Annotated in this window: 53 protein-coding genes, 1 tRNA gene, 1 pseudogene and 1 CRISPR repeat array (1 of these 56 cut by a window edge); of the genes and pseudogenes, 32 read left to right on the top strand and 23 right to left on the bottom strand. The window is 41.8% G+C overall.

What is annotated here, in order from left to right; genetic code table 11:
* The 5 genes from VB836_RS01945 to VB836_RS01965 all read left to right on the top strand — a co-directional run.
* Window positions 1–389: the final stretch of a hypothetical protein gene (locus VB836_RS01945; RefSeq protein WP_323217751.1), read on the top strand. 556 nt of this gene lie to the left of the window's left edge; the window shows 389 of its 945 coding nt (coding positions 557–945); its start codon lies beyond the left edge, outside the window; its stop codon occupies window positions 387–389.
* A gap of 47 nt (window positions 390–436) precedes the next feature.
* The gene (locus VB836_RS01950; RefSeq protein WP_323217752.1) at window positions 437–1,462 is read left to right on the top strand and encodes a caspase family protein; all 1,026 of its coding nucleotides are present in this window, start codon (window positions 437–439) and stop codon (window positions 1,460–1,462) included.
* Between the two features lie 152 nt (window positions 1,463–1,614).
* Window positions 1,615–2,541, top strand: a complete 927-nt coding sequence (locus VB836_RS01955; protein ID WP_323217753.1) for a hypothetical protein — start codon at window positions 1,615–1,617, stop codon at window positions 2,539–2,541.
* Between the two features lie 175 nt (window positions 2,542–2,716).
* On the top strand, window positions 2,717–3,514 hold the full coding sequence (locus VB836_RS01960; protein WP_323217754.1) for a caspase family protein: 798 nt from the start codon (window positions 2,717–2,719) through the stop codon (window positions 3,512–3,514).
* Between the two features lie 252 nt (window positions 3,515–3,766).
* A complete protein-coding gene (locus VB836_RS01965; protein ID WP_323217755.1) occupies window positions 3,767–4,180 on the top strand; it encodes a CHAT domain-containing protein in 414 nt (137 codons plus the stop codon).
* A 320-nt stretch (window positions 4,181–4,500) separates the two neighbouring features.
* On the opposite strand, the gene VB836_RS01970 is transcribed toward VB836_RS01965, so the two are convergent.
* Window positions 4,501–4,725 (bottom strand): hypothetical protein, encoded by a 225-nt coding sequence (locus VB836_RS01970; protein ID WP_323217756.1) that lies wholly within the window; start codon window positions 4,723–4,725, stop codon window positions 4,501–4,503.
* Between the two features lie 138 nt (window positions 4,726–4,863).
* Window positions 4,864–5,136 (bottom strand): annotated as a pseudogene (locus VB836_RS30275) (calcium-binding protein); the annotation flags it as partial.
* A 224-nt stretch (window positions 5,137–5,360) separates the two neighbouring features.
* On the opposite strand from VB836_RS30275, the gene VB836_RS01975 reads away from it, so the two are divergent.
* Window positions 5,361–6,197 carry a formylglycine-generating enzyme family protein gene (locus VB836_RS01975; RefSeq protein ID WP_323217757.1) on the top strand — a complete coding sequence of 279 codons (837 nt, stop codon included), beginning with the start codon at window positions 5,361–5,363 and terminating at the stop codon, window positions 6,195–6,197.
* Window positions 6,198–6,292: 95 nt separating this feature from the next.
* On the opposite strand, the gene VB836_RS01980 is transcribed toward VB836_RS01975, so the two are convergent.
* A complete protein-coding gene (locus VB836_RS01980; protein ID WP_323217758.1) occupies window positions 6,293–6,502 on the bottom strand; it encodes a hypothetical protein in 210 nt (69 codons plus the stop codon).
* A gap of 221 nt (window positions 6,503–6,723) precedes the next feature.
* On the opposite strand from VB836_RS01980, the gene VB836_RS01985 reads away from it, so the two are divergent.
* The 6 genes from VB836_RS01985 (at window position 6,724) to VB836_RS02010 (ending at window position 17,333) form a co-directional block, all read left to right on the top strand.
* Window positions 6,724–8,286 (top strand): VMAP-C domain-containing protein, encoded by a 1,563-nt coding sequence (locus tag VB836_RS01985; RefSeq protein WP_323217759.1) that lies wholly within the window; start codon window positions 6,724–6,726, stop codon window positions 8,284–8,286.
* Window positions 8,287–8,418: 132 nt separating this feature from the next.
* The gene (locus VB836_RS01990) at window positions 8,419–9,450 is read left to right on the top strand and encodes an AAA family ATPase (RefSeq protein ID WP_323217760.1); all 1,032 of its coding nucleotides are present in this window, start codon (window positions 8,419–8,421) and stop codon (window positions 9,448–9,450) included.
* Window positions 9,393–12,059: a formylglycine-generating enzyme family protein gene (locus VB836_RS01995; protein WP_323217761.1), complete on the top strand. Its 2,667-nt coding sequence runs from the start codon at window positions 9,393–9,395 to the stop codon at window positions 12,057–12,059. Before VB836_RS01990 ends, VB836_RS01995 begins: the two co-directional genes overlap by 58 nt.
* A 21-nt stretch (window positions 12,060–12,080) precedes the next feature.
* Window positions 12,081–12,938 (top strand): formylglycine-generating enzyme family protein, encoded by an 858-nt coding sequence (locus VB836_RS02000; RefSeq protein WP_323217762.1) that lies wholly within the window; start codon window positions 12,081–12,083, stop codon window positions 12,936–12,938.
* Window positions 12,939–13,582: 644 nt separating this feature from the next.
* Window positions 13,583–16,969 (top strand): Ig-like domain-containing protein, encoded by a 3,387-nt coding sequence (locus tag VB836_RS02005; protein WP_323217763.1) that lies wholly within the window; start codon window positions 13,583–13,585, stop codon window positions 16,967–16,969.
* A 187-nt stretch (window positions 16,970–17,156) separates the two neighbouring features.
* The gene (locus VB836_RS02010; RefSeq protein WP_323217764.1) at window positions 17,157–17,333 is read left to right on the top strand and encodes an ATP-binding domain-containing protein; all 177 of its coding nucleotides are present in this window, start codon (window positions 17,157–17,159) and stop codon (window positions 17,331–17,333) included.
* A gap of 560 nt (window positions 17,334–17,893) precedes the next feature.
* Here the strand turns inward: VB836_RS02010 and VB836_RS02015 are convergent.
* Window positions 17,894–18,346: a hypothetical protein gene (locus VB836_RS02015; RefSeq protein WP_323217765.1), complete on the bottom strand. Its 453-nt coding sequence runs from the start codon at window positions 18,344–18,346 to the stop codon at window positions 17,894–17,896.
* A gap of 312 nt (window positions 18,347–18,658) precedes the next feature.
* Here VB836_RS02015 and VB836_RS02020 point away from each other — a divergent pair, with 312 nt between their 5' ends.
* Entirely contained in the window at window positions 18,659–20,098 is a 1,440-nt protein-coding gene (locus VB836_RS02020) for an RtcB family protein (RefSeq protein WP_323217766.1), read from the top strand.
* A gap of 395 nt (window positions 20,099–20,493) precedes the next feature.
* Window positions 20,494–20,664, top strand: coding sequence for a hypothetical protein (locus tag VB836_RS02025; protein ID WP_323217767.1), 171 nt, complete (start codon window positions 20,494–20,496; stop codon window positions 20,662–20,664).
* Between the two features lie 187 nt (window positions 20,665–20,851).
* On the opposite strand, the gene VB836_RS02030 is transcribed toward VB836_RS02025, so the two are convergent.
* The 4 genes from VB836_RS02030 to VB836_RS02045 all read right to left on the bottom strand — a co-directional run bounded on the left by VB836_RS02030 (window position 20,852) and on the right by VB836_RS02045 (window position 23,292).
* A complete protein-coding gene (locus tag VB836_RS02030; protein ID WP_323217768.1) occupies window positions 20,852–21,292 on the bottom strand; it encodes a DUF6884 domain-containing protein in 441 nt (146 codons plus the stop codon).
* Complete coding sequence (locus tag VB836_RS02035) at window positions 21,292–21,756, bottom strand: GIY-YIG nuclease family protein (RefSeq protein WP_323217769.1); 465 nt, start codon at window positions 21,754–21,756, stop codon at window positions 21,292–21,294. Before VB836_RS02035 ends, VB836_RS02030 begins: the two co-directional genes overlap by 1 nt.
* Before the next feature lie 456 nt (window positions 21,757–22,212).
* Window positions 22,213–22,599, bottom strand: coding sequence for a hypothetical protein (locus VB836_RS02040; RefSeq protein WP_323217770.1), 387 nt, complete (start codon window positions 22,597–22,599; stop codon window positions 22,213–22,215).
* Window positions 22,600–22,806: 207 nt separating this feature from the next.
* Window positions 22,807–23,292 carry a DUF485 domain-containing protein gene (locus VB836_RS02045; RefSeq protein ID WP_323217771.1) on the bottom strand — a complete coding sequence of 162 codons (486 nt, stop codon included), beginning with the start codon at window positions 23,290–23,292 and terminating at the stop codon, window positions 22,807–22,809.
* A gap of 795 nt (window positions 23,293–24,087) precedes the next feature.
* Between VB836_RS02045 and VB836_RS02050 the strand changes: the two genes are divergently transcribed.
* The 13 genes from VB836_RS02050 to VB836_RS02105 all read left to right on the top strand — a co-directional run bounded on the left by VB836_RS02050 (window position 24,088) and on the right by VB836_RS02105 (window position 36,182).
* Window positions 24,088–24,345: a helix-turn-helix domain-containing protein gene (locus VB836_RS02050; RefSeq protein ID WP_323217772.1), complete on the top strand. Its 258-nt coding sequence runs from the start codon at window positions 24,088–24,090 to the stop codon at window positions 24,343–24,345.
* 76 nt (window positions 24,346–24,421) lie between these two features.
* On the top strand, window positions 24,422–24,637 hold the full coding sequence (locus tag VB836_RS02055) for a hypothetical protein (RefSeq protein WP_323217773.1): 216 nt from the start codon (window positions 24,422–24,424) through the stop codon (window positions 24,635–24,637).
* Window positions 24,638–24,716: 79 nt separating this feature from the next.
* On the top strand, window positions 24,717–25,217 hold the full coding sequence (locus VB836_RS02060; protein WP_323217774.1) for a transposase family protein: 501 nt from the start codon (window positions 24,717–24,719) through the stop codon (window positions 25,215–25,217).
* Between the two features lie 200 nt (window positions 25,218–25,417).
* A complete protein-coding gene (locus VB836_RS02065) occupies window positions 25,418–28,717 on the top strand; it encodes a type III-B CRISPR-associated protein Cas10/Cmr2 (RefSeq protein WP_323217775.1) in 3,300 nt (1,099 codons plus the stop codon).
* Between the two features lies 1 nt (window position 28,718).
* Window positions 28,719–29,876, top strand: a complete 1,158-nt coding sequence (locus VB836_RS02070) for a type III-B CRISPR module-associated Cmr3 family protein (RefSeq protein WP_323217776.1) — start codon at window positions 28,719–28,721, stop codon at window positions 29,874–29,876.
* Complete coding sequence (locus tag VB836_RS02075; RefSeq protein ID WP_323217777.1) at window positions 29,873–30,097, top strand: RAMP superfamily CRISPR-associated protein; 225 nt, start codon at window positions 29,873–29,875, stop codon at window positions 30,095–30,097. The genes VB836_RS02070 and VB836_RS02075 overlap by 4 nt, the downstream gene beginning before the upstream one ends.
* Window positions 30,094–30,207: a hypothetical protein gene (locus tag VB836_RS30280; RefSeq protein WP_407659552.1), complete on the top strand. Its 114-nt coding sequence runs from the start codon at window positions 30,094–30,096 to the stop codon at window positions 30,205–30,207. Before VB836_RS02075 ends, VB836_RS30280 begins: the two co-directional genes overlap by 4 nt.
* On the top strand, window positions 30,207–30,995 hold the full coding sequence (gene cmr4, locus VB836_RS02080; protein WP_323217778.1) for a type III-B CRISPR module RAMP protein Cmr4: 789 nt from the start codon (window positions 30,207–30,209) through the stop codon (window positions 30,993–30,995). Before VB836_RS30280 ends, cmr4 begins: the two co-directional genes overlap by 1 nt.
* Window positions 30,996–31,010: 15 nt before the next feature.
* Complete coding sequence (locus VB836_RS02085) at window positions 31,011–31,406, top strand: hypothetical protein (protein ID WP_323217779.1); 396 nt, start codon at window positions 31,011–31,013, stop codon at window positions 31,404–31,406.
* Between the two features lie 4 nt (window positions 31,407–31,410).
* Window positions 31,411–33,393: an RAMP superfamily CRISPR-associated protein gene (locus tag VB836_RS02090; protein ID WP_323217780.1), complete on the top strand. Its 1,983-nt coding sequence runs from the start codon at window positions 31,411–31,413 to the stop codon at window positions 33,391–33,393.
* Window positions 33,394–33,458: 65 nt separating this feature from the next.
* Window positions 33,459–34,103 carry a restriction endonuclease subunit R gene (locus VB836_RS02095; protein ID WP_323217781.1) on the top strand — a complete coding sequence of 215 codons (645 nt, stop codon included), beginning with the start codon at window positions 33,459–33,461 and terminating at the stop codon, window positions 34,101–34,103.
* A gap of 35 nt (window positions 34,104–34,138) precedes the next feature.
* A complete protein-coding gene (locus tag VB836_RS02100; protein ID WP_323217782.1) occupies window positions 34,139–34,273 on the top strand; it encodes a hypothetical protein in 135 nt (44 codons plus the stop codon).
* Between the two features lie 79 nt (window positions 34,274–34,352).
* A complete protein-coding gene (locus VB836_RS02105; protein ID WP_323217783.1) occupies window positions 34,353–36,182 on the top strand; it encodes a hypothetical protein in 1,830 nt (609 codons plus the stop codon).
* Window positions 36,183–36,230: 48 nt separating this feature from the next.
* On the opposite strand, the gene VB836_RS02110 is transcribed toward VB836_RS02105, so the two are convergent.
* From VB836_RS02110 to VB836_RS02135, 6 genes are all read right to left on the bottom strand, one after another.
* The gene (locus VB836_RS02110) at window positions 36,231–37,439 is read right to left on the bottom strand and encodes an RNA-guided endonuclease InsQ/TnpB family protein (protein ID WP_323217784.1); all 1,209 of its coding nucleotides are present in this window, start codon (window positions 37,437–37,439) and stop codon (window positions 36,231–36,233) included.
* Window positions 37,440–37,810: 371 nt separating this feature from the next.
* A CRISPR array of direct repeats spans window positions 37,811–39,382; the repeat unit is 35 nt; unit sequence CTTTAAACTTCTCTGAAAGTTAAACGTATGGAAAC.
* 319 nt (window positions 39,383–39,701) lie between these two features.
* Window positions 39,702–40,331, bottom strand: coding sequence for a pentapeptide repeat-containing protein (locus VB836_RS02115; RefSeq protein WP_323217785.1), 630 nt, complete (start codon window positions 40,329–40,331; stop codon window positions 39,702–39,704).
* Window positions 40,332–40,391: 60 nt separating this feature from the next.
* The gene (locus tag VB836_RS02120) at window positions 40,392–41,174 is read right to left on the bottom strand and encodes a hypothetical protein (protein WP_323217786.1); all 783 of its coding nucleotides are present in this window, start codon (window positions 41,172–41,174) and stop codon (window positions 40,392–40,394) included.
* 79 nt (window positions 41,175–41,253) lie between these two features.
* The gene (locus VB836_RS02125) at window positions 41,254–42,489 is read right to left on the bottom strand and encodes a hypothetical protein (protein WP_323217787.1); all 1,236 of its coding nucleotides are present in this window, start codon (window positions 42,487–42,489) and stop codon (window positions 41,254–41,256) included.
* 238 nt (window positions 42,490–42,727) lie between these two features.
* Entirely contained in the window at window positions 42,728–43,183 is a 456-nt protein-coding gene (locus tag VB836_RS02130; protein ID WP_323217788.1) for a hypothetical protein, read from the bottom strand.
* Between the two features lie 123 nt (window positions 43,184–43,306).
* Window positions 43,307–45,448: a WYL domain-containing protein gene (locus VB836_RS02135; protein WP_323217789.1), complete on the bottom strand. Its 2,142-nt coding sequence runs from the start codon at window positions 45,446–45,448 to the stop codon at window positions 43,307–43,309.
* A 345-nt stretch (window positions 45,449–45,793) separates the two neighbouring features.
* On the opposite strand from VB836_RS02135, the gene VB836_RS02140 reads away from it, so the two are divergent.
* The 3 genes from VB836_RS02140 to VB836_RS02150 all read left to right on the top strand — a co-directional run bounded on the left by VB836_RS02140 (window position 45,794) and on the right by VB836_RS02150 (window position 49,310).
* Window positions 45,794–46,714 carry an XDD3 family exosortase-dependent surface protein gene (locus VB836_RS02140; RefSeq protein ID WP_323217790.1) on the top strand — a complete coding sequence of 307 codons (921 nt, stop codon included), beginning with the start codon at window positions 45,794–45,796 and terminating at the stop codon, window positions 46,712–46,714.
* 72 nt (window positions 46,715–46,786) lie between these two features.
* Entirely contained in the window at window positions 46,787–47,482 is a 696-nt protein-coding gene (locus tag VB836_RS02145; protein WP_323217791.1) for a choice-of-anchor W domain-containing protein, read from the top strand.
* Between the two features lie 175 nt (window positions 47,483–47,657).
* Window positions 47,658–49,310: a CAP domain-containing protein gene (locus VB836_RS02150; protein ID WP_323217792.1), complete on the top strand. Its 1,653-nt coding sequence runs from the start codon at window positions 47,658–47,660 to the stop codon at window positions 49,308–49,310.
* A gap of 196 nt (window positions 49,311–49,506) precedes the next feature.
* Here VB836_RS02150 and VB836_RS02155 read toward each other — a convergent pair whose 3' ends face one another.
* The 5 genes from VB836_RS02155 to VB836_RS02175 form a co-directional block, all read right to left on the bottom strand.
* Window positions 49,507–49,674: a hypothetical protein gene (locus VB836_RS02155; RefSeq protein ID WP_323217793.1), complete on the bottom strand. Its 168-nt coding sequence runs from the start codon at window positions 49,672–49,674 to the stop codon at window positions 49,507–49,509.
* 38 nt (window positions 49,675–49,712) lie between these two features.
* Complete coding sequence (locus tag VB836_RS02160) at window positions 49,713–50,006, bottom strand: aspartyl protease (protein WP_323217794.1); 294 nt, start codon at window positions 50,004–50,006, stop codon at window positions 49,713–49,715.
* Between the two features lie 87 nt (window positions 50,007–50,093).
* A complete protein-coding gene (locus VB836_RS02165; RefSeq protein WP_323217795.1) occupies window positions 50,094–50,414 on the bottom strand; it encodes a hypothetical protein in 321 nt (106 codons plus the stop codon).
* A 262-nt stretch (window positions 50,415–50,676) separates the two neighbouring features.
* Entirely contained in the window at window positions 50,677–51,363 is a 687-nt protein-coding gene (locus tag VB836_RS02170) for a tyrosine-type recombinase/integrase (protein ID WP_323217796.1), read from the bottom strand.
* Window positions 51,355–51,428, bottom strand: a tRNA-Val gene (locus VB836_RS02175). Before VB836_RS02175 ends, VB836_RS02170 begins: the two co-directional genes overlap by 9 nt.
* A gap of 260 nt (window positions 51,429–51,688) precedes the next feature.
* Here VB836_RS02175 and VB836_RS02180 point away from each other — a divergent pair.
* Entirely contained in the window at window positions 51,689–52,261 is a 573-nt protein-coding gene (locus VB836_RS02180; RefSeq protein WP_323217797.1) for a hypothetical protein, read from the top strand.
* A gap of 14 nt (window positions 52,262–52,275) precedes the next feature.
* Here VB836_RS02180 and VB836_RS02185 read toward each other — a convergent pair whose 3' ends face one another.
* The 3 genes from VB836_RS02185 to VB836_RS02195 all read right to left on the bottom strand — a co-directional run bounded on the left by VB836_RS02185 (window position 52,276) and on the right by VB836_RS02195 (window position 55,125).
* Entirely contained in the window at window positions 52,276–52,980 is a 705-nt protein-coding gene (locus tag VB836_RS02185) for a polysaccharide deacetylase family protein (protein ID WP_323217798.1), read from the bottom strand.
* A 214-nt stretch (window positions 52,981–53,194) separates the two neighbouring features.
* Window positions 53,195–54,670: an alpha-amylase family glycosyl hydrolase gene (locus tag VB836_RS02190; RefSeq protein ID WP_323217799.1), complete on the bottom strand. Its 1,476-nt coding sequence runs from the start codon at window positions 54,668–54,670 to the stop codon at window positions 53,195–53,197.
* Window positions 54,671–54,699: 29 nt separating this feature from the next.
* Window positions 54,700–55,125, bottom strand: coding sequence for a hypothetical protein (locus tag VB836_RS02195; protein ID WP_046276921.1), 426 nt, complete (start codon window positions 55,123–55,125; stop codon window positions 54,700–54,702).
* Between the two features lie 463 nt (window positions 55,126–55,588).
* Between VB836_RS02195 and VB836_RS02200 the strand changes: the two genes are divergently transcribed.
* Window positions 55,589–56,623: a tetratricopeptide repeat protein gene (locus tag VB836_RS02200; protein WP_049560393.1), complete on the top strand. Its 1,035-nt coding sequence runs from the start codon at window positions 55,589–55,591 to the stop codon at window positions 56,621–56,623.
* A 28-nt stretch (window positions 56,624–56,651) separates the two neighbouring features.
* Here VB836_RS02200 and VB836_RS02205 read toward each other — a convergent pair whose 3' ends face one another.
* Complete coding sequence (locus VB836_RS02205) at window positions 56,652–57,344, bottom strand: hypothetical protein (RefSeq protein ID WP_323217800.1); 693 nt, start codon at window positions 57,342–57,344, stop codon at window positions 56,652–56,654.
* Window positions 57,345–57,671: the final 327 nt, after the last annotated feature.

Raw genomic sequence — 57,671 nt, forward strand, 5'->3', positions numbered from 1 at the left:
ATGTCAAAAATGAAGGAGATGAAGGGGTCTTAAAAGCATTAGAATCTCCCGCTTTTAAAATTGGACTGAATCTATTACAAACGGCTCAACCGGCGATCGCACCCTTTACAGACATGACACTGGGAGTGGTCAAAGCCATAGCCGAACGCACTCAAAACGTTCCGGTGCAAAAGTTTTATCTCGGCTTGGATTTTAACGAAACAGCACCCTTGGGGTTGCGACTGCGGGAAGGAAACTATATTGCGGTGCAAGTTCCGGATCAAACCACAATTAAGTGGGATGGTCGCTGGATCTACGATCCCAAATTGGGGACGATTGTTCACAAAGCAGATAGTTCACCCTTGGAATATAACTACTTAGTTTTTCGGGTTAGTCGTTATACCGATTGAATAAATGAGTCTGTAATCACAATTCAACAAATTCACGAAAAAATCAAATGTCTGAACAGTTTTCTCATGGATATGCGTTACTAATTGGTGTTGGAGAATCAGCATATCCGCGCCTATCTCTACCTGTCACCGTCAAAGATACTCAGGCTATTTATGCAGCACTGATTGACCCAGAACTTTGTGGTTATCCTGAAAAGAAAATTCGAGTTTTAAATAATAAAGAAGCAACAAAAAATAATATTTTAGAAGGATTGAACTGGTTACAGGAATCAGCAAAATTAGACAGTGAAGCGACAATATTTATCTACTATTCTGGACATGGTTGGTTGAATACAGCCGATAATTGTTACTATTTGCTGCAACACGATATTAAACCCAGTAAACTAGCAGCCTCGGCATTATCGGCAGAAGTTTTCACCGATGCTTTGCGACAAATTCCAGCAGAACGCCTATTTGTGGTGATTGATAGTTGTTATGCAGCAGGAATGGCAACCTCGAAAGATCCAGAAGAAATCATCCGAGACATGGAACAGCAAGCAACAGATCTTGCAGATGAGTTCGATCAGTTCCAACAAATTGCGCCTTCCAAAGGGTTTATTGAACAACTCAAACAAGGGAAAGGACGAGTTGTATTTACATCTTCCAGTGGTGAGCAAAAGTCCTGGTTTTATGAAAATGAACTTAGCATTTACACCAATCATTTTTTGGAGGCACTTCAGGGTGCTGCAAATCAACCGGGTGATACAGAAGTAAGGGTTTCTAACTTAATGAATTATCTCAGCAAAGCGGTACCTGAAACGGTGCAGAAGTTGTATGGAAAAGCGCAAACTCCTAATTTTGATATGGCGACAGAGGATTTTGTTATTGCAAAACTTTTAGGAGGAAAAGGTTTACCGGATAAAGGGTGGCAAGAGTTGCAATCTCAAGCTCAGGAAGAAATTCAACGAATTGTCAAAAATATTGAGCAGCATGGAAAATATAATATTGTTGCTGACAAGATTGAAGGAGGTCATATTGGAGACAACATGACATTTTATGGTAGCAAGCCTTCGGATTGGGAGAAATCATGGTGAAATGTGTGTTACGGGTAGCAAAGGTGATGTCAGAGGAGGAAATATCAAGGTTTGGCGTCAAGATGGACGACTTTAAGATCCAGAAGATTGACGAGGTTCTGCATAAGTTGAATAGCTTGAACTCTAGTAAAAACTAAGTTCAGGAGAAAAATATGCACATCGAAGATTTTAAAGACAAACCCAACCTCAAGTTTGGTTTAGAAGGTATTGCCAGTGACTATATTCTGACTGAAGAAATTCACGAAGTTCTGATTGCTTTATCCTATCTTGATGGCCCTATAGAGAAAAAATTTGATATTCTCTCATCTCAAGCTTTCTTACGATTTCAGCGAGATTATAAAGCCGACCTGGGAGACGAGCAACAGTTTGAATACTTGAGCGTACAAACTGCCATTAAATTAATTGAACTCCGCTCGGAAACGGTGGCATCATTCAAAGACCCAGTTATTCCTAGAAATGACCCCGCAGGCAAAATTTATCAGTATATGATCAAGAAGAATTATCGATTCTTCACAGGCCCCCAGGAATACAACATTGTCTACTTAGAAGGGATTAACGAAGACTTTAGCGAAAATACCGACGCTCCCAACCATTTCAACGATTTGCGGGTTGTATTAGCAGTAGAAGAAGGCATCCCCGTCGTTGTCGGAAAATGGGAAGGAACAACTGAGCCGGGATTTTACTACACTGACTATCCCATGAATCCAAAAGGTGCCGCTCGTATCGCCTTCAATCAGTATCGGGCTTGGCAAGTTGATATACATGGCAACTCCGAACCCCATGAAGCGTTAGTTCAAACCGCAGGTGAAGTGACTGTTCATCGGGATTTTGATCAAAATATGACACGCACAAATGACAAGCTTGATACAGGTTATTTTGGCATTAACCAACATTACGGTTATGATCATCCCAGAAATGACATTTACACTGCTAGTGCCGGATGTTTAGTTGGTCGAACTCGTCGGGGACACCGAGAGTTTATGAGCATTATTAAACAGGATAACCGCTACCGAAACAACCGTAACTATGTCTTTTACTCCACAGTCATTGCCGGAGATGATTGGAAGAAAACAACCTAGTTTCTGAACAGATCTCAATTAGATTCTTGCATCTTTTCCTGAAATGATCGGGATAAGGATGCAAGAGGTTTTTCTGCTAAACTCCAAGAAGATTAATCTTTTACAATGGTTGTCATTGGAGTTACAGAATAATTATTTGCTTCAGTATAATATTGAGCTTTCAAGGAGTCTTTCAATGTCTAAACACGCTTTTGTTGTTGCTGTTAGTGAATATCAAACTGAGAACAATCTCCTCGGAGTGAAAGAAGATGTTCCCACAATTTTACCTGTATTAACCAATTATGGTTTTAATGATGTCGAAGTCATTCAGGATGAAAAGGCAACTCAGGAAAATATTATTCGGGGATTGAATACTTTAGTCAAAGGTAGAAAACCCGGAGATATTTGTATTTTCTATTTTTCCGGTCACGGTTTTCTTCTCCCTAAAAACTTTTTAGGAAATAACGATCCAGATGGACGGGATGAAGCACTTGTTCCCTATGAAGGAGTCTTGTCTTCTTTAATTCTTGATAACTGGCTAGGGGAGTTCTTTGAAAATTCAATTCCGGATGAGGTGGTATTCTGGGGATTGTATGACAGTTGCTACAGTGGGGATATCTCTAAAAATGTCTTTTTCCCAGATGAATTTGAAAAAACACTCCAAATCGAAGACATTGTTATAGATTCGCCTCCTCAGCTTCCCAAAAACAGCCAATCTAAAAAGACTCAAGAATTAATTCTAGATGGAACTTTTAAAAAGGTATTTCATTTTGGAGCAGCAATGGAATATGAAAAAGCACTCTGCAAGAATATTAATGGAAAATCCCGAAGTGTATTTACTTGGGCGATCGCAGAGGTACTTGCAGGAACACCAGAATTAACCGCTCAAGAATTTGAAGAAAAAGTGACCCATAAAGTTGCTGAAATCACTCGGGCGCATACTCCCAAACTTACAGCACCGCCAAACTTTGCAACTGAGAAAATATTCAGTTAAAACTGGCAAGTTTAGAAAATTAGCTGAACATTTTTGAGTGTTTTTATATCATCCAATGCTCAAGAAATAACAGTTTAGTTAGTGCAATTAAAGCGGAGATCTAGATGAAAAATCGTCCGAGTGATATTAACGATTAAACCCAAAATCAATGGTTATAATGTGCTGCATTTTGCCACCCGTGCATTTGTTCCGGGCGACCCTTCGGAATCTTTTATTGTGTTTGGTGAGGGTTAAAATCCAACGCTGAGAGATGTGGAAAATTGGTCATTATCGAATGTTGATTTAGTGGTTTTAAGTGCTTGTGAAACGGGGTTGGGTGGCTTTGATAACAACGGCGAACAAATTCTCGGACTCGGTTATCAATTCCAAAATCAGGGGGCGAGGGCTGTGCTGGCGTCATTGTGGAAAGTTAGCGATGGTGGGACTCAAGTCTTAATGAATGTTTTCTATAATGCTTTACAACAAGGATACAGTAAAACCGAGGCGTTACAAATCGCCCAACAGAGTTTAATTACTAAAAATACCTCAACCGTTGTCAGTCAGCGATCGCCTGATGGTACAGTGGTTTTTGTCAGTTCTGAAATTGAACTTCCCGCTAATATTCGTAATCATCTCGATCATCCCTATTATTGGGCATCGTTTGTTTTAATTGGAAATGGTTTATAGTGATTTTAGAGTTTAACATCGCTTGTAACTGTTCATTCACCATTCCCCAAGTTATGGATGAGCTATAGCGCTACGCGCTAGGCAAAAGGCAACAGGCAAGAGGCAAAAGTGCCAGCAGAAAATATTTTCAGCATTTACCAATGTCCTAACCGTTATGCGTAGTGCTATACAATAAAACGAACCCAAGGGGATTGAGTTCGTAAGTTTGTATCTATTTTGTCCATCTATACTCTATATCATTCCTCAATCTGAATTTTATGACTTCACCCAATCCGGTGAATTTTTATCCCAACTCGAATTAACCTTCTCGACTCCGGGGTTTACACAAAAACAAAGGCGTTTTCTGTCAGAGTTAAAGAAAATACTCCTTCAATAACAGCAATCAATTCATCTTCCCCTTCAATCATTTGATAAACGATTGTCCCACTGGGTAGATTTTCCAATGAATCCTCACTCAGCCGATAATCTTCACTCATCCCATGTAACTGTATAACGTCTTGTTCGATATCAAAATCTTCAATCAAAGCATAATCACCAAGACCCAAACTGAGATTATCGAGATCATTGTAGTAGCTTTGAAGTTCATCCCCGAGAGCAAAAGTATCAATTCCTTCACCACCAAATAAAGTGTCTATTTCACCAACTCCCCCATTAACAACATTCGGATCTGTACCAATAATTAGATCATTTCCGCCATCACCTTGGAGGATATCGTTATTTGCTTCTCCTTCGAGAGTATCGTTACCCTGACCACCGTAGAGAGTATCATCTTCATTTCCGCCTTTGAGAACATCATTTTCTGAATTTCCATTGAGCCAGTCACTATCGTCTCCCCCATAAAGTTGATCGCTTCCCAGGTCGCCAAATAAATAATCTTCGCCCTCAAAAGCTAATAAAGTGTCATTTCCTTTTACCTCAGTTTTTGCGAAAATGCAAGTGGAGATTTGATGGAAAATTCAATTCGATACGGGGACTGAGGACTGTTCTCAAACGTCAGGTTCAATCAGGAAATGCCAATTAACATTAGAAGTTTAACTTTATTCAATCGGAGTTTGAACAATTGCATTGGTGTGGTTTGTTCTGGGTATCGGCTTCATTTCCCATTCAATCCCGATTTAATTGTGTTAGATTATGCCCGGAGCCATCACCTGAAACGACTCTACAATGATGAAGCATCACTATGGCTGAATTAATTAACCCTCTCAATATCTATCGCTACAAACGGAAGAATAAGTGTTTCAACGAACATCTTGGGGATGGTGTAACGCTGACATTAATGCTCATCCCCGCAGGTGAGTTTCTGATGGGCGCACCCGAGAGCGAACCCGAAAGTCGGGACAACGAACGCCCCCAGCATTGGGTGAGAGTACAGCAGTTTTTGATGGGATGCTACCCTGTTACTCAGGCACAGTGGCGGGCTGTGGCAAGATATCAACAAATAGAACAGGAGTTAAACCCAGAACCGTCTATGTTTAAAGGAGATAACCGCCCTGTTGAGCAAGTCAGTTGGAACGATGCGACTGAGTTTTGCAAGCGACTCTCCGCAAAAACCGGACGAGAATATAAATTACCCAGTGAGGCACAGTGGGAATATGCTTGTCGGGCGGGAACGAAAACCCCATTTCATTTTGGAGAAATCATCACAACTGACCTCGCTAACTACAACGGAAACTACACTTACAATGGTAGTCCTCAAGGAAAGTATTGCCAAAAAACAACAGAAGTAGGAAGTTTTCCCGCCAACGAATGGGGGCTGCACGGTCTGCACGGCAATGTTTGGGAATGGTGCGAGGATCACAAGCACGATAGCTATGAAGGAGCGCCAACAGATGGAAGTGCTTGGATAAATGAAGACCATGCAAATACTTATCGGGTGTTGCGAGGGGGTTCGTGTTACTTTTTTCCCAGGTACTGTCGTTCTGCCTTTCGTAACCTCAACTATCCCCTTGATATGTTCAACGACAATGTTGGTTTTCGGGTATGCTGCACAATACCAAAGAATATTCTTAACACTTAACAAGAGTTTCGACGAATTTGTAGGGTGCATCAGATAATTAAATTAGTGATTTTATAACTCCTGTCCAAATCTAATGCACCTCAATAGATATAACTTTAAATTCTCATCAAATCTGTATCGATATCGAAGTTTTTTCGAGGCTGAGAAAATCGAGAACCCCCATCTTTAACTTCAGGCGGTTCATTGTTCTTCTTGTTTGCGAAACAGATGAAAGTTTGATTAAAGGGTTGAGACATCGGACTAGAATATAAACAAACAGCAGGAATAATAACAGTTAACAAAACCGGAATGGATAAAATTTTCATATTCTTCTCCTCACTTGTTTAATGTTTTCTGTAGTTGAGTCAGCAGAACCTCCTCCTCAACTGAACTGACTATCGCTTTGGGGTTGTACCCGAAAGCAAGCGGACTTTCAGAATTAGCAAAAATCGAGGTATATTGGGCATTGGGGTAGTTTGGGGTCAGTCAGAACATTGGAACCCAACGCCTTAACCCCAAACTTTTTGCCAAAATATCCTTGACCCCTATGCCCAGAGCAACTTATGGCCCCAAAGTCAAAGCCCGAGCCAAATCTTTATTGAAAATCCTGCTATTATTTGTTAAAGGAGAAGTTGAAAATAGCGCTCGCTTTGATCTAAAATACTGTTGGTTAGATGAAGAAAAACCTCCCCAACTGCGGATAGAAACGAACCTCCGAACATTAGAAGCCCTAACAAACAGCCAGGAAAACAGGTTAACAAAAGCTCAAATTCGAGAATCTCTCAAACGGATGGATGACTTTCTGAACATCTTAAAAGACGAACGAATCCAAAAACGGGGATTAGAAGATTGGCGTTTTACGCTTACTTTATGGTCAAAAGATATCGAAGAAAATCTTCAACAATTTTCACAAACATGGGATCGTCTTTGTCCTCAAACTCAGGAAAAGCTAATCAGTGAATCAATTTTTCCACCGATACCTGAGTTAAACTTAATTCCCGAAAAACCTAACGTCGAACACTTAGATAACCTCTTACAAAACCATTGGGAACGCCTGAATAATAACGAACAAAACAACTTAGAAAATGCAATTCAAGCAGCATTTCAACTCTGTGACCCCGCCCAAGATTGGATAGAAGGCGATAGACTCGAAAAGTTTATAAACTTGAGTCAAGTCTCTTATCCCGGTTGGAGTGAAATAGATGGGTTAACGCAATTTGCTGTATTTTTAGCAACATTTTCGGATAATTTAACCCGTGAATTATTCGATAATATTAAAACTTTTGTTGAGTCTAGAAACCCCAAACAAAACTTCAATAACTTACTTATTAAAGCAATACGAGAAAAATCAGAACGCAATATTTCCCCCAAAAACACCCTCGAACATTTAATTATAGAAGTCATTCCCCAAGAACAATCAAAAGGAGTAAGAGTTTCAATGTGGGATGCGAATAATTTCTCATCGCCACTGGTTCAAGATGAAACAATGTCACTTGATGAACTGCCGAACTTTCTAGAAACTTGGTTGGAAGAAAACTCAGAATACACCTCGCCCACCCTTCATATATTTGTACCTCGAAATTGGTTGAATTTAGATTTGAGCGAGCGCCAAACCGAATCAGAATTAACCCTCGGAAGTCAATATAAACTGGTGATGCGAACCCATCATAATTTAACCCCTACCGGAAAACAATATTACAAACTTTGGCAACAAAAATGGCAATTATTAGAAAGTAAAATAGACCAAGCCGCCAAAACAACATTTGTTCGTGCTGACTGCGGAAGTCCTGCTAAACTCTTTCAAACGTTGAAGTCTTCGGAAATGGCAATTCTAGAAAACTTAGAAATGGCAAAACTCGAAAAAATCTTGGAATTTGTAGCCAGAAAAACAGCCCTTCCCGTTGCTTTATGGTCGCGGCGTAGCGAACTTAGCGATCGCATTGATTATATTTTAGACTGCCAAGTGAGCCAATTATCTGAACGTATATTAGAAGAACGTTGTAATTCTCTCACAGAAGATGACAACCACATCGGTCATCATTTAACCTTAGTTTGGGAAGACCCAAATATTGTACCACCAACCCTACAATTTGACTCGGAGGCTTGTTAGAAGGCAAGAGGCAGTTTACAGTTTACAGTGACCAGTGACCAGTGAACAGTGAACAGTAAACCGTGTTAACTTCTTCCCTCCTGAACTCCTGAACTTCTAAACTTCTGACTTCTGACTTCTGACTTCTGACTTATGAACGACCCAATATTTCAACCGATATTTAAAGGCACAGGTAAACCCAACCCAAAAGCCATTTCTAAGCTTCCTCCCCCTCCCCCCTGGCGAAAAGTTGATCGCCGCCAACCGGAAAGAGGCGCTACCTTTCAAGCCCAACCCACCGAAATAGAAATGGTGAATGCAGCCTTATATTTGCGTCGCCCCCTATTGGTAACAGGAAAACCGGGAACGGGTAAAACCTCCCTCGCCTACGCCGTCGCCCATGAACTCAACCTCGGAGAAGTCCTTTACTGGCCGATAACAACCCGAACAACCCTTAAAGATGGGTTATATTTGTATGATGCGATCGCCCGTTTACAAGATATCGGAGAAAAAGATAGAAGCAATTTCGAGAATATTGGTAAATATATCCGTTTGGGGCCACTCGGAACGGCGTTGTTACCTTCTAATAAACCCCGTGTTTTGTTAGTTGATGAAATTGATAAAAGTGATATTGATTTACCCAATGATTTACTTTATGTTTTTGAAGAAGGAGAGTTTGAAATACCGGAATTAGTGAGAATTGAAGAAATTAAAGGGTCAGTCGAAGTCCGAACTGCTTATAAAAATAATAGCCAAGATAAAACAACAATAATTCAAGGAGGTCGTGTTGTTTGCAATCAATTTCCATTGATGATATTAACGAGCAACGGTGAACGGGATTTTCCCCCACCATTTTTAAGACGTTGCGTGCGTTTAACGATGGAAGAACCCGACGAAAAACGTTTGGAAGAAATTGTCAAAGCGCATTTTGAACAAGAAGAAAATGGGGCGGAAAAAATAGCAGAAGCCGAAGAATTGATTAAAGAACTTGTCAAAAAGTTTGTGAAAAAACGTTCAGATCGCAATAAAGGAGATTTGGCAACCGACCAACTTCTTAATGCCGTTTATCTGGTGATGCGAGAACGAACTTCCGATTTAACTAACCGAGAAAATCTTATTAATAGACTGTGGAAACATCTAAACAGCAGCGAAGATCAACTATCGGACAATTCGCCCAACAGTTAAAACGTTCGGGACTGGAATTGGATGCGGCCGACCTTGCCGACCTGCTTTGGCTGGCTCAATTTATTGAGTCGGAAAGTGAGGGTTCTTCTGAAGAAATATCCGAAGAAAGTTTAACATCAAGTTCAACACAAACGAATACTATTGATGATATAATTGATGAGAGAAATATCTCAATATCCGAACCGACTTTTAATTTATATTCTAACGAAGAATCCTCATCAATATCTCAAACAACAGAATCTTTTGAACCTTCACAAACAGACCAAAAAGCATTACCTTTTCCCGTTCCCTCCGCCCCCGCTATTCGGACAAGTTTGGACTTGGCGCGTGCGTTGCGTCCATTGATGCGGAAGGTACCGTCACGCATTTTAGTTGATGTCGATGAAGAAGCTACTGTTAACCAACTCGCCGAGACGCGCATCTGTGTCCCCGTTATCCGACCAACCCCGGAACGTTGGCTTGACCTGGATTTAGTGGTAGAATGTTCTAAAACAACGGTATTATGGAAACGAGCGATCGCCGAGCTTCAACACCTGATGGAATATCAGGGAGCGTTTCGGACAGCGCGGACTTGGCGACTACAAGCCGAAGAACAGACTGTGCAACTGTTTCCCCGTTGGAATGAACGTCTAGAAAACCGTTTAACTCAGCGTCCCCGCAGTATTCGAGAGTTAGTTGACCCATCGGGGCGGCGACTGATATTATATGTGAGTGATTGTACTTCGGCGTTGTGGCGACAAGGGGTTATTTACGAAACGTTGTGGCAATGGTCGCAAACCCAACAATTGGCGTTAATGCAGATGTTACCGGAACGGTTATGGTCGCGCACGGCTTTGAGTGATGGTTATATTGTGCGGTTGGGGGGGAGAGTTGCAGGGTTGCCGAATGCGAGGTTAGATGTAGAAGGTTTACCCGAACTTGATGGGTGGGACGAGTGGGATGAACCGGAGGAAGTGAGCGACAGTAGATTACTCACTTTACCCATTGTAACACTTGACCCTAATTCTTTTCAACGTTGGGCGCGAGTATTGGCGGGTGTGGGAGAGTGTCGGACGCCGGGACGGGTGTTTGAACTGGCTTTTGTGGGGGAAATGGCAGATGAACCCGTTTCAACGCCTGTACGAACTGCTAAACAACGGGTAGAATTGTTTCGGGCGACGGCTTCGCGGACGGCGAGACAGTTGGCGGGGTTGATGGCGGCGATACCTGTCAGTTTACCTGTTATTGATTTGTTGCGGGATGAATTTCTACCGGATGCACAACAGGATCATGTGGCGGAAGTGTTGCTGAGTGGTTTGTTGCGGCGTTGTGATGCGGATGAAAGTGAGGTTTGTCAGTACGAGTTTTTTGAGGGGGTGCGGGATTTGTTAATTGATGGGGTTCCGATTGGCAAGACAACGGCGATTTTAGATCGTCTTTCTGAAATTATAGCACAAAAAGCCGGACGAACGATTAATAGTTTTGAAGCTTTGTTAACGGTTTTAGAAGAGTCTGAAAATGCTTTGGGGGAGTCGGCGTTACCGTTTGCAAGTGTTGGTGTGGATGTGTTGCGGCGTTTGGGGGGAAATTATCAAGAATTAGCCGAACGTTATGGGCGTCGGGAATTGTCTTCCGTTGTGGAAACGGCAACTCAAACGGTTGATTTTCTGTTAGAAGAACGGGAATACGAAGTTGCTAAAGTTGTTAATTTTCCCCCCTTGCAAACCTTCGAGTACGAATTTGAAACGGCAACTATTAGCCGTGAAAATGAAGAATGGGTTGTTCATCGTAGTCGTTCTTCTGCTTGTGGTTACACTGAACTTCTTAACGATGAAATTGGTTTGGAGATGGTTTTAATACCCGGTGGAACGTTTGTAATGGGCGCACCCGAAGATGAACCCGAAAGCCGAGAAAATGAACGACCCCAACACGAAGTTACAATTCAACCGTTTTTTTTAGGGCTATATACTGTTACACAAGCGCAGTGGCGAATTGTCGCGAGTTATCCGCAAATTGAGCGAGAATTAAACCCAAACCCGTCTCAGTTTAAAGGAGATAACCGTCCTGTTGAAAACGTCAGTTGGGAAGATGCTACAGAGTTTTGTAGGCGACTATCGACAAAAACCGGACGAGAATATAAATTACCCAGTGAAGCCCAATGGGAATATGCTTGTCGGGCGGGAACAAAAACCCCATTTCATTTTGGAGAAACAATAACAACAGACTTGGCGAATTATAGGGGAACTGATGATGATCAAGATAGTCAATTGTCAGGTTCTTATGGTAGGGAAAATAAAGGAAAGTACCGAAAACAAACCACCGATGTTGGCAGTTTTCCGCCCAATAACTTTGGGTTGCATGATATGCACGGGAATGTCTGGGAATGGTGCGAAGATGATTATCACATGAACTACGAGGGTGCGCCGACCGATGGAAGTGTCTGGATAGAGGATGATGGAAGTATCTGGACAGATAAATATCGTAGAGATCCTGGTTGGGTATTGCGGGGTGGCTCATGGGACAGTTATCCCTGGAAGTGTCGTTCTGCCCATCGCAGCTTTAGTCATCGACGCAACGACCGTGACGACTTTATTGGTTTTCGTGTGGTGTGCGTGATGCCATCAATGTAGCGTTTGGTGAAAGTTTCTATTATGTCCAATGACACAAATGAAAAACGCATCATTATCACCCGTTACAAACGCACGGGTCAGTATTTCATTGAAAATTTGGGAGATGGGGTTGGTTTGGATATGGTACTCATTCCCGGTGGTACGTTTTTAATGGGGTCGCCAGAAGACGAACCCGAAAGTCGAGATAACGAACGACCCCAACACGAAGTTACAATTCAACCGTTTTTTTTTGGGCGATATACTGTTACTCAGGCGCAGTGGCGGGTTGTCGCAAATTATCCACAAATTGAGCGAGAATTAAACCCAGATCCTTCTCAGTTTAAAGGAGATAAACGTCCGGTTGAAAACGTCAATTGGGAGAATGCAATTGAGTTTTGTAAAAGATTATCACACAATACCAGACGAGAATATAAACTGCCCAGTGAATCACAATGGGAATATGCTTGTCGGGCAGGAACAAAAACACCATTTCACTTTGGAGAAACCATCACTACAGATTTGGCGAACTATAGGGGAACTGATAATCGAGATGGTCAATTATCAGGTTCTTATGGTAGGGGAAATAAGGGAAAGTACCGAAAACAAACCACAGAAGTCGGCAGTTTTCCGCCCAATAATTTCGGGTTGCACGATATGCACGGCAATGTCTGGGAATGGTGTGAGGATCATTATCATAATAGCTATCTCCAAGTGCCGACCGATGGCACAGCTTGGATAGATGAAAACCGTAAAACTGCTGGGCGAGTGCTGCGGGGTGGCTCATGGAACTATCATCCAGGATATTGCCGTTCTGCCTTTCGTCTCCTCAATTTTCCGCTCGAAAACCACCGCTATTTCTATGTTGGTTTTCGGGTTTTGTTTGTACCACCATTGGCGTAGTTTTGTAAAGTTGACTATTCGCGTATAGTTTTGTTCGCCATTTTGAGTTACTCAGCAATCTGTTTCTACTGTTGATATCGTTGTTTTTGAGCGCTCCAATATTTGCCAATTGCTTCGCTCAATCCTATTGCCCGTTCGTACTCTATCGGGTTGTTAGTAAAACCAAGGATCAATCAATAATAAAGCAGGGGAGAATTTCTTCATCGGTTGCGGCAGCTTGTGCGACAATATCATTATCCGTTAATCGAATGGAAATCATAGTGGCTAGAGGTCGTAATGGTCGAGTGGGGAGTTGTCAGGTTAAGTTTGATGAGACAACGGGGCGTTTTGAGGATTTATAATTCTCCTTTAATGGTTCATTGGCTGGTTCATAGGATTTTCATCGTTCCGCCTGCCGACCGACCTTGAATCGAAACTTGCCTGATAGCCCATTCCACGCCATCTTATAACTAGAGTTTAGACTATGTATTGATTTTTAAATCAATAAAAGAGGACAAGTCCTTTGGGAATAATTAGTTGCTCGACCGTGTTTTACTGAATCTTCATATTAATAACCTTATAAATTTACATTAGTAGATTGTTTTTTAAAGTTATATTATCTAGAATATTATTTATTGAAACTTTATGTTTTTCTATATAGAATTATGTCTTCTAAAGATCTTAAACCTAAATATTACGGTAATAATAATCCAACGGTAAACGACCTTAGCAATCTAGAAAAAGCCTTTATTGGTGGAGGAAGTGCGGGTTTACTCAAAGCTTTAACAGAAGAAATAGAAAAGCTCGATAAGAATTTACCAAAATTAACATTAAAATTTTTAGTGAGAATACCGGGGATTGACAACTTGGTAGCGAGAGAAATTGAAATCGCTTTAGATCCGAATACAAAAAGATATACGGTAGGAGAATTTATAGCAGATACGGTTGTTACTGCGGGAGTTCCTTTATTAATTGCAAGCAGCCTGGGAATTGGGACAACGGTATTAGGTGTTGCGGCAGTTGGAACGGCGACATCTCTCGTTTGGAGTGAAATAAAAGATGCGGGTTCCGATTTGTTGGACATTATCCTAGATACTGTAGAAACCGATATTCAAATTTTAAACAAAAATCAAGAAGTAATTGGTGGAGCTTTATTTGAAGACGGATTAGATGAAGAAGATGAACTAGAGGCTATTGATCTGATTTTAGGTCGTAGTATTATTAATGATTTTGACGACCCATCGAGATTCCCCGATATAGTTGTCGGAGAAAACTTTCTCCGTATTGTGAGGGACAATAGTTTAACAAATGGAGAGGATATTATCTATAAAATTTATGACGGGGATCTCGTAGATATAATCAGTAATGAGTTCAAGATTTCTCAAGAAGAACTATTGAGTTTGGGAACAGAAGACTCTCCAAACACAAACGATCAGATATATTTTTATTTCCAATCAAATACACCCTCGTATGTTTTCACGTCTCAGGAAAATCGGTTTTTTGTTCCTTTACCAGATATAAATGGCGGAACAAACGTAAGAGGATTTCACCCAGGAAATATTATATACGGAACCGAAAACGCCGAGGTTTTAGATGTTTTTAAAGACAAAAATAGAGATCCAGACGTTGTGACTGAAGATGCGCTGATTCTGGGTTTAGAAGGGGACGATACTCTCAAAGGAAATCTATATAAAGATTTTATATTTGGGGGAAAAGGCGATGACAAAATCGATGGAGACGGGGGAGAAGATACAGCATTTTTTTCGGATAACTTTGCCAACTATGACTATTCAATTTCAGAAGATGGAACTATAACTTTTACTCATTCAAGGGGAACACAGGCAGATGGCACTGATACTTTAAAAAATATTGAGTTTGCTCAATTTGCAGACCAAATTGTATCTTTACCCCTGGACGAGCCGGAACCCGAACCCGAAGAGGGAAGTATTACTTTTCAATTTAAAACAACTCTCAATCGTTCTTCGCCTTCTACTACAATCGGTGTGAGTGTGAATCGTGTTATTTCTTCACTTAAATATCAAGATTTTCTGGATGAAACATATGAATTTTTTGGTGAAAATCCTCAAATAGAATTGACATACACTGTCGATGCTGAGAACAAAATAAGAGAACAAAGACAGCAAGGATTGAATTGGACAAATCAACTATCATCGCTGTACGATTCAATCACTGGAACTTTGAGCATAAATGGTGAAAGCATATTTTTGAGCAATGGTGAACTTAGAATGTACACTGGTAAACGAGTCCACAATGATCGTTATCAATTAACATTTCTAGATTCTGACGGAACATTATTTGGCCGTAACAATTGGTCTGTATCTCTAGGAATTTCAGACGTTAACAGTTTAAATCCGGACGGTAGTATTAGTATAGGAGAAGGACAAAGTTTTATCGATTACAAAAACGCATTTACACTGACAGAATTTAACGAGTCAAAAAGAAATTTTGGTTTGCATATTTACGGCTCAACCAAGGAATCAGGTGTTTCTTCTGACTCAATCTCACTCGGGTACGATATGTATATAAGAGTTATTCATACCTTGGATGAAGAAAAAACGCCTTTTACCCTTGAAGTTGTTAACGAAAATTTTACAGATCCTGAACCGGAACCAGAAACCGATTCAGAACCCGAACCAACACTCGATCCTGAACCGGAACCAGAAACCGATTCAGAACCCGAACCAACACCTGAACCAACACCCGACCCAATACCCGAACCAACACCCGACCCAATACCCGAACCAACACCCGACCCAATACCCGAACCAACACCTGAACCAACGCCCGACCCAATACCCGACCCAATACCCGAACCCGAAAATACGGTGCCAGTTGCCGATGATGATGAATATACTACAGATTTTGAATCTCCTATGTTCGTTGATGCAGATTTGGGGGTTCTCGATGGGGATAGCGATGCAGACGGAGATGCGTTAACGGTCAGCTTGGAGAGTCCACCCGAAAACGGCAGCCTAGAACTCAACGCCGACGGTTCCTTCAGCTACACACCGAACGCCGGGTTTAGCGGAAAAGACAGCTTCACCTACACGGCTAACGATGGGGAAGACAGAACGAACGTTGCCACCGTTACCGTGAGCGTGAATGCACCTACCGAACCCGAACCCAAAATCGAACCCGAAATCGAACCCGAACCCGAACCCGAAACAACTGAAAATACAAATTTAGAATTAGATTCAATTTTAGTTTTAGAACCCGGAGCCGAAATTCAGCCGATTCCACCGACTCGGATTAACCCTTCAATTTTCAGGGGTAGCGAGGGAGACGATTTTCAATTAGGTGACGATGAAAAAAGCGATAACATGATGGGATTCAATGGAGAAGACAGTCTATTTGGACTGGGATCGGGAGATAATATTTACGGGCAGGATGGGAACGATTTTTTAGTGGGAAATGAGGGCGAAGATTATCTCGAAGGGGGAACCGGAGACGATCAGATATTTGGGGGTAAAGATAACGATACACTGCGAGGTCAAGCTGGAGATGATCGGATGTTTGGTGATTTGGGGTCAGATTGGCTTTATGGTGAAGCAGATGACGATCAATTATTTGGTAATGAAGGGAATGACCAGTTAAGAGGGGGAGAGGGTAATGATTCGGTTTATGGTGGACAGGGTAATGATACTGTTGAAGGAGAAAAGGGTAATGATATCATTTGGGGCGATCTTGGAAATGATATTCTGATTGGGGTTGACCCAAATCAAACTAATGCTGGAACTGATGAAATTGATACCTTGAATGGCGGAGAAGGCTTGGATACCTTTGTGTTGGGAGACACACTTCAGTCTTATTACACGGATATTGGTCATGCGGTGATTGCAGACTTTAACTCTGGTGAGGATGTAATTCAATTGCATGGGGATATTGCGGACTATATATTGGGCGACTCCGACAATATCCTTTCGAGTGGAACAGCTATTTTCCGTCAGGTGAATGGAGAAAATCAACTGATTGCGGTAGTACGCGGAATTTCTAACTTGAGTTTAGATACGAATGATTTCGTCATTGTCTAACCGTTATCAGCTTTTCTAAAACTTGTCCCCCTGTCCATCCAAACGATGACGAAATGTATGACAACTTGCTTGCTTGTTAATTCCTGCTATCTTCACTGCCTGTTTAAGAGCCAATACAGTGAGTTAAGTATTTTTGACTGTATCTATGAAGTATAGAAGCTCTATGCTTACATTATCACTCTAATGTATGTTGTATAAAATTGCTTTGGCTTGGAGTATTTCCATCCACAAAAGTCAGGGTAGCGAATATCCGGTGGTAATTCTTCCTTTATTTATGCAGCACTATCTGATGCTGAATCGGAACCTGCTTTACACCGGACTGACCCGGGCGAAGAAATTGGCGATCGTGGTTGGAAGCGCTTAAAGCCATATCCATTGCCGTTCGCAACGAAGGTCAGCGACGTTATACGAAACTGCAAGAGAAACTTGTTGAACTTCGGTGTAGAACTGACAAGACGAAACTCCCACTTAATTAGCATCAGGGATAGCGATCGCCAAGAAATCCTTTGGTAAATAGCAGGTGAACTTCTTCGCGGATCTAAATTTTAGCCTGCCCGTATCTATGTATTTTCACACTACAATAGAGACAATAACAAAGGTGTAAAACAGCCGATTGCGTTGTCGAGCTTACAGATCATAATAGACTCCAATTTTATCTCTACATGAATCAAAAGCATAATCCCCACCCCATTAAATTTGAAACCGCAACCGTCAGCCGAGAACATGAGGAGTGGGTCATCCACCGCCGTTGTCTTGAGACTTGGGGCTACACTGAACCCCTCAATGATGAAATATCCACATTTTCCTTCCCATTCTCCCGGCTTCTACCTCGTTGGCTTTCGTGTGGTGTGCATTCGGGGACTGTGATAACAGCTTTTTGCCGGATTTGAGAAAGGTCACTATTGTATTATCCCATCGGCTCGCTCAAACGCTCGGAGGCCAGCTACGAAATGAACCGTCGAAATTCCAACTCTTCGGTAACTTCGGAGGCTCGATCAAAAAGCCTTGCAAGCTCTGATCATCAACTTCCCAACTGAATTGGTAGGGAGGAAAAGATCCACTGAGGTGAAGATACACAGCCGATTCTGTCCAATATAGCTTCAAGAGTAGAGCCTCATATTTAGCCAGCCACTCATTCCATTCCCATTCAATTGCTTTGTAGCGTCCACCAAAGTAAATAATGCTGCCGAGATAGCCACCCCTGACCCCATCTGCCCCTGAGAAGCTAAACATTCCGTGATTTAGAGGGGGCCAGCTATCTAGTTTGGGTAATTCACCAATGACTTTCCGGTTCCAGCGACGTATAAAGCGATTCTTTGATGTACTACCGAACCACATCTCGCTAATATAGCCAATCAAAACAGTCTCAGTACCCATAAGACTTTTACAAAACAATCAATAAAAATTCCCGGCTTTTATGGTATCGAAGTTTAGACTGTACCTTCAAAACATCTCGAAATTTTATGTTAACCTTGAAGATAGGGGAAAAACAAAACTCTCTTTGGGTTCAATTTTCCGATTTTAGATACTCAAACTCATCGGTCAAGCTTGAACGCAACTAAACGATAGAGTTCCATCCGATCTAAAATCCCCAACCCGAAGTAGACAAAGCGTGGCTGCTGAATCCCTATCCAAATCTCAGATCTTCAACCTTTGAGACAGATTTTCATCAATCTGTTGGATAGATTTATGCAGCATCCGAAAAAACAAGAACGACTTTTTAAGGCATTATCCCGTCAAGGATTAACTGTCAGCTACAGCAATAATATTTACTCCATCCGTCTTTCTAACGCTCCCGATGCGACCGTCGCAGAAGTGTTACTCCCAGAGAGTTTACCCATTGAAGGAAAGGCGTTCAAACAGTTAGCCAACTTAGCCAACATTCGTCATCCCGTTCAAGGTCATGTCACAAACGCCTGTGCAACACCTGACTTTCATCCCGGTGATAGTGATGTTGCTATCGGTTCTATCGTGAAAACAGAAGGAATGTTAATTCCTGCGGCTGTTGGTTCCGATATTAACTGTGGAATGCGACTGCACGTTGTTGACTTATCTGTTGAAGATTTTACTCGAAAACGCGATCGTTTTATTGAGTTGATGAAGGGTGATTATTTTGAAGGAACCCGAGATGTCACCATGACCGCTAAAACCGCTCAAGCTCTATTTTGTCATGGAATTTTGGGTTGGTTAGAACATAACAGTCAAAAACCCCTTGGAAGTGTCACCCAGTCCAATTTTGAGCAACTGTGGTCAGAAACAGAACAAGTTTATCATTTGGGTTCGTTACCCGGAAGTTTGCGTTGGGCGCCGCCGGATTTAATTCCCGAGGTCGGATGGGTGCGAGACGGGGATTTAGCAACCATTGGCGGGGGGAATCATTTTGTAGAAATTCAACGGGTTGATGCCATTTTAGACCGGGCTACCGCCTACACTTGGGGCGTTCGCGAAGGACAACTGGCGTTTATGATTCACTCCGGTTCGCGCACGGTGGGGAAATATATTGGCCGTTTGTGGCGAGAAAAGGCTCAACAAGCTTGGCCTGATGGTTTGGCTTATCCAACCGGACGACTGTTTCCGCTTTCGTGTTCAACGCCGGAATTAGTAGCAAGTTATTTGCAAGCCGAAGCCACCGCAGCCAATTATGGTTTTGTTAACCGTTTGCTGTTGGCGGAACTATTACGATTGCGGTTGAGAGAGGTTTATGGGGACTTGGAAGCGCGATTAATTTGTGATTTACCTCATAATTTGACGTTTCCCGACGGTAAGGGTTGGATTATTCGTAAGGGTGCGAGTCCGGCTGAATTGGGACAACCTGTGGTAATTCCGGGTTCGATGGGTACGCCCTCTTATTTAATGCGGGGTTTGGGTAATGGGCAATTTTTGGCTTCTGCTTCTCACGGTGCGGGACGAATACACTCTCGGTTTTCTTTATCCCGTTTGGGTGCAACGTTGAGTGAGGTGGAATTGGGGTTAACGGGGGTTGATTGTATTACTCCAAGAGTTCATCGTCGCATTGAAGAAGCGCCTCTGGCTTATAAACCTATTCAACCTGTTATCTCGGCTCAAGTTGAAGCGGGAATGGTTCAAGAGGTGGCGAGACTTCAACCGATTCTGACGTTTAAAGCTTAAGGAATATTATTCGACTGATGTGTTTAGTCTGTGGAGTAAAAAGCAAACAATGCGCCTATTACCTAATACAAGTTTGACGATTAGAAGCTAAAAAACACTATTATAACTGGTTGAGAAATAGGGAGCGAAAATTATGGCTCCCGACTTATTTCGACAAGGTTTTTCTGGGAATTAACCTCCCTATGTTGGTCAAATTTCCCCTAGAGGATTTAAGATTCGTCGCTTTCGGTTTAATTCAAGTGGTTGGATATTGGATAGAGCATTGTGTTTACCTGATATTCAGGGAAAGTTTGAGTCGGATGGGAATCAAGTTATTGTTCTTATGACGATTAGATTGGCTGTGGGTGTAATTGCGTTTTTAGTGTTTTGTTTTTTAGTCTGTTATGGTCTAACAGTTGTCATGTTTTGGTCTGCGGTTTCGTTGGAAAACGGGTTTTCCTCTGATTGAATCTTTGGGATTTTTGGGATTTCCGGTCTGGGTGTTCTTTGTAATTTTGCAAGTTTTTCGAGAGCAAACGGCTCGAATTCAGCAAGAGTTAACACAAATCATTCTAGAAGACACTTAAAAGTTCTGGGGAGACAAGCCACTCCCCAAAATAAAAGGGAATTTATTCAACAAATCAAGGGAATTTTATTGAGCTAAAATTCCTTCACGTTTCGATAAACCGCTCACCAACCCTCAGATTTGCTCCCCGAATTTCTATCAGATTTTTGTGCGGTTGACACCCTTGTTCAAGCTGAATATTTTTTGTTTTACTCGTTTTGATTGAGGGTTTCAACGGGTTGATTGTCAAACCAATTTAATTGCTGACCAATACCTAATCCCATTAAGGGAACAGCAATAGTATAGCCGGCTTTCTCAAGATGGGGACAGAGATACTGTCGATATTTTTTCCCGGCTAAAATAATGACTTTCCCTCGCTCTGGAAATCTCCGACAGATGTGATTAAAAACATCCTCTGCCCATTCGTATCGAACTTGAGTGGGCATTTGATTTAGGGTTTGGTCGTAAGGCTCTACAAGCTTTTCTGGCTCCAACAAACCGTATTTAGCAGAAAGAATGTACCATTGCCAACCTTGAGATTCGACATAAGCTTTGGCTTTCTTAAACCAGGGCGAACAGTACAAATCTTTGGCAACAGAAGTCCGCTCCTGCTTTTTGGCAACGCAGGACACCAATGCAATAGATTTCATCAGCTTCCGAACTGTTTGAGGGGAATAGTTTCAGTGATGAGCAAATGGGAACCAATCAGATCATTTTCCAATTCGAGGCGTTGATTTTCAAGCCAGGTATTATTGGAGATCCAGGCGCACTCTAAGAGTGTCGTGATTGATGCGGTAGCGTCACTGGCGGAACCTATCACTAATCTAGAGTTAAACTGCTGCAACTTTCGAGCATGATTTTGAAGTCGAGCTTGAATTCTACCCTGTCCGATATAAACCAATTTGGATTGATTCTCCATACGGATTCGGTAGAGTCCAAGCGCATCTGGCGTTAAATAATTTTGTGCTTCTGATAGGGGATACCACTCTGACCATTGATGTCCGCACCAATTTGGACTGCACGGCTCATCTAAAATTGTACCGACCGGGGCAATGCCAGGTTTATGGTTATCACTGTACTGATTGGACTTCCCTCCTCGAAAACGTTTACCCACTTCCACTAACTTCTGAGTATTGGAAGAAGAAATAATTTGACATACTCCCCATTTCTAAAGAAAGGGGATTCTCCAAGCCTCACGGCTTTGGATTACTGATTCATTGACAACCCTTACAGCAAGCTAGTTTCCTAACCTACTCCAGAGGGGTGAGTCTCCCCAGTCGTTCATCCCATTTCAGAGATAGTTTCGGTATGCCCTACCGTACTTGAGAAAAAAATGCTTTGTTCTCTGTACTTGGTGCTTTAAGGTTTTATATGGCCAAAGCATTTCTTGCAAGAACCCCATACCTTAAGTTTTCAAGGTTAATTGCATCGATTAGATGCTGGGTTTTTCAACTGGTTGAATACCCTGCCAGTAGAGTTATTATAGCATTAGAAAGAGCCTTATATCCCCATACCTGAAGGTAGGGGCGTGTGCGGCAATTTTTGGTAACCTTCAGAGATTCGACCAAAGTTAACTGTTGGGGACGCTTGATGCTGCTGTCGATATAAAGCGATCGCACTTTGCTTCCAATCCCAGACGGTATGCGTCTGATTCTTCTACAGGTAAAGTTGACACTTCAAATTCGCAGCCCAAGCGATCGCGCAAAGCCCAGAGTGCTGGCCCCGCCGTATGGGGATCTCGGTAGGGCATTTCCGGCTTGTAAACATAGTTCAACTCGGATAGGCGTTTTCTTAAATTCCTGTTACCCTTACCCGTCTGACCGATATAATCCAGGTCGCTTCTGCCAATTCTGCGGATTCGATAAATCCCCCGAACATTCGGAATGCGTTTGTCTTTCCAGCAATCTTTTAACGGTTGCCATTGGAACCAAGTGAAAATCTTGTCGGGTTCAAGCATTTTTTTATGGGTTCATTGCAGAAATTCTAAATCTTACTGAGGTTAAAGAGATCTAACAAAGGATTTCCAACGATCTACTTTGTCTCCGGTAATATCCAAGATGGGAATAGGTATAGAATTCCAAAAAGTTTAGTTGCTGCTTAGTTTTTTCTATCTCTAGATGTTTTTCCTTTAATACAGTCAGCCCTTTAACTGAATATTTTACAGTTAAGTTTTAGATAAAACAGGCGGACGGGGTGGAGTTGGTGGCTTTAACTGACTGTCTGAAACCTTAGATTTGCTGCTATTTTGGGAGAGCATCGCTTCTACCAGCCCCCGTTTAAACTGCTCTATTTTTTCTTTATTTCGATTAAACACCACTAAATTCGCCCGACTGGTATAGATAATTAACCATCGCTGCTTGACCACAAAAGCCAACACAATAAAAACAATTCCTATCATTATCCCTAACGTAATAACTCCAATCCAAAACAACCACCAAGTACAACCTTCTCCGGTTTCTATCGTTCGCACATCTTGAACGGGTGTTAGGGTTTCTGATTCTTCTAACCCAAAAAAGGATTGAGTTTTTGTTTTCAAGAAATCATCAACTAATTGGAGGCTACAACTTCCCTGTATTGGTAAAACGGTCAGTCCCACAACTTTACCGGGAATGCCGTTAATTTGTGTTGTGAAGTTGGTATTTCTTTTCATGGTTCTCCGTTAAAATAGAGGATAATGTCCGGCGAACAAGTTATCATCAGAAGCCTATCATTGAACTTCCTTTGTGTGATCACCTATCAAGCGTTGAGAAAATTGTGCGATCGCTATCGGGGCTAGTTTTTGTTGATTGTAAGTAGGACTTGATTGGCGAGTCGGTTGTTAGTTGATTCAGCATCACCTTTGACTAAGCCCGACTCAGAATTTATTCTTATTTCCAGAATATCCCGAAAATCCCCTGAAGTAAATCAGTGAGATTACGGATATTTTATCGAAAGTTAATCGTTATATACTTCAAGTTTTTTTGATTTAATAGCTTTCTGAAAATCTCTAAGTTTTTGATGAAAACTTCTTTGCTTTTTCTAAATTTACCCCCAGACTGAGTTTGAGTAAAATCCGTTTGATTTAAGACTTTCAAAAAAGAATATCCCGACCCTCAAATCTTACCTGTCATTAGGATCGGTATTTACGGAGTAGTCCCCGGCTGAGTGTCTACGGTATTACTCGCAAGTCGGCTGAAAAAGTAGAAACATCGCTATTGTCTTCTATCAAGTCAACCTTATATACAATCAAGCTTTTCAGCTTTTCCTATTCCCAAATATTGATTAATCTTTTTGCACCCGAACTCAGGAGAGCCTAGCCTATTAGAGTTAGGGCTGTAATCTCGGTAATTTTACTGAGAAAGTTGGGATTTTGATACTAAGAAAAAGCTTAAAAGTTCCGTAATTCTCCCGTAGCTATCTAAGGTTTGTCCGCTTATTGTTGAATATAGAGATTACAAATAAAGCCATGCCAGTTGCCACCACCATCGAGATTTCAACGTTAATCCGCACTCTAAGACAGCGTTTAGGTTTGTCCCAAAGACAATTCGGAGAACAGTTGGGCGTTGTCTTTCAAACTGTTAATAACTGGGAAAACGGGCGCACCCACCCAACCCGCATGGCTTTGATGGTAATTCAACGACAGTTGGAAGAAATGGGTGAGGAAGGTAAGGATTTGTTAAAACAATATCGGGTCTTGGCAACTTTTGGTGATCCGCAAAAATAGCGATCGCAAAGAGAACAAACAATTGACGTGGTAGTGTCACGCAGGTCAAGCCAGTCGCAAAATTAAGGAGATTGCAATGCACGCGCACTTCGACACAGGCGATCTCGCGATCGCAACGACCGGAGAGACGTTTGCCTATGACTCGCGCCCTGAGTCTCGACACGAGCGCCACATGAACTTGAAAAGAACGTTACAGAAAGTGATTTTTAAACATTCCTATAATCAGGTATCCTTGATGACAGTGCCAAAATATAACATTGAAAGAAATAATTCCAAGTTTACTACCGAGTAAAAGAATTCTCCAATTAAATAATTGGGAGTTAGACGAGGACCGAACTCACATTACAGTTTATGCTACCTCAATACAAAATTTGGTTAGATGTCCGGTTTGTTCGGTACTCAGTCATCGGGTTCACAGTCAGTACAAACGAAAATTGAGTGATTTGTCTTGGGCAAATTTCCAAGTAACATTGCAACTAAATGTGCGAAAATTTTTCTGTAATAATCCCGGCTGTCAACGACGAATATTTGCTGAAAGAATTACAGATGTAGCGGCTGCCTGGGCAAGAAAAACGCAACGACTGACTCAACAGTTAACAGCTATCGGTTTAGCCTTAGCCGGAAATGCTGGTGTCAGATTAAGTAAATATTTCGGTTTCCAAGTTAGCCGCAATACTCTGTTAAACTTGGTGCGTAGAATTCCCTTGGCTCCGATTCAAACGCCTCGAATTCTGGGAGTAGATGACTTTGCCTTCCGCAAGCGTCATACTTACGGCACGATATTAGTTAACTTAGAAAAAAGTCAATCAATAGCTCTATTAAAAAACCGTGAAGCCGAAACTTTAGCTGAGTGGTTTGTTCTAGTGAGATAGTTTTAGGGGGGACTATTACTGTTGTCTAGCCTTGTAGGTCAGTATTCGATCGCAGTGGAAGCGATCGCCAAATCCAAACTTGCAACGAAAAACCCGCGCACCGGGTTTCTATTATTGTTGGCGTCATTCGCATGAAAATCGAGGCATCTTCAAAAAAGAGGGATAGAGTAGAAAAATAACCTCTAATCTGAATTTTGTTAATGTCTGTCTTCCTTCGCAAACTTTGTGCTTTAGTTGGTGATCGCCATCTCTGTAACAGCCTCGATTGTTTGAAAACCTCGTCGGGACAAGCGGCGCTGTTTTGGTGGGAACAAAATCAACAGAAGCTAGAAGCGATCGCCAGTTCCTCAGATCGGGTCAATTTGGAACGAGGAAGCTCAACAGAACGACAAACTAAAGAACAGATCATTAAACATCCCATCAGCGCTCAACAGCAAAAAATTAAAACTCCAGAAAACAGAGCGATCGCTTTTCCCCAATGGGTTCAACAGGAACAAGACGCTCAAAAAGTTTTTTGGTGGCTGTGGCGTATGATGCCCGAACTGAGGCGACAACACCATCCGGACGCTCTACTCGACCCCCAACACTACATTTTACCCGACTGTCCAATTCATAGCTATCGCGCCACAGTCTCAGCGATCGCCGGAGCGGTAGACTTTGATGAACGGGGGATTGTCACTCAATACCCTTACTTGCTGCTGTTTACCTTTTCCCCCATTCAGGACTTTATCAAAGCCTCCCGCAAATTTCTAGACTTTTGGGCGGGGTCATACTTGCTACACTATCTCAGTGCCAAACTCTGTTGGTTCGTGGCTGAAACCTACGGTGCAGATGCGGTGATTACCCCCTCTCTCTGGGGACAAGAAATCATCGACGCACTCTTACTTAAAACCTATCCGATTTTTGGAGAACGCTTTCAAAAACTCAGCCCCGATAAAAACGACCCCATCAGTCGCTTTAATCAGCGTTTGAGTACCACCTTAGCAACCGCAGGCTTTCCCAATACGATAACCATCTTAGTTGGAAGCTCCGAAACAGCACAACAACTCGGAGAAACTTTGTGTGAAAAATTGCGGTCTGAATGGAGTGCGATCGCCGATAAAATTAGAGAAGGAATTCCCGATCATCCCATACCCGAACTTAGACAAGGAATTCGCGATCGTACCATCGCATTTCTGCAAAACCCCCAAAATCATAACCAGATTGAAGAATTGCTGAAAGAATTTGCCCAGTCGGGAGGTCACGACAAACAAAACCGACATGATCTTGAAAACTGGAAGCGAAAAAGCTGCTGGGAATGGCGGGGATTATGGAATGCTCAAATTAACCAAACTTGGCAACCCTACTGGACGGCTGTTCCGTTGGGCGACCCGAATACTTCTCTAATGATTGAGAAAAATGATGACGATCAATTGAGCGAAGACTGGATCAAAAAACAAGAAAAAGTGGCTCAAACTCGCGTGATCAATCCCCCTCCCACAACGGCGGAAAAAATGCTCTACACAACCCTCAATAATGGGACTTGGTGGGGGTCAATTCAAGCTCGATGCGGTCAAGCCATTCAAGCCATTAAAAATACTAGAACTTGGGCAATTCCCATTTCTCCGGGTGTTCGTTCTACATTATCGGGACAACTGAGCGCCCTACATCCTCAATTTCGATATTCTGGAAACTTCCGGGAAGGATACGGTTTACCCATCGAGTCGATGCGATTATTTTGGCGATTAATAGCAGAAGTTTATCCAGGATTATTTGACGGTTCGGAAATGCTGAACGCCCTGGAATTAACGAAGCGCATGGCTTGGCTTTACGGCGGCGTGGGGGAATCTTTAGGAATTGATTTTAGCAATTTAGAAAATGAAGAAATTGACTACGCCCAATTGATTCGCTTTCCCAATCTCAGTTCCGTTGCTTCGGCCCGATTTGCTTACCAAGACTGGCAGCGGTATCAAAATCGCGGTCAGTTGAGTCAATATTGGCATGAATTACAAATTAATATCAAACAACAATTTGGAAAAACCAGCAAAGAATATCAGGATTTTAACGCTCGAACTCGCGGCCGTCCTTACCACATTCCCAAAACAGATACCCGTATTAATCCTCAAAATTTACCGGGGCGAAACTATAACGGCGTGATGTTTTCTAGCAAATGGCTTGCCGAAGACCTGAGCCTAAAAAAAGAACGGATACCCGAGTTGCGAAAGATTGTAGACCTAACTCACTCCGAATGTGGCTTTGGCGATAGTAGTCCAACAGATTGGTCGGTGATGATCTTGGGGGATGGGGATGGTATGGGGCAATATGTTTCCGGTAAAAAACTTCATCCTTACCAACAATATTTAACAGAAACTCATCCCGAAACTTTCATCAATCGCGATCGCTATCCTCACCTCGATGAAAACCAGTATGAGCAGAAAAAACGGGAATTTATTCAAGCCTTTAGAGATGATGAACATTCCCTGCTGAAAACCCGTAAGCGCATGGGACCCGCAACTCATGTGGGTCTAAACCGCGCCCTGCTTGACTTCTCTAACCGTCTAGTTCCCTTTATTACCGAAAAGCGGTTTTGTGGTCGCGTGGTCTACAGTGGCGGAGATGATGTGATGACGGTACTCCCCTTAGAAGATTTACCCGATTATCTGCTCTCTCTGAGAGCCGCTTGGTGTGGTGGCGACGACCCCTATCAACCCCAACCGGGCGATCCGGACTTGAAATTTCAATCTCAGGGCGGTTACTGGCGACCCAGTTCGGATACAAATAATTTTCAAGGCTTACCAGACCGAGCGCTGTTTACCATGGGAGAAGGGGCGACGATGAGCCTGGGTATTGCGATCGTCCATAAAAGTGTTCCCCTCCCGGCAGCCCTGGAAGCCCTTTGGGAAGCAGAATCCGACCGGGCTAAAGAATTATCCGGCTGCGGGCTGATGTCTCTCGATATGTACCTCGATTTGTTGCGGGGACTGACCGAATGGCGATCGCTGTCTTTGATGCAATTTGTCCTGTCTCAAATTTTCCGTTTATCCCGTCTTCCCAAAAAAAACGGCCTGTGCTTTCGAGTTCTCTACAGTTCGGGAAACTGCCTGGAAGCTCTGATCAAAGGAGAATTGTACCCCGGTTGGCGAGATTGGATCACCACTGAACATCATCAAGCCTTGAGTTCTCTACTCTATCGCCTCGCCGAAGAACTCCCCCGCCATGCGGATTTGACCCCATCTTCTTACCTGATCGCTCAAGCTGCCTATGCGATCGCCGAACGCCGAGACGAAAAAGACTTGGTTCAAGAAAATATCGACAAACTGCTGATCTGGCTCAAATATTGGGAAGATTGGGCGCGATCGGTCCATGTTCAATGGTTAATCGACCGGGAGAAAAACCCCGATACCCCCAAACCGATTGGAATTGACCTTAAGGACTTGAGTAATATTCTGCGTTTTTCGGCGTTTTGGCTCGACAAAATGCAGCAACGCGAACAATGGCATCTCAACTATCAGGAGTTTTAGCATGGATTGGTATAAGATTGACCCCCTAGATGTTCTGCTATTTCGCGAAGCCAAGCCCTTCAGTCCAGGGGAAGGCGCACGGGCTAAAGGACAGTTTCCGCCTATGCCGAGTGTAGTCTTTCAGGCTTTGCGAACGGCAACCTCCACCCCCCAACTCTATCCTGAGTTTTTGGGGGTATTTCTATTAGATGGAGATAATATCCCTTGGTTGCCAACTCCCAAAGATTTGATCCGTGTGCTGCGACCTCCCAAAGATGATTCCCAGGAAACAACAAGTGGGGAGCGACTCACGCGGTTTGTGCCTTGTGAAACTCTGGAGTCGTGGGAGTCAGTCTGTTATCCCCAAGAGAGTTTACCGCCAATGGTTCCGCCTGAACTCAACGGTGGGGAATATGTTTCGGGTTCACCCAAACCCTGGATGAAAGCTTCTGCTTTATGTGCCTACTTGTGTGGAAATTCGGATTTTGCTGCTGATAATTTTACCGATAACCCCTGGAACATTCAGGTTCTCCCCCACACTCACATCGAAGACGGTACCCGACAGGTTCGGGATGAGGAAGGCTTTTTTACTGAAGTCGCTACACGCCTCAAACCGGGGTGGCGTTTGGTTGCGGGGGTGGAGTTGCAGGGTTTGCCGGATGAACCTTTTGTGGTGCGCTTGGGTGGGGAAGGACATCGCGCTATTGTTTCCAAGCTGAAAGCCACTGAAAATGATACTGACGGGGTAGACTGCCTGAATTTACTTTGGAAACGACCATTACCGGATGTTCTCGAACCGGGACTGTTTGCCTATCTCCTCACCCCCGGACTTGCAGAAACGGCAGAACAGGTCTATGGTCTTTATCCCCAGGCTTGGCGGGACTGCTTATTGGGGTGTGTGGGCGATCGCCAATTGTGGTGGGGCGGAGTTGCAAAAAAAAATCGCCGCAAGGTTCGCACAAAAAACGGGTTAGAAGAATTGCCAGAAAAATCCTTTGCTTTGCAACCCCAATATGCTTTTGCTCCCCCCGGAACGGTATATTTATTCAATTCTAAATCTATTCAATTGACCCGTTTACAATCAACTTTCGGTCATTTGCTCCCGGTAACTCAAGATAAACCTTGGTTGGAAACCTTTCGCAAACTTAATTATGGAAAATTACTTTGGGGACGACGATGAATAACAGCTATCTTGTCTATTTGTACCTATTATCACCTTTGCATACTGGAGGAACTTCACAGGAAGGAAATGTTGTCGGTATTGCTCGGGAAACTCATACGGATTTGCCCTATTTGCCTTCTAGTACCATACGCGGACGGTTGCGAGCCAGTGTCGGGCTGAAAGATTATATTGATTTGCAGACGTTAAAGGAGGAAAAACCGGAAGCTTGTATTACTTGAACCAACCGCAAACTCTGTTTCAAGACCAAGAAACTAGCGGTAAAGTTCATCATTGGCGAAAGTTAGGTTATTCAGAATTATTGTGGATTTCTTATCAGGAGAAAAACTAATGACTTACAATTACGCTTACCTTTATTTACTTTCACCTCTCCATACGGGCGGCACAACTCAAGAGGGAAATTTACTCGGAATTGCCCGTGAGTCTCACACCAATTTACCTTATATTCCATCCAGTACAATTCGGGGTCGGATACGCTCTAGTGAGGGAGATACAAGCAAAAGAAATCGACTTTTTGGGACAACTTTGGAAGAATCTTCTCAACTTGAACAGGGAGATATTTGGATCGGTGATGGTTCGCTTCTCTGGCTGCCCGTTCCGTCTTTGAGTCATGGTATTGTGTGGATTAGTTCTCCGATGTTATTGCGGCGTTGGGGACGTTTTCAGGAGAATTTACCGGAGATTCCCGAAGCTTACAGCACCAATTTAGACACCGACAAACCTATTTATTTAAAAGATGCCATTATCAAACCGAATCATTTGCTTGCTTGGAGTGATTGGGAACGTTTTATCTCCGAACATATACAAACTCAAATGATTGAAAGAGTTTTGATTTTGCCTGACCAACACTGTTCAACTTTGATTCAAATGAGTCTGTGGCGACAGGTAAAAATTAAACTCGATGAACACAAATCTGTTGATGGTGGTTTCCGCTATGAAGAAGCGATTCCTCCCGATACGCTGATGTATTTTCCTTGGGGTTTAACAGCAAAAGCTAACGGAACAGCAGAACAGTCCAATTCCGATTTTAAACAGTTAATTCACAGTCACGAACTCTTGCAAATTGGAGGTCAGGAAAGTTTAGGTCGTGGTTTTGTTCAACAGTGGTTAGATTCATAATCAGGAGTAATAATTATGATAGTTTTCGACCCCCGCACAATTGCAACACCCGTTTATAATGCTTTGTCTGGATTGCGTTCACAATATAATGGAAATGATACTCGTCTCAAAGAACAAAAAAGTCAAGCTGTAGAACTTTATACCTATCTTTCCACTTGGGGAATGATGCGGTTAAAAGCTGAAGAAAAAGCTTTGAGTAAAGAGGGAAAAAAAGATGTCGTTCGTCAGTATTTTGAATGTTTACAAACTCTCTCTGATGTTCAAAATTTAGTCGGTGATCAGGGTTTAGAAACACTGAAAAATCTCGGAACTGAAGAATATCTTGGCTTGACTGGTTTGGGTTTGGCATTATCTCAAGAATTTGCGTTCTGGGCTAATGCAATTTATCACGATATTAAAGGAGAGGAATAATCCAATGGTATTTGAGCGTCCTAAGCCTCCCAATCAAGTAAATTCAAAACCGAATCCTACTCAAAAACCGAATCCCACTCAAAGACCGAATACTCAACAAAACCGACCCAATACAGGCGGAAACGCCCCTCGCAGACCCGGAAATGGTGGCGGAAACCGGGGGGGAAATGGTGGCGGTAATGGAGATAATCGCCCTCCGCAGCCCTCTCCCTGGCTAGACTCGGAGAATGAACCCGAACCTGATGATAATGCTAGTTTTGTTGAGTATTTGCGGTGGATGCGATCGCCAGATCATCCTCAAAAAGACGGAACCAAAACTCAAATTTTGCAAATGGCTGAAGACTCAGCTAACTACAATAAACGTCTTAGTCTACTTACAGAAAGAACTAAATTAATAGCGGGAAAAGATAGTTGTTTTCAAGTCAAATGTTCCTGGCGAATTCGGGTTGGCGGACATCGAGGGCCAGAAAGTATTTTGTTACCCGCTTTTGATGCTTTGGGAATGCCTTACATTCCATCTTCAACGCTGCGAGGTGTGGCGAGAACTCAAGCCATTCGAGACATAATGAAGCGGGATAAGATTGAGTGGCAAGAAGCCGAGAAGAAAATAGCACCTTACTTTGGTTCTTTGGAAGCTGAGAAACCCCATCGCAGTGGAAAAGTTATCTTTCTAGATGCTTATCCATTGCCCAATCAAATGGGTTTACAGATGGATATGGCAAACAATATTTGGAATTGGGACAACAATAACGAACTCGAATATAATCCCAATCCAAACCCGTTTTTATCTCTGAGAGAACCCACCTTTTTAATCGGGTTAAAGTTGGCAAGCCACTGTGACGACCCGAAGATTTTACAGCAAGTTCAACGGTGGCTAACAGCAGGGCTACAAGCGGGAATAGGTTCTCAGGTTAATTCGGGTTATGGGGAATTAATTCGGGCGGGTTCTAGTCGTTCTCTTGATGAGTTTTTGCGAGTGGAGTTTTCTTTGGAAGGTCAACTCATTCACGGACGACAAAAATTTACTCAGTGGAATTGGAATGAACGCCGAAACGATTGGCAAATGCGAGGACTAGCTGATGCAGAAGTGCGCCCAATTGCGTTTAAATCAATGTTGCGTTATTGGTTTCGAGCTTTTTCATTAGGTGTTTTGGATGTTAATACTGTTCAAATATGGGAAGCCCAATTATTCGGAGGGATTAATCCTAAAACATTTGGTTGGGTTAGAGTTGATATTCAAGATGGCAAGGTTACTCAACCAGAACCCCGACCAAACTTTAGCGGAAAAGATGATGATTGCGGCGAACAAGTCGGAACGTTAACGTTATCTTATTCTCCCGAAGCACCTGCAAACCAAAATGCACAAATCAAAAAATTATTTGAATCACTGACTTGGATGATGTTTCATTTGGGGGGAATTGGTCAGGGTGCCAGACGTCCGTGTTATTCGAGGCAAAATCGGGAACGCGCTCCCTGGTATCGAGGTTCAACATTTTATATTGATAGCGATGAACAACTTTGGGAACTTCCTGATAATATTCGGGATTTTCAACAAAAGTTTCAGCAAAAGCTAGAACAATTTTATCAGAGTTTATCTCAACTGATCGACAATCCAATTAATTACCGCCAACCTCGAAATATTGGTCAAGTACGCCGGGAACAGTGGACGGAAGCTGTTGATAGCAATTGTAGAATTATCGTCTGTTCGGGAAAAGAAGACTTTGGAAAACCATATCCTTTGGCTGTTTTGCATAGCAAAGACTTAAAAGTAGAAGATAGACGCGGAAATCTTGACTATGATGGCAATCTCTGTGGTCAAGTTTTGGGTAATGTTAAACCCTCTCCCGTTTGGATTGCAGATTTGCGAGATTATCAAGTTGTAACGGTTTTTGGTGCGACTCAGAACCCCCGCCGTGAATACTTAAACCGCCTCCGAAGCAATACAAACAGAAATAGCTATTGGCAAATATGGCCTCTCCAAGAATAGTTTAATCTTCAAGATGCAGTATCTACCAAAGATAGAATTAGTATAAATAATTGGGAGAACATCTTATGGTTCAAGTTTTAGCGGCGAAGGATATTACTTTAGAACAGTTGGAAACTCATTTTCAGCTTGAATATGTTGAGGATGATAACTTCTTTTGGGAATGGCGAATTGATTTACCTGAACTCAATGACTGGGAAGTTCAACTCCTAGAAGAAATTAAAGCAGGTTATTCAAATTTAATCAAACAACCGCCATTACTAGAAAAACCGATTAACTTAACTGTGGTTTCTCCCTTACTATTTATTGGTCGTTTCTATCAATCTCCATTTAACATTCGAGCCGAAAAAAGTGTTGAAATATCCGCAATATCAGAGGATTCTGAATTAATTGTCAAGGGAAATCTAGATACTTTAGTCTTAAAAGATCAAGTTTGGGTGATGGTTATTGAATCTAAACAAGCTAAACTCTCAGTCGAAGCCGGACTTGCTCAAATCTTAGCATATATGCTGGCCAATCCCAATTCTCATCAACCCAGTTTTGGATTAATTACCAACGGGGGAAGTTTTCTATTTCTGAAATTAATTCAAACTGAACACCCGCAATACGCAACGTCTGATTTGTTTGGCATCAACAATCGTCAGAATAATTTGTCTGATGTTCTCAAAGTCTTAAAGAAATTGATTCTAATTTCTCTTGCTTCTGACACTTAACTTTTTTATCTTGATATTCTCAATTTTTGTCATTTATGAAAACAACTTTAGTTGAATTTAATCGCCTCGATACCCTTATTATTACCGTGGGAACCCGTCAGGTTGGGTGGAAGTGTGAGGATGGAATTGTTCGCTGTTTGGGTGCTGATGGCGATCGCGGACTGGTTTAATTTTTCGTCAATCGCATGAAACGCTTGTGCGAATTAGTATCGGTGGTTAAACTGTTAATAACGACGGAGGATGGAAAGGATGACGATTCTGATTGCTAATATTGGTACTTCTGACCTGGCTTTGAAGTTCCATCAACCCCTGAAAAAGATTCAACTAGAAACCTCTGTAAGCGATGAAGATTTAGAACCAGATTATTTTCTTCCTATCGGTTTTGATCGCAATGAACCTAATCTGAAGGAAGCTGAAAGCCAATTGAGTGCGGGGGAATTATTTCTCTGGCAAAACCGCTATCAATTGGTTAAAGAACAGTATTATCAGACGTGGAAAGTTAACACTTTTCGAGAGTTTACACAGTGCTTGCTGGGAAAATATATAGAGACTCCCCAGGAGTTGCACGACTGCATTCGTCCGGGTCGTCTTTGGGGTGTGGTTAAAGAGGCTGTTGAAGCTTCTGTTCGAGATATTTATATTTTTGTAACCGACCAATTTCTAGAGGAGAACGGTGAGAAAAATAAAGGGGCTGATTCCGATACGGTTTATCTTTTTGAGCTTTTAAAGCTTTGGTTTAAGCGGGAGTTTAACAATCAAATCAATCTGCATAAAGTGGTAATTCCTCAAACAATTTCTGCTATTGATCAAGATGGTTTATTAGGAGAATATTACAACTTTTTTAAAGCTTTGGATTCGGATGAGAAGATTTTTATTAGCGTTAAAGGGGGTACGCCCCAAATGCAAACAGCCCTGCGGGTTCAAGCGATTTCTTCTGATATTGCCAATCAAATTTACCTTGAACCTCAACTTTCGATTCAAAAGCTTTTGCAGGGGAAAGCATCGAGTTGTCATCGGGTATCTTACTGGCGCTATCAACGGGTTCAAAAATATCAAACGGTTAAGAAACTATTGGCGCGTTGGGATTTTGACGGGGCGCGAGAAATTTTAACTGGATGGTTAGAAACGTTGGAAACTTTGGAGGCGTCTGGGATTACAGAAATCTCTGAGAGTCGTCATCGATTGACTGTGGTAGTACAAGCTTTAAAAATGTCTATTGCTTATCTGAATTTAGATAGTTACGAGGCTGATAATCAAGCTGATAGCGGATTAGAATTATTGGAGGTTTTGTGTAAAAATGAGCAAGGGTTCATTTTGAATGGTGAACAAAATCCCTTTCGATTGTGTAAAAATTATGAACCTGTTCTGAATCTTTATACTCAATGTTGTCTGTTTTGGAAACTGGGACGCATTGCTGATTTTTTAGGAAGTATGAGTGCTTTTTATGAGGAGATTTTACATCAAACTTTTGAAAAATTAGACGCAATCTCTTATTTTGATAAGACTAAAAATGAAAATGATTGGTTTTTAAAGTTGGATGAGATTCGAGGAACTCAACTGGGGGAAACTTTTCTGAAGATTGAGAAGAAAACAAACACTAAATTTCCCGTAATTTATAAAAATAAAAAGGAAAGCAATTATAAACTACAAGGACGCTGGAGCAAACGCAATTTTGTTCAGGCATTAATTCAAGAGAAAAAGGGAAGTCCAGATCCTTTAGAGAAATTGATCGCATCTCTAAAAAGTCTTGACTATTGGGCTGAACAGCGCAATTTCTTGATTCATGGAGCGAAGGGAATCTCTAAACAACGCATGGAATATGTGCGCTCTGAAGATTTAGAAAATCCAAGGAATCAGAAGATTAAAGATACGGTTCGTGTTTCCTGTTTTCCCACAGAGATTATAGCACAAATGAGTCAAATTTATTGCTGTTTTGTTGAGTTGGTTCCACTTTCTGGCTTTCAAAATGTACAAGATTATCTAATGGTGAATCAGGAAACAGGCGATCCGATTGAACCCTATTATCTTTACTCGGAAATTAAGGAATGGGTTGGGCAAATTTTGGATCACGATCATTGACATCCTCCCCCGCTAATTGCATAGCAATATAACGGGGGATTCCAAAGATCACTCTTTGGGTTTCCTCTTTCCACGAGTTGACTTGCTTAAAGGGATTTCTCCACTTAAGCAGAGGTCAGTCTCTCCGGAGGCGTTAGTTCCGGCGTGACCCGCCGTACTCAATCCTTTTTCTAGTATGTTCCGTGCAGCGTTCCAGTCTCGGTCTTGGGTATGCCCACAATGGGGACAGATATGAGTTCTTGTACTAAGAGTCTTTTTGACGACTTCACCACAATTAGAGCAATTCTGACTGGTGTAGTGGGGTGGAACGGCAATAGTTACCACGCCAAATACTTTGCCAAAATACTCAACCCATTCCCGGAATAATGACCAAGAAGCATCACTAATGGATTTAGCCAAGCGGTGATTCTTCACCATATTCCGCACCTGCAAATCTTCATAGGCCACGAGGTCGTTAGACCTCACCACGCACCTTGCCGTCTTAACAGCAAAGTCTTTACGTTGGCGACTTACTTTGAGGTGCTTGCGTGCAAGTTGATTTCTTAATCTGGCTCTATTTTTAGAGCCTTTTTTAGTTTGAGAAAATCGGCGTTGTAACCGTTTTAAAGACTTTTCGCTTTTGCGAAGGTGTCTAGGGTTGGCAACGGTTTCTCCATTGCTATCGGTGTAGAAGTGGTTCAATCCCACATCAATACCAATAGTTTTACCCGTTGGTTCTCGCCTTTCTACTCGCTCTTGATCAATGCAAAATTGGGCATAGTACCCATCGGCACGACGCACAACTCGCACTCTTTTGAACTGTTTTAACTGGTAGAAGTGTAGATCGCGAGTTCCCCACAACTTAAAGGTTCCTGCTTTAAACCCATCAGTAAAAGTGATGTTTCTTCGGTCAACAGAAAGCTTCCACCCACTGGTTTTGTATTCAACACTTCCGTGAGTTTGTTCTTTTTTAAAGCGTGGGAAGCCTTTCTTACCCTTGACCTTTTTCTTGCAGTTGTCAAAGAACCTAGCAATTGCACTCCACGCTCTTTCAGCACTCGCTTGACGAGCCATTGAGTTGAGTTTTGAGACCCAGGGGAACTCCGTGTTGGAGGCGAGAACGGCGCAGAACTTATTGAGGTCGTAACGCCCAACGCCTTTGTTATCCATCCAGTATCTCAGGCAAGCATTGCGAACGAAACGAGCGGTTCTAATCGCTTCATCAAGCTTTCGATACTGCTCATCGAGTCCCTCAAGTTTGGCTTCAAATACCAGCATTTATGTTCTACACCTCGACATAAGCAATCCTATCACATTGTCAAAAACTCAACTACCCTCCTCCCTCCTGATCGCTTACGCTCAATTTGGGTTAGAGGGTGTCTCGTTTTTCACCCGCAATTCATCTCTCCGTCAAATCGGAGATTATGCCGGGAGTCTTCTTGCGGAGCTTAGATAATCTTGTGGGGGTCTGGCGATCGCTGAAACCCTTATTCTTTCGTTGACCCCCCCGGAAAGCTTTCTCTGTCTGAGTTTGAGCGATTATTTATACCCTATTATTGCAAATATGTCTCAATAATTTGGGTGTTTGCTTGACCCCCACAAATTTGAGTGCTAGAGTACAGTCAGGGCAAGGGTTTTAACCCGGCACTCTTTAAACTTCTCTGAAAGTTAAACGTATGGAAACATTGGTAAGTGTAGAAGAAAAACCATTCCTCTTTTGACTTCTCCTTTAAACTTCTCTGAAAGTTAAACGTATGGAAACAATATTCTTTTTTCTTGTCTTCCTGTCCCAACTCTTTAAACTTCTCTGAAAGTTAAACGTATGGAAACTTTCCACTACCTCCACAAGACGCACAGTACGTAGGAGTCTTTAAACTTCTCTGAAAGTTAAACGTATGGAAACCCGATGAATAATCCTATTCCACCGCAAACAGAGCACTTTAAACTTCTCTGAAAGTTAAACGTATGGAAACCCTCAAATGAGCGGTTGTCGTACTGGTTTTGTTCATCGTTCTTTAAACTTCTCTGAAAGTTAAACGTATGGAAACCTGTGATTTGAATTTCGCTTCCATAAGGAACATTTCTCTTTAAACTTCTCTGAAAGTTAAACGTATGGAAACAGGATGTCATCGCCCGTCAATGCCTTAACAAAATCGTCTCCCTTTAAACTTCTCTGAAAGTTAAACGTATGGAAACCATGTCATTATAGATTTTCTAAACACTTATAAGACTCTTTAAACTTCTCTGAAAGTTAAACGTATGGAAACAATATGAGCAGAATCAATCAAAGCCTGGCTATCAACTTTAAACTTCTCTGAAAGTTAAACGTATGGAAACACTCGTGTTTCTGGGTTTACATGATCCGGCTGAGATGCCGGCTTTAAACTTCTCTGAAAGTTAAACGTATGGAAACAAAAAATGACGGAAAGCAGAAAAACGGAAAGCAGACTCTTTAAACTTCTCTGAAAGTTAAACGTATGGAAACTCGTCCACCTGCACATGGGTGTATCCATTTTCATCCTTCTTTAAACTTCTCTGAAAGTTAAACGTATGGAAACTGAATAGGTGAAGGAACTTGTGGAACGAAAGATTGAGCCAACTTTAAACTTCTCTGAAAGTTAAACGTATGGAAACTCAACATACTCAGCTATTGATATTGCATCACTTACTTTAAACTTCTCTGAAAGTTAAACGTATGGAAACTTGTAACCTGTCGTAACAAGTTATCGCTTGTTGATTCAGCTCTTTAAACTTCTCTGAAAGTTAAACGTATGGAAACATCGTCTATTTGGACGTAAGTGTAGCCCTTCTCATCCTTCTTTAAACTTCTCTGAAAGTTAAACGTATGGAAACAACTGTGCTTTTTGGTTTTGAGAAACGAAAGGATTTTGCTGCTTTAAACTTCTCTGAAAGTTAAACGTATGGAAACGAGAAGCCTCCAGAATAATTTATTTCTGTACTGTTGTACTTTAAACTTCTCTGAAAGTTAAACGTATGGAAACAACATAGCAATTCCGATTGCGTGTCCAACTGTAACTTTAAACTTCTCTGAAAGTTAAACGTATGGAAACACTCTCTAATGTCCGTATTTCCTCAGCAATACTGAGCAACTCTTTAAACTTCTCTGAAAGTTAAACGTATGGAAACCAAAACAATTCGTCTGAATTTTGTTGAGACCCAAAACTGCTTTAAACTTCTCTGAAAGTTAAACGTATGGTATGGAAACCCCCACCAACCTCCCCCTAAAAGGAGGAGGCCTATTTTTTTTGCTTCTCTGAAAGTTCAACCTATAGAGCAAATAACTTAAAAAAAATACCCCCAAATTTGAGGGTATCTTGTTAGAACTAAATTCAGTTTCTTTCCATATGTTAGACTTGCTTAGAAGTCAAAGCGTTGCTGTTCTCAAATGGGTTGTAAACCACTCAATATTCAGCTTTAGGAACGAGGTTTTGCCAAAGCATGGATTTTTCTCGGTGAAAAGTTTTAAAGTTATCCGGTAAAAAGTCATGTTTTCAATTTGACCTTTTACCGTTTGAAAACTTAATGAGAATGATCTTCCTTTCTCGCCTTTTTATGACTAACAATATAGACTCCCCAGGGCAGACGAACTCCTGTTAGAGTGGTGAACTTGAACTGAGCGTGTTCCGGGTTAGCAATATCCAAATCTGCCCAACTCAAATTTGTATTTTGTAAGTTGGTCTGTGCTAAATTTGTACCACTGAGATTCGCCCAACTCAAATCGGCATCCCTGAGATTAGCATAACTTAAATTCGCCCGTTCTAAATCAGCTTGACTCAAGTTCGCCCCCTGCAAATTAGCTTTGTAAAAATTACATCCTAAAGCAGTTGCTCCCTGTAAATCAACCTGATATAACTCGGCACTCGCAAAGTTCGTATTTTCAAGACAAGCTAAACTTAAATTTGCCCAACTCAAGTTAGCATTCGCACAATTCGCTCCCGTCAAATTAGCTTTAAAAAGGTTAACTCCCTCTAAGTTTGCTTTGTAAAGTACAGCACAACGCAAGTCTATTTCACACAAACTCATCCCCTGCAAGTTAATTTTGGTCAAGTTGGTATAACTGAAATCTCGCCGCCCTTTGGCATATTCTTCTTTAAACTTTTGAGTGGAAATGGCTTCACCGTTATTCACAGAGTCTTGAAATTGAGTCATGGTTTTATCCTCCTTTTTTAGTGTTTTTAGAATTGATTTTTGCTGAAATTGTCTGATTGTTTACGAGTCTTTGTGAAAGGGCTTAGGCAGTTTAAAGCGAGTTCCCCCGGCGATTTTATGCTGCAAAGCCTGTTGAACAAAGTTTCCTAATAAATCCCCTAAACCTGGTGCATTTTCCAAGTATTTGTGGAGTCGTCGGAGATTTTGGCTATTGAGATGATGGTCTGGAAATTCCCCAGGGAGTCGTCCGATTTGGACTTGTTGAGCGATGTACTGGCGGATATAATTGAGATCGTTGATCCATTTGCGAAGGGTTTCTGCTTGACTATCTTCTGTGCGGCGTATCCATTTCTGCCAAAAGGATGAAGGTTCATAGACATAGTATTGAGTAATATCGATTAGGTATTCTACTCCTTGTAGAAATTGCTGGGTTTTTTCCCGAATCTGCGCTCTTAATTCTTGTTGTTTTTCTGGGGTTAAACTCTGATGATTCATCGCATCAGTCAACTGATTGAGCGTTAACTGAATCATTTGAGCGGATTGGCGAATATCAGCTTGTGCTGCTTTTAAATTCTCGACTAAACCCTCACAGTGTTGGGGCATTAATAACTGTCCATCTGGTGTATTTTCGACCTCGTAGACTTGATTGAGGTATTGAACTAATTCTGGGTAATCAATTCTTCCGGTTTTTTTCATTTCATCTATCCATAAGCTGAGTAGCCGCATTTTATAGGAGGAATTTTGAGGATTTTCAGTCGGAACTGAAATGGAATGGAGGGGGGATACTTTATTGGTGTTGAACTGCGAGGAACCGTTGGAGGAAATGGAGTCTTGTCTGTTCATGGTTAAATCTCCAGCTATTTTTTGAAGTGATGTGAATTGAGGGACAGAGGTTAGGAAAAACGCCTTGAATGCCAGGGGTTTAATCGTTTAATTCTGCTTCTGGGTTCATCAGTTCTCGTAGTTCTTGGCGTCGGGTTTCTAGCCAGATGTTTCGTTGCAGTTCAACGGTTTCACTGAAGGATTGGCGAGTATCTTTGCGAAGACTGAGGGCGATAGTCATCCCGCAAGCAGGCCCACTGGTGATGATGGAGACTAACAGGGAGAACAGGTGAAAGCCTAAGCTAGACCAATTTCCCTGAATTAATTTGGTGCGAAAGTTGATAATAGCCAGCCGAGTGGCTTCGATACCGGAGCGGAGTTCACCGTCGGGGGTAAAGTGTTCCTGGTAGACTTGGGGCTTTTGTTGTTGGAGGAATGCCAAGTCGTTCCCCATCTTCACCCGGATAGCGAGGCTTTCTTCGAGTTCCTGTTTGGCGGTTTCATAGTTTTGGTAAGCTTGTTGAGCGAGTCGAGAAGCTTTCGGACAGAGGGGTAATTCTTCGAGGGGTACTGTTTCCCAGTTGCTGTTCTGTTGTTCCCAGGTTCCGTACAGTTGCACGAATAGGGATTGTCTGCGGGGGTGGTCTTGATGCAGTCGGTTGAGTTCTTTTTCCCCTTGTTCGCATCGGGTTAAAGCGTCTTTGTATTGAGGGCTGTCTAGTTGTTTGAGGCTTTCTACCCGGTTGATTGTTTCTGCGAATAATTCTTGGGCTTTGAGTTGACTTAAACCGGATGGGTTGAGTAAGAGTTCGGTTCCCACTGCGGCGATTAGTGATAGAATTGTATTAATGGATATCATGCCTGCGATCGCCCAATTTGACCAAGAACGACCATAGGGTTTTCGAGCAGAAACGGCTGTGGCTGCACCGTTGGTGTATTTGAGAAGCAAACCATTGACGAGTAGCGTGACCGGAACTCCTAGAACACCTAAGTCTCTGAAAGCATAGTACAGCAGTGGAAAGCTAGTCGCCGCATTAATCACACTGCTAAGGGTCACTAAACAAGCAGTGCGCTTGCTATCTTTTGCTAAGTTATGGGAGACAATAGCTCGACCCCGAAAGTCTTTGGGGTTAGCAATGACTAATCCCTGGAGTTGCTTAATCAGGTTTCGGAGTTTTTTAGGCTTCTTCTGGCTTGGGCTAGGGTTTTTCGCTTTCTCTACTAACTCAGCATACTTGCCGTTTTGCTCAATGTACAGGATCAGGTCTTCTACTGTTTTTTGAGGGCTGGAAGCCTGCAAATTAGCTGTCGGAAAGTCAGACTGGCGGTGGTTCATTGGTTTTTCCTGTTCGCTTTTGCAGCCCTGGGCTGAGTTCGGTTTGAACTTAAGTCCGGGCTAAAAAAAGTGCCAAAACTTACAGGTTTAACCAGATATTGGGTTGTCTTGATGAAGGTATCTTTACTCTAACACGATTTGGGGTTTTGTCAACAGGTCTATTCTATTTTTTTCTAAAGGAGGTTGTTGAAATCAAGATTTGAGAAACCAAGACTTCAACTCACCCTTGATTTCCCGTTTACTCAAACTGAATGAGCAGCAGTTTTCCGTCCATTTCAACTCCCATTGTTTCTTGTCGCAGTTCTTGTTGCAGGTAACGCACAAAGCCGAGTAGCATCGGGAAATGCTGTTTTAAACTGGCTGTTGTGGTGTAGGAACGTACAGCGATGGTGGTTTCACGAATCATTCCCCACTGGGGGCTGATGTAGAGTCCTTCTTGTTCAATAGCGATCGCGCCTCCAAACCGTTCCGCCATGAACTGCTTTGTTTGTTCGGCGTACAAGCGGGTATCTGCTGGAATTGTAGCATCAATGGTGGTCGGAACCAGCACGGAGACGGAACGATTGAGAACTTGAATTTTCCCAGGGGAAAGGCTATTAATTTCTAGGATTTGTTGCCCATCCCATTGGATATCTAGCAACTCACTTTGCAGTTGAGCGATCGCAGTCGCTTGATCGTGTTGGCTGTTCATCATCCGCAATCCCTTTTGTGGTGTTTCCCTTTCGAGAAAGGGTTTCGGCTTTGTCCCCGCCGAAAAAAAAGTAGCGTTTGGGACTAGGGGTTGATGCGGTCAGCTAACAGCGTATCCTTTTAAAGTTTATTCGCTTGTTTCTGCTTTTGTCAAGGGGTTACAATCCTTCTGATAATTTTCGGCGATCGCTTTTCCTTCATCTCGAATGATTTGAATGAATTCAGGAGGATGAACCACTTTCACCTGTCCACCCAATCCTAACACCCAACGTTTTAAATCAATATCACGGAGTGACCAACGGGGGAGTGTCAGCCGAAAACGGTTGGGGAAAATCGGATCAGAACTCGGTTTAAGAGAAAACAGCGTTTTATCGGTTTCCGTTGTCGCTTCATAAACCCGATGAGACATTTTCATTTGACTTCGAGAAAACCGTTGATTCCCTTCGCTAACAAACTTAAAGATATAATCACTCATCCACAATTCAACTACAATTTCTACAGACTTTCGTTGTTGAACATCTAGACTCAGAAATTTCTGCTGTTCTTCTACACTAGCACCCAAATAAATTCCCGCACTGGCTTTATAAAGTCTTGAAAGTTGTTTCAAAGCCGCCTGTTGTTCCTCAAGAGAACGAGATTGATCGATAATCTTTTCTAAAGACAACCGATCCAACCGTTCAAAATGTAGCAGTCCTTTTTGCTCTAAATCTTGAATTTCATAGCCCAAATACCAAGCAATATTATGAAACACCACTTGCAACGGATAAGCGGTAAACCTGTCTAAGGTTTGACCGGGGAAACGACCACTTTTTCTAAACAATTGCAATTCTAACAACTGTCCTTCGATGATCGCCGTTTCCAACTGTTCTAAATTTTTAAAAAGAGCAGATGAGGGTAAAAAATTCGGGTTGACAATTCCTCGATTTCCAATTACTCTAGTTGGATAAACTGTCTCTAACTCCAGCAAACGACTAGACTCGATTCGATTTTGAAAAAGTTCTGTCATTTCCACCGCCACCGGATCATCTAAATGAAACTTTTGAGCCTGTAACAGTCCGTAGATCTTTTTTAATTCCCATTCCGAAAAAATAGCAGTTCCTAGAAAATAACCCCGTTTGAGACTAAATTGAGGTAAAATACCATAGGGCTTTAACACCTTTTCAATATCCCGTTGAACGCTATCCAAAGAGTGACCCCAAAGGTCAGCCTCCCTTTGCAATTGTTCCATGAATTGTTTTTGGGTTTGACGTTTATATTGTGAAGAATTTTGTGTGGGTTTATAGATTTGAAAAGGATGATAGGCAATATAACGAATTAGCTTCATTAATCGTTGAAAAGGTTCCAAATCTGAATAGCGATGCCATCCCCAGTTTTGACTTTTAAACTGTTCAATTTCTACCTGCGATAAAGGGTGAATTTTAAAATCTGTTTGTTCATCAGAAAGGTTGAAAAATCCCAGGTTTTCAAGCATTACTAAATCTTGAGCGATCACATTTTTATCGCTGTAAATTTCTCCTTTTAGATGCGACACCACGCCACAAATTTCATCGATATCCCTATCAAACTGAGGAACTCGATTAAAAATTTCTTGGAGTTTTTCCGGTTGAGTCTCGTGAAGTTGACCCAAACCTGGATATTGAATAATCAGGGAAATCAAATAAATTAATCGTTCAAAATCTAGAAGTCGAGAATAGGGATGAAGTGTATAGTTTGCAGTTCGACTTTTACGCGCTTTATCAGAGGAGTAGGATTGTTTAATAATCTGCTCAAGTTGTGATAAATTCAAAGAAAACTCCGAACAATTAATATTTTTAATTCCCAGAAAGCCTTCGGCAATATCGGGGGAAAATGTTGTCAGGAATTGAGCCAATTCATCAATTACCCCTTCAGGAACTTTACGGGTGCGATTTTGGTTCCACTGTTTACAAATTACTAATGGGGTGATTAAATGCCAACCCATCCAAATCAGAGGTTTTTCTATTGTAACTGCAATTTTTTCAAAAAAGTTTAGTCGCCATGCTCGTTTCGCATTAGTGGCATCATAAATCACCAGTTTTTCTAAACTTATTGCATTTTTGATGCGCTGAAGAACTTCATTTTCAACTTGAACCCAATTTCCTTGTATGCTTTCATCCCCAAATAAATCTCGGCGAATATCATCCGTAGAAACAATACAATAGCGTTGATCTAATTGCGCCAAGTGTTTGGCGAAGGTTGATTTTCCGCTACTCGGTACACCCATGAGAATGTGATGAACGTCTGTAAGCATAGGTTTGAGAGTCAACAAGTCAATAAACTATCTTCCTTCATTTTGGAAATTCAATACTGATCTTCTATATTTTTTTCAGATTTGGATTTAAATTTTGTCTTCTAAAACGTCAATAGTATGAAATTGCCTTGCTGTTTTCTCAACCTCCGTCATAATTTCTGTATAACTGCGAGGGGGGGGGGTGAAATTCGGAGGGATATTCTAAAAATCTCTGAGCGTTCAGTGAGTTTTTATCTCAAATGTACAGCTAAAAATGATTTTTGGTAATCGCTTTGTCAGATTTACCTCATATTACTCTCAAACACGTTAACCGTCTGCTATCTTTATCGCGAGGTCATTAAAAACATGGCAAACTCATATACAAAAACCCTAACAGTGGGTTTAATTGCTGCGAGTATTAATCTAGTTCCCTTTCTCTCAACAGAAACCGTTCATGCAGGAGTTTTATCCGGGGATTGGTATTACAGCATCGATTCTTTTAATGATAGTATGTCCGGTAATCATGTCGGCGGTACGATTTACGAAATCTACGGAATGGCGATGAAACAAACCGCAGATGAAGTCATTTTTGCTGTTAATAGTCATTTACCCTACGAGGGAACAGACAGTCAGTATGCTCAGGATAATCATGTCGGATGGGGCGATTTACTCCTCAATTTTACCGGACAAACCTTAGACGTTGCTAGTGGTGCGGCTCAACTTTTTGGCATTCGTTGGGCAAATAATAATGATTCCGGCGTCTCTGAACTGGGATTATATAATAACGTCACAGCAAAAACAATTGCTCAAGAAAACGGCTTGCTGTTAACAGATGCCAGTTTACGAAGCTATAATAATTGGGTAAGAAGCAAGGGCGGAAACCCAACAATAGGGGATTTGGGTGCAGAAGATCCTTACTTTAATCCCAATCATCACATTCAAAATGTTATCGCTTCTGGGACTAAAATTGGCGAGGTTAATCTGATTAATGATCTCACCCATTTAGGATTAAATTTCGGTCAATTTGGAGCCATCGGTACACAAACCCTCGCCTTTAGTGTAGCTCGTTCTTTGCTTCCAGACGGTTCCTTCACCGCCCATCTTGCGCTCGAATGCGATAATGATGTGACTGCAATGGTTAATCAATTCTTCGTCGTTGAACCCCCATCCCCAACCCCATCTGACATACCCGAACCCGCAACCGCTTTATCTGTCGTTGCTGTGGGTTTATTGATGGGTGCTTCTAAACTTCGACGGGAAAATTCTCCCCTTTCAAAACTCGGTTAAATTCATCTTCACCTGACTTGAAAAATACAACACCAAACAAGTCAGGTTACACCTATTTTGGAGTTAATCATAATGAAATTTCATCAACTTGCTGGAACTATTCTTTTCAGCACATTCGGTTTAGTTGTCAGTACATTATCAGCAGAAGCAGTAACTTTAACTCGTTTGTCTTCTGATCTCGAAATGAACGCTTTAATTTCCGATATGGCGTTCGTTGCAGAAGGACGAATTGGCGATAATAATGGAACCGCAACTTATGAACTTAATTTACACGAATCTGACCCTGGTGATCCGCAAGTTACAGACCAATTTAATTGGGTTTCTGGTGTAGCTTACCCCTTTGAATTATTCTACGATGCCGTTTCACATTTCGTTGAGTTTACTATCGGCGATCGCACATTAACCCACACCTATCATAACCCTTTTTCAGATTTCTTTTTGCGTACCCGTGCCACCCAAGCCGGAAGTTCCATGTTACTCAGTAATTTACAACTTGATGGAGTTTCTTTGAATCAGAAATCTCATGCTATTGCTGAAACTGGGGGATTAGATATCCTGCAAATTTCTGATGTGGCGGGGAGTTTTAAACTGTTAGGAGAATCTACCATGACTTGGGAAGAAATCACCCCAACTCAGTCTCAGTTAGCTTTTCAAATTAAACTATCAGAAGGAAATAAAACTAAGGAAATTCCCGAACCTAATTTACTTGTTGGTTTGGCTATTTTGAGTTTAATAGGAATAAGATCTCGTCGTCTTTCTGAGTCCTAAAGAAAAACTACACTCTTTGTTCTGACTTTAACTCACCCGATTTCTACCTCCCCCCAATAAAAAATGTAAAGTTATTCCGGGGTTGAAAAAAACTGAGTTAAAACAGAAAAAAGAGTAGATTGACCCAAATCAAACCTTAGATATTCGCCTAAAATTAATCAGGAGAAGTTCAACCATGACTTTAATTCCAGATGCTTCTATCGGTGCTTTACTGGGAAGTGATTCTTCAGAAACGATTTCTCTTTTTCCCGGTCAGTTATCAAACTCTCCAGGAGGTTTATTAGCACTAGGGGGGAATGATACTGTTTTTGGTTCGAGTGATCCTGAGTTAATTTTAGGGAATACAGGGGATGATCAGTTGTGGGGAAGCGGTGGTAATGACACCTTATTTGGCGGGAAAGATAACGATATTTTACAAGGAGAAGAAGGGAATGATCTATTGTTTGGTAATCTGGGAAATGATACACTTTATGGGGGTGATGGAAATGATAGCTTATTCGGGGGTCGAGACAATGATGTTTTGTTTGGGGGAGATGGAAATGATACCCTTTCAGGAGATTTAGGAAATGATACTTTAACGGGAGGAAGGGGTGAAGATGTTTTCCTCTTGTTACAACCTCAGCAAAGTCAAGATTTGATTACGGATTTTGAACCCAGTATTGATTTAATTGTACTCCCAAATGATGGGAGTGAAGTGCGAGTAGAAGCGTCAGGAAATAATCAAACTCGGTTAGTTTTGAGTTCTACAGGTGAAGAACTTGCACGACTTGATGGTATTCTTCCGAGTCAGTTAACAGAAAATGATTTTCTCGGTAACGTTGTGTTTGAATCCTCGGAAATCTCCCCGTTATTTAATATTTATGCTCCCTCCTCTTTGGATGGAATGGAACCGGAAGAACTGCAACTTTATAACCTTGTGAATGAATACCGAATTGAAAATAATCTTTCCCCCATACCTGCTTCAAAAGCACTGACCACTGTTGCTAATCGTCATGTGTTAGATTTAGCAGAAAATATTGGTACACTGACTCATGCTTGGAGCGATGCTCCTTACAGTGGAGACGATCCCAACACTTGGTCAAATATGTGGACGGCACCTCAGCGATTTAATACGGGTTATCCGGGAAATGGTTATGAAAATGCCGCAGGTTATAGTGGTTTTAATACATCAACTTTAACCGCAGAAGATGCTTTTGATTTATGGAAAAATAGTCCGGGACATAACGCTGTTATCCTCAATCAAGAACAATGGGCAAATCGAGAATGGAATGCTTTAGGCGTGGGTCTTTATCAGGGATATGGAGTGATTTGGTTTGGAGAAGAAGTTGATCCAACCGGAACGCCAATTGGATTTTCAGGAGGTAATTTTGGGCTTCCACCAGAAGACAATTCCGGTTCTTCACAGCAACCGATAGAGGATCAACCGCCTTCTTCTTGGGTCTCAGAAGTCATAGAGTTAACCAATAATTTCCGTCAGAATAATGGTTTGCAACCGTTAATGTTTAACTCTCAGTTGGGGAATGCGGCTCAACAACACAGTGAAAATATGGCTTTTCAAGACTTTTTTAGTCATGCGGGTTTGGATGGTTCGACAGCAAGTTCTCGCGCTCAAGCTCAAGGATATCCTTCCTCTTTTGTCGGTGAAAATATTGGTGCAGGTTATTTGAGTCCAGAGGATGTTGTACAGGGATGGATTGAGAGTTTAGGACACCGGGAGAACTTACTAAATCCCAATTATACAGAGATTGGTGTGGGTTATTTCTATTTAGAAAATGACCAGGGACTTGTTAATTACAATCATTATTGGACACAGGTTTTTGGGGCGTAATTGATTGAGGTTTTTGGAAAACAGATCGGACTCTTGACTTGGGTAAAAGCATAGGTTGCATGGCGATCGCAATCTATATCGGGACATTGCCCCCCCTCTACTTCTAAGTTCACATTTGCTGAAAATATCTCTACAAGTTCACCTCAAAGCGGGATTTGATCAGGGATCAATACGGCTCATGTTTGGATTTAGATCGTCAGATTAAATCAATCATCCCTTGTCGGGATCTATAGCAATGTACCAATTTTGATAAGCAGGTTCTAACCGAACTCTGGCGTTTCTGAAGTTGCTGCAAGCACTTCTCATGCTTGCGATTTAACTCCTGCTCTAGCTCTAGACTTTCTTGAGTTAACGTTGAAGTCATAGATTATACCCCTATTAATTTCTAAGTTTGAGGAGCGGTTAAGCTTCCATTTCCAGGGTGAGAATTCCCGCCCTGTAATCAACAGTGATTCGGGCTTGATTTTGCCATCTCAACCCCAACAAAATATCTGGAATCCCCCGTCCCACATGAACGGGAATCACGCAAGTTTTCCCGCCAATAATGACTTTTCCCTGATCAATATCAAACCGACTCAAACCATTGGCGGTAGTCAGTTCCACATCCGGTTGATGCAAGCGCCAGCCCAAAGCGGACACATCTGCGGCGTTTAATGCCAAGTAACCGTTGGAAAACCCGGAATCAAACAACCGCATCAACAGCTATAAGTTCTCCGTCGCTGGTGACGAGTTCAATCTCAAAAATCCACACTCCTCCTGGTCCGAATCGACCTTGAATAATCGTCATAGGCGACCGCAAGTTCCCATTTCGTTAATGCCAAAAATGCAGGTTGGACTTTGAGGAAAGTAGATCTGGCAACGCCACAATAAAACTTCAAAGTCCGCTTCGACCAAATAAACCCCCGTTTCGGGTTCAATAGAAACATATTCGTCGGGATGAGAAGACATCAACCTCAATTTCAAACACTCAAAATGTGTTCTGGCCCGTTGACGCAACTCGGTGCGTTTGCGTTCATATTCAAGTTGCTGCGGGGGAGCTTCAGTTTCAAAAATTCTTCCCCGTTTTGGGCTTCTACGCGATCGCTTACTGATAGTAGTGGTCATGGTTGTTAGGAGGTAATTTGTGCTTTATGGATTGAGAAAATCGGGAAGTCGGGGTCTTGATTCAATACACCCTGCGTAGTTTTCATAAAATATTCTGACATCGTGGCCCGTTAACAGATCGCAAAAATATAGTCCCACCTAAAAATCGAAAAGCTGTGGGGTCTTATTGACATAACCTGCATAGTTGTCATAGAGAGTTTGAAGATCATGTCCGGTGATTTGGGCAACTTCCATCGGATTCATACCAGAGGCGAGGGCGTGACTAATAAAAGTATGGCGGGTGATGTAGGGTTTGCGGTACTCGATTCCCAAATCCTGCAAAATCGGTTGCCATGCTCAGATATCTGAAGTTACCATCATCTATCGGTTTTCCCTTGGGAGTTAAAAAGACCAACTCTTCTTTGACCATCGGTACCCGACGAATGGACAGCAGCAACTCCGACAGGCGATCGCTCAGAGGAATTGTTCGCGCCCGATTTGTTTTTGTCGCTTTTCTTCGACCCCGACTCAAGCTTTCTCCAATCCAAACCGAAGTACAATTGGGATTGAGGTTTTTCCATTGAAGTCCAATTGCCTCGGCAGTTCGGCATCCGGTTCTGAACAAAAACTCCACATAGGGATAATAGTAGGAGTAGACCGAATGATTTCTAAACGCCTCAATGATTGCCCGAACTTCGTCGAGGGTAAACGGGTCTGGCATTTGTTTGGGTGGAACCTTGAAGTAACTCACCACCTCCGTCCAAGGATTTCCCCCAACCAGTTTGTTCTTCATTCCATAAGCAAAAGCCGCCTTGAGGAGGCTGAGATGTTCTTTGGTGGTTCGCGGGGATAACTGTTGATTATCCTGCAACCATCCCGAGAACTTTAAAGCCAGCTTCTCATCAATTTGGTTTAGCGATCGCGAACCCGCAAACTCATCAATGTAAGGGTTTGGGGTTGATGGACACAACAGGACTCGAACCTGTGGCCTCCACGATGTCAACGTGGCGCTCTAACCAACTGAGCTATGCGTCCGAACAAGTTATAACTATAGCACAGATTTTCTCAGATGTGCAATCTCTAGAGCTTATTTCGCAGATATTTTTCGAGCAGATGTTGCTCTCGGAGAACTCTACAGAGAATTGATGAGCTGTGACTGGCTCAACTCTGACGCTGAGACGGTAAACTGAGATTGAACGATAGTGTCAACTCTTGAGTGGCATCGCCAAAATGTTTAGAAAGACGAACTGGAGCCACCGAGCCACCCTACCATTATAAAAGCGGAGGAGAACATCATGGCTAAACAAAGTCTAGGAAATATGGTCAAAGAGGAAGCTCAGAAAGTTAACGAGTCAGAAGTCCAAACCGTAGAAGCAGAAGTTGTCTCTACCGAAGTTCAAGAAGAAGGGACTGAAACTCCTCAGCGACGCAAGAACCCGACTAAAGCGGATCTCGAAGTTCAGATCACTGAATTAACATCTGAGATCACTGAATTAACATCAGCTTTAGAAATGTCTCGGGAGAACGAACAAAGTTTACAAGAGAAGGTGTTGCATCTACAGTCTGAAGTTGAGGAAAAAGTTAAATTAATTGCTCAACTTCAAGAAGAACTTAAACGCAATGATGTTACTGAAGAACTCGAAAAGGCTCAAAAAGCGGCTTTTCAACTCTCCGAAAACAACGCCAAGCTGATGGCAGAATTAGAAGCTATCAAAACGGAAAAGGAACAGCTAAAAGCTCATCAAAAACCTCAAGCTCAACCCGTTCAAAAAGCCAAACTTCCGCAGTTAATTCGTCGCCCTGATCATGTTCAAAATCAGCCGAAAACTTCTTCTGATGACTTTTCTCAAAGTACATGGTTACTCTAATTACTGAGATGAGATTAAACTTGATTAAAAAGCTCAGTCAAGCTGACAACTCGGTAATTCTTTTGACTCAATTCAAGCAAGATCTTCTTTAAGGCGAGAACGGTGTTATTAGACCGTTGTACTGAACCGCCATGCAGTACCAAAATCGCCCCAGGAAATATAAATCTAGCGATATATTGGGCTGAAAATAGTGGATTTTCTGTGAATGCAAAGGTATCGAGAGGAATCATCGAAGCGAGGGCAAATTGACGATTATATCCTTCAGTTTGTGCGAGATGATGCAGAGATTTAACCATTGTTGGGTTGTAACGACCTCGCGCTGGTCTAAACCATTTAATCTGGGCTTCTGTGTTTTGAGTTAATTCTTGATGGGCTTTCCATAATTCTTCTTCAAATTCCCGAGGGTTTAAGTCAGCATGAGTGCGGTCAAAGACTCCATGATTGCCGATTTCATGGTTTTGTTCTAATATGTTTTTTATCGCATCTTGCTTTCCCTGAAGATAGCTGGTCGTGATAAAAAATGTAGCTTTGACTTGCTTTTCAACCCCGGTTATTTTTTGGTTGTGACTAAAAATTTCATCAAGAATGAGTTGAGTTGATTGATCACCCACATCATCAATCGTTAAAGCAATCATCGGATTAACTGTGGGTTTGTAAAACAACGCATCGGGAAAATTAGAGGCGACTAGAGTTGTTAAATGTTGAGGAAAAAAGAACATAACTGATCACGGAAAATAGGATAAATTCAAGAAAATTTCAAACTCCTGCGAGTCTATAAACGATTTCACTGATCAATCCAATAAATCCGGCTAAAACTTAAAAACTCGGATTTTTCAAAGATTTGGTTTCTTATAGTCACTCTTGTCGGGGCGGGTTGATTGAGTTTTTTTCTGAATAGAATTGTGAATTGAATAACCAGTCCCGCCCGTTAAGTTAGATAGTCAAATCAAAAACATGATAACCCCAAGCAGGTAAATCTAAGTATAAACCCGATGACAATAATTCATTTCCTTGACGTTCATAAGAAGCCTCACTCATTAAGTCTTTGAGTTGACAGGTTCTATTTTGTAAATCATCAAAAGGAAGTTGTAGATAACATTGGCTGGGATAAGCCGAATAATTAACAACAATTAATAAGCGTTTTTCATCTCCTTGCCAAGTAAAAGCCGTGAAGTTCTTCCAAGTCCAATTCTCGGTCCAAGCTGGCTTATAATTAAGCAATTGCCAGTTGCCACTCTGTACAACAGGTAAACGTAAACAAGCTAATAACTGATGATAAAAAGATGCCAAATTTGGATCAGTTAATTGTTCCAAACTTCGACCTAAATGAACCGATATTTTCTTAGCCCAACCCTGTAATTGTCCTTCGTGAAAAAAGCGTAAACCCGGACAAAGATAAGTTAAAATAGCAGCAGCTTGATGAACACTAGGGGAAAAGGTTGAAGCTGCTCGAGGTTCATCGTGATTTTCAAGAAACCGGACTAATTTACTTTGATAATTAACATCAGCCCACAAATGTTCTAACACCAGATCAGTCTGTTGACCGATTAAGCGATCATAGAGTTTTTTATCATAAGTAAAATCAAATCCTTGTTGTTGTAGCCTCGATTCCATATTCCAATAAACTTCTGCCATAAACACAAAATCTTGATGTTGCTTTCGCACCTGATGAATGGCTTCTGGCCAAAATAATTCGGAAGTCATTCCCCAAGTCCGTTGAAAGATTTCAGGAAGAATTAACATCGCCATATCACAGCGAACCCCATCACAAAGTTGAGCAACTTTTAATAACTCTGCTAACATTGCTTTAAGAACAGCCGGATTGTGATAATTGAGTTGCAAAGTATCCGGCCAACCGGGAAAATAGGGATCGCGTCCGTGAGCAAAAACGGGGTTTTTTCCAGCTAAAGGAATCTGCACATAATTGAGCGGTTCTTGTTCGAGATCACTGAGGGTTCCTTGAATATAAAAATCCGGGTGTTCCTCCACCCAAGGACAATCGAGTGCGGTATGATTAGGAACAAAATCCAGCATCAGTTTGAGTCCGCGTTGCTGAAGACGTTTCCGCAGTCGTAGTAAAGCTTCATTACCTCCGAGAAGTTCGCTAACGCGATAACGAGTAATGGCAAAACAAGAACCACAGATATCATCTTCCTGTAAATCACTCAACAGTTCTTCGTATTCTCTACGCCAACCGGGGTGAGAACGAGAAACATTTCGCCCTAAAAGTCCTGTTTCCCAAACTCCTAAAAAGTAAATCCAATTAAATCCTAGATTTACCCATTCATCGAGTTCAGTGTCGGGAATATCATTTAAGGTAGCCGGACGATTTAATTGATTAGAAAGTTGTCTGAGTCGAACACGAGTATTGACTTGATAAAGACTCGGATAGGAAACGGAATTGATCACAAAATTCTCCTCGTTAACAAAATTAAAGTTCAGTTGGCACCATTAAATAACTCGAAAACCTGACGACAAAATAGTTTTAGCTGATCGGCGGCTTCTGAAGTGGGTTGAGTTGCTCCCTGAAAACTCCAATTATCTATCGTTGAGACTTTCCACTGTTGTCCTGAGTGATCATATCCCGCCGCTTCGACTCCGATCGCACGCCGCTCTCCTTCTAAGGGATCTTGATAGAAGCGAATTTGAATAAGAATACAACGACTTTGCATTAAACGGCTTCTTCCGGGAAAATGGAAGCCAATATCAATGGAGTCAGGATCAACCCATTCTCGTGTGTCTGGATCGTTCATCCAGGGTTTAAGATCGACTCGAACATCGGGAAACTGCGCTTTGAATAAATTGACTACGGATGCAATTTTGCTCGCCACTTCAACGTTATTTGCTTGTTCAGCCGCATTCACGAAACATTTCTCCTTCTTGCGATCTACAAAACTTTGACTGAGAACCACCGTTTTGAAGCAGTGGATGAAAGTCAACGAATGCCCTTGAGGGTTTCGTACCTGTTCTGTAGTATAGTATTGACGTTAAATCCTCAAAATAACAACAGTGACAAATCCAAACGAGGAGTCAAGTTCACAAAACTGCCATCCTGCCGACGCTGTAATCTTTGATTACAGTACAGGAGTTCCGGCTGACCGCGTTAAGATTCTACCCCGTCTGAAAGTTGCTCAAACGTCTCACCGGGGGTATTCCCAGGCTTACAGTTATCACTCACTTTATTAAAAAAACACAAAGAACACCAAGAACAAATCTTCGTGTCTTGGTATCTTGGTGGTGAATTTTCCTATCCCAAAAATCTCATAAGTAATGGGCTAGACGTTTAACCTCAATATTCCTACAATTAATAAACATTGAAGGGTATGGATGATGAAAGACGCTAAAACGCTGATTGTGGCTTTAAGTATTATTATCTTGGGTTCGTTGGGTTGGGTTTGGCGCACAAAATCTGTGCAGAGTCAAGTGATTGCCAAAGCAGAAACCCAGGTAGAAAACCTCGGAGATCTCAATCAAATTTCTCAGCCGGAACAGCTGAAAAATGCTCAACAGCAAATCGAATCTGCTTTACTGACTTTAGATAATATACCGACTTTACCGGTTGTTGCTCCCGCACCGCAAGCGGTGACTGAAAATCTCGATCAATATTCTGCTAAACTCGATGAAATTGAACGGAAATTGCAACAAAAAGCCGAAGGACAACAGGGTATAGAAGCCGCGAAAAAACAGGCTTGGGAAGCCGCAAAGTTAGTCCAAAATCCCCCTCATTCAGCAGAAGTTTGGCAAGAAGCACAGCAAAAATGGCAACAAGCTATGAGTCAACTGATTAAGATTCCTGAAGATAGCCCGGAATTTGCTGCTGCTCAAGCTAAACTGCAAGATTATCAGAAAAATTATGACGTTGTTAATCAATATTATGAGAAAGCAAAACAAGCGGTTAAGCTGAATAATCAGGCGATGAAATTAATGGAGTCGGGTGATTATCAAGAAGCGATTACCACCCTGAATGAAGCGATTAATCTTAATCCGGGACAAATAGAAGCTTATCTCAACCGAGGTTTTGCTTATTCCGAATTAAACAGTCATGCTTCAGCGATCGCCAATTACGATAAAGCGATTCAACTGGCACCAAATAATGCAGATGCTTACTATTATCGCGCTGATGAATATTTGCAAGCGGGAAATGCACCCAAAGCGTTGGCAGATTATAATAAAGCGATTCAACTCAATCCCAATTATTCCCAAGCTTATTTAGATCGGGGATTTATTTATTATCAACAGGGAGAGAGTATAAAAGCGATTGAAGATTTACAAAAAGCGGCAGATTTATTAGGTCAAAAAGGCGATATTCAGACACAAAAAACAGCCTTAGAGGTGATTCAGGATATCCGAAATTCCCTTTAAGAAAGTTCCGAATCCTGAATGTCTGATGTTAATGTTGGGATAAGTATCGCCTCTGAGACAACAAAATTTGTTGAGAGCAAGTGCTAAATAGATAAAAACACCAAGTCGCAATTCCCATTAACTTACTGCCATCTTCGAGGAGGAAAAAGAGATTGCTTTCATTTCCAACATAATCAATTTCACCGGGTAGAATATCGATGAATAATGAAAATCCTAAAAATAAAAAAGCTAATCCGAGAAGTTTAAAGTTAGTTGATTTTAAAATAATAGTTCTAAAGTAAACCACATGAAAAAACACCCAAGTTAATGTGAGGAGAATAACCAGTTTTTCAGGAATACCTAAGTAAAGCGGCATCACTTCATCATGCAGCATAAAAAAGTCATCAATCATCATCCAAGCTGAAATTAATCCAAAATAACCTAGACAATTTTTTGTTTTTTTTGCCTGTCCTGTTGTGGGTTGAAGTAGAAAAAATGTAAACAGACAAACTGCTGCACTACAACACAAAACCAAAACTCCCAGGTTAGAAATTAATCCCGTATAAGGTGGAGTATTTTTGTCAGCAAAAACATCGCGCGTTAAGATATGAACCGGAACAGCATTTTGTAAACCTGAAACCAACAAGATCAAAAAGAAGGGAAGATAGAACTTCAATAAGTTGAAAACGGTTTGATTAGGGACAACTTTTCTGAAATTAGCCACGAGAAAATTAACTTTCATTTTTCAAAATTGAAAGTGAACAAATGAAGGGATTGACAACTGTAAGCTAATCCTTGTTTTGTAGGAATTTAACTCTGTAAGTTTATCACCAAAGTTTAACCTATTTTTAACCTAAATTCAAAATATATCCTCCCTAAGATAGAAATTTTAACGAAATAGCGAGGGTTTTAGGCACTTATAGCGATATAACGCAGTTAACCCGCAGGTTATCCTCTGTTAACCTTCGGTTGAGGGGAGTCACGAGCAGCAAAAACGCCCATATACAGTTATTTCCCGACTCTATCCTGAGTTATAGAGACGCTGAAGCCCGGATTTCGCAGGTTAAAG

It is taken from the genome of Limnoraphis robusta BA-68 BA1 (genome assembly GCF_034932365.1).
In the GTDB taxonomy this organism is placed as follows: domain Bacteria; phylum Cyanobacteriota; class Cyanobacteriia; order Cyanobacteriales; family Microcoleaceae; genus Capilliphycus; species Capilliphycus robustus.

What these genes read in the sequence shown, in the direction of transcription:
- VB836_RS01950 (WP_323217752.1), top strand. Translation starts at nt 437, where the DNA reads ATGTCTGAACAGTTTTCTCATGGATATGCGTTACTAATTGGTGTTGGA.
- VB836_RS01955 (WP_323217753.1), top strand. Translation starts at nt 1,615, where the DNA reads ATGCACATCGAAGATTTTAAAGACAAACCCAACCTCAAGTTTGGTTTA.
- VB836_RS01960 (WP_323217754.1), top strand. Translation starts at nt 2,717, where the DNA reads ATGTCTAAACACGCTTTTGTTGTTGCTGTTAGTGAATATCAAACTGAG.
- VB836_RS01975 (WP_323217757.1), top strand. Translation starts at nt 5,361, where the DNA reads ATGGCTGAATTAATTAACCCTCTCAATATCTATCGCTACAAACGGAAG.
- VB836_RS01980 (WP_323217758.1), bottom strand. Translation starts at nt 6,502, where the DNA reads ATGAAAATTTTATCCATTCCGGTTTTGTTAACTGTTATTATTCCTGCT.
- VB836_RS01985 (WP_323217759.1), top strand. Translation starts at nt 6,724, where the DNA reads ATGCCCAGAGCAACTTATGGCCCCAAAGTCAAAGCCCGAGCCAAATCT.
- VB836_RS01990 (WP_323217760.1), top strand. Translation starts at nt 8,419, where the DNA reads ATGAACGACCCAATATTTCAACCGATATTTAAAGGCACAGGTAAACCC.
- VB836_RS02000 (WP_323217762.1), top strand. Translation starts at nt 12,081, where the DNA reads ATGTCCAATGACACAAATGAAAAACGCATCATTATCACCCGTTACAAA.
- VB836_RS02005 (WP_323217763.1), top strand. Translation starts at nt 13,583, where the DNA reads ATGTCTTCTAAAGATCTTAAACCTAAATATTACGGTAATAATAATCCA.
- VB836_RS02010 (WP_323217764.1), top strand. Translation starts at nt 17,157, where the DNA reads ATGTTGTATAAAATTGCTTTGGCTTGGAGTATTTCCATCCACAAAAGT.
- VB836_RS02015 (WP_323217765.1), bottom strand. Translation starts at nt 18,346, where the DNA reads ATGGGTACTGAGACTGTTTTGATTGGCTATATTAGCGAGATGTGGTTC.
- VB836_RS02020 (WP_323217766.1), top strand. Translation starts at nt 18,659, where the DNA reads ATGCAGCATCCGAAAAAACAAGAACGACTTTTTAAGGCATTATCCCGT.
- VB836_RS02030 (WP_323217768.1), bottom strand. Translation starts at nt 21,292, where the DNA reads ATGAAATCTATTGCATTGGTGTCCTGCGTTGCCAAAAAGCAGGAGCGG.
- VB836_RS02040 (WP_323217770.1), bottom strand. Translation starts at nt 22,599, where the DNA reads ATGCTTGAACCCGACAAGATTTTCACTTGGTTCCAATGGCAACCGTTA.
- VB836_RS02045 (WP_323217771.1), bottom strand. Translation starts at nt 23,292, where the DNA reads ATGAAAAGAAATACCAACTTCACAACACAAATTAACGGCATTCCCGGT.
- VB836_RS02050 (WP_323217772.1), top strand. Translation starts at nt 24,088, where the DNA reads ATGCCAGTTGCCACCACCATCGAGATTTCAACGTTAATCCGCACTCTA.
- VB836_RS02055 (WP_323217773.1), top strand. Translation starts at nt 24,422, where the DNA reads ATGCACGCGCACTTCGACACAGGCGATCTCGCGATCGCAACGACCGGA.
- VB836_RS02065 (WP_323217775.1), top strand. Translation starts at nt 25,418, where the DNA reads ATGTCTGTCTTCCTTCGCAAACTTTGTGCTTTAGTTGGTGATCGCCAT.
- VB836_RS02070 (WP_323217776.1), top strand. Translation starts at nt 28,719, where the DNA reads ATGGATTGGTATAAGATTGACCCCCTAGATGTTCTGCTATTTCGCGAA.
- VB836_RS02075 (WP_323217777.1), top strand. Translation starts at nt 29,873, where the DNA reads ATGAATAACAGCTATCTTGTCTATTTGTACCTATTATCACCTTTGCAT.
- cmr4 (WP_323217778.1), top strand. Translation starts at nt 30,207, where the DNA reads ATGACTTACAATTACGCTTACCTTTATTTACTTTCACCTCTCCATACG.
- VB836_RS02085 (WP_323217779.1), top strand. Translation starts at nt 31,011, where the DNA reads ATGATAGTTTTCGACCCCCGCACAATTGCAACACCCGTTTATAATGCT.
- VB836_RS02090 (WP_323217780.1), top strand. Translation starts at nt 31,411, where the DNA reads ATGGTATTTGAGCGTCCTAAGCCTCCCAATCAAGTAAATTCAAAACCG.
- VB836_RS02095 (WP_323217781.1), top strand. Translation starts at nt 33,459, where the DNA reads ATGGTTCAAGTTTTAGCGGCGAAGGATATTACTTTAGAACAGTTGGAA.
- VB836_RS02100 (WP_323217782.1), top strand. Translation starts at nt 34,139, where the DNA reads ATGAAAACAACTTTAGTTGAATTTAATCGCCTCGATACCCTTATTATT.
- VB836_RS02105 (WP_323217783.1), top strand. Translation starts at nt 34,353, where the DNA reads ATGACGATTCTGATTGCTAATATTGGTACTTCTGACCTGGCTTTGAAG.
- VB836_RS02110 (WP_323217784.1), bottom strand. Translation starts at nt 37,439, where the DNA reads ATGCTGGTATTTGAAGCCAAACTTGAGGGACTCGATGAGCAGTATCGA.
- VB836_RS02115 (WP_323217785.1), bottom strand. Translation starts at nt 40,331, where the DNA reads ATGACTCAATTTCAAGACTCTGTGAATAACGGTGAAGCCATTTCCACT.
- VB836_RS02120 (WP_323217786.1), bottom strand. Translation starts at nt 41,174, where the DNA reads ATGAACAGACAAGACTCCATTTCCTCCAACGGTTCCTCGCAGTTCAAC.
- VB836_RS02125 (WP_323217787.1), bottom strand. Translation starts at nt 42,489, where the DNA reads ATGAACCACCGCCAGTCTGACTTTCCGACAGCTAATTTGCAGGCTTCC.
- VB836_RS02130 (WP_323217788.1), bottom strand. Translation starts at nt 43,183, where the DNA reads ATGATGAACAGCCAACACGATCAAGCGACTGCGATCGCTCAACTGCAA.
- VB836_RS02135 (WP_323217789.1), bottom strand. Translation starts at nt 45,448, where the DNA reads ATGCTTACAGACGTTCATCACATTCTCATGGGTGTACCGAGTAGCGGA.
- VB836_RS02140 (WP_323217790.1), top strand. Translation starts at nt 45,794, where the DNA reads ATGGCAAACTCATATACAAAAACCCTAACAGTGGGTTTAATTGCTGCG.
- VB836_RS02145 (WP_323217791.1), top strand. Translation starts at nt 46,787, where the DNA reads ATGAAATTTCATCAACTTGCTGGAACTATTCTTTTCAGCACATTCGGT.
- VB836_RS02150 (WP_323217792.1), top strand. Translation starts at nt 47,658, where the DNA reads ATGACTTTAATTCCAGATGCTTCTATCGGTGCTTTACTGGGAAGTGAT.
- VB836_RS02155 (WP_323217793.1), bottom strand. Translation starts at nt 49,674, where the DNA reads ATGACTTCAACGTTAACTCAAGAAAGTCTAGAGCTAGAGCAGGAGTTA.
- VB836_RS02160 (WP_323217794.1), bottom strand. Translation starts at nt 50,006, where the DNA reads ATGCGGTTGTTTGATTCCGGGTTTTCCAACGGTTACTTGGCATTAAAC.
- VB836_RS02165 (WP_323217795.1), bottom strand. Translation starts at nt 50,414, where the DNA reads ATGACCACTACTATCAGTAAGCGATCGCGTAGAAGCCCAAAACGGGGA.
- VB836_RS02180 (WP_323217797.1), top strand. Translation starts at nt 51,689, where the DNA reads ATGGCTAAACAAAGTCTAGGAAATATGGTCAAAGAGGAAGCTCAGAAA.
- VB836_RS02185 (WP_323217798.1), bottom strand. Translation starts at nt 52,980, where the DNA reads ATGTTCTTTTTTCCTCAACATTTAACAACTCTAGTCGCCTCTAATTTT.
- VB836_RS02200 (WP_049560393.1), top strand. Translation starts at nt 55,589, where the DNA reads ATGATGAAAGACGCTAAAACGCTGATTGTGGCTTTAAGTATTATTATC.
- VB836_RS02205 (WP_323217800.1), bottom strand. Translation starts at nt 57,344, where the DNA reads ATGAAAGTTAATTTTCTCGTGGCTAATTTCAGAAAAGTTGTCCCTAAT.